This window comes from Enterobacter sp. TCD1-1, assembly GCF_020567405.1.
Classification (GTDB): Bacteria; Pseudomonadota; Gammaproteobacteria; order Enterobacterales; family Enterobacteriaceae; genus Enterobacter; species Enterobacter quasiroggenkampii.
Genome location: NZ_JAJCXF010000001.1, coordinates 2,521,571 through 2,579,241, shown reverse-complemented (window position 1 = coordinate 2,579,241; position 57,671 = coordinate 2,521,571). Strand labels below are relative to the sequence as shown.

At 57.4% G+C, this 57,671-nt stretch carries 50 protein-coding genes (2 of these 50 running past the window's edge); 27 read left to right on the top strand and 23 right to left on the bottom strand.

What is annotated here, in order from left to right; translation table 11 throughout:
* The 4 genes from ppx to purM all read right to left on the bottom strand — a co-directional run.
* Window positions 1-933, bottom strand: partial view of an exopolyphosphatase gene (gene ppx, locus LJA86_RS12290; RefSeq protein ID WP_008501646.1) — the 5' portion only. Its footprint begins 606 nt before the window's first position; 933 of the gene's 1,539 nt are visible here — the first part of the coding sequence; it begins with the start codon at window positions 931-933; the stop codon falls past the left edge of the window.
* A 3-nt stretch (window positions 934-936) separates the two neighbouring features.
* Window positions 937-2,997: a polyphosphate kinase 1 gene (ppk1, locus tag LJA86_RS12285; protein WP_048029611.1), complete on the bottom strand. Its 2,061-nt coding sequence runs from the start codon at window positions 2,995-2,997 to the stop codon at window positions 937-939.
* A gap of 220 nt (window positions 2,998-3,217) precedes the next feature.
* Entirely contained in the window at window positions 3,218-3,859 is a 642-nt protein-coding gene (gene purN / locus LJA86_RS12280) for a phosphoribosylglycinamide formyltransferase (RefSeq protein ID WP_229226224.1), read from the bottom strand.
* The gene (gene purM / locus LJA86_RS12275; RefSeq protein ID WP_063622239.1) at window positions 3,856-4,893 is read right to left on the bottom strand and encodes a phosphoribosylformylglycinamidine cyclo-ligase; all 1,038 of its coding nucleotides are present in this window, start codon (window positions 4,891-4,893) and stop codon (window positions 3,856-3,858) included. The genes purN and purM overlap by 4 nt, the downstream gene beginning before the upstream one ends.
* A 266-nt stretch (window positions 4,894-5,159) precedes the next feature.
* On the opposite strand from purM, the gene LJA86_RS12270 reads away from it, so the two are divergent.
* The 4 genes from LJA86_RS12270 to LJA86_RS12255 all read left to right on the top strand — a co-directional run bounded on the left by LJA86_RS12270 (window position 5,160) and on the right by LJA86_RS12255 (window position 9,605).
* Window positions 5,160-6,590: a 6-phospho-beta-glucosidase gene (locus tag LJA86_RS12270; protein WP_229226223.1), complete on the top strand. Its 1,431-nt coding sequence runs from the start codon at window positions 5,160-5,162 to the stop codon at window positions 6,588-6,590.
* 215 nt (window positions 6,591-6,805) lie between these two features.
* Window positions 6,806-7,432: a uracil phosphoribosyltransferase gene (gene upp, locus LJA86_RS12265; protein WP_008501641.1), complete on the top strand. Its 627-nt coding sequence runs from the start codon at window positions 6,806-6,808 to the stop codon at window positions 7,430-7,432.
* 86 nt (window positions 7,433-7,518) lie between these two features.
* Window positions 7,519-8,808, top strand: coding sequence for a uracil permease (gene uraA / locus LJA86_RS12260; RefSeq protein WP_032675304.1), 1,290 nt, complete (start codon window positions 7,519-7,521; stop codon window positions 8,806-8,808).
* A 95-nt stretch (window positions 8,809-8,903) separates the two neighbouring features.
* A complete protein-coding gene (locus LJA86_RS12255; protein ID WP_213014348.1) occupies window positions 8,904-9,605 on the top strand; it encodes a DnaA inactivator Hda in 702 nt (233 codons plus the stop codon).
* Between the two features lie 84 nt (window positions 9,606-9,689).
* Here the strand turns inward: LJA86_RS12255 and arsC are convergent, their stop codons facing one another.
* Both arsC and bepA read right to left on the bottom strand, forming a co-directional pair.
* Complete coding sequence (gene arsC, locus LJA86_RS12250) at window positions 9,690-10,046, bottom strand: arsenate reductase (glutaredoxin) (RefSeq protein ID WP_032675303.1); 357 nt, start codon at window positions 10,044-10,046, stop codon at window positions 9,690-9,692.
* Window positions 10,047-10,064: 18 nt separating this feature from the next.
* Window positions 10,065-11,528 carry a beta-barrel assembly-enhancing protease gene (gene bepA, locus LJA86_RS12245; protein WP_045908582.1) on the bottom strand — a complete coding sequence of 488 codons (1,464 nt, stop codon included), beginning with the start codon at window positions 11,526-11,528 and terminating at the stop codon, window positions 10,065-10,067.
* A gap of 221 nt (window positions 11,529-11,749) precedes the next feature.
* Between bepA and LJA86_RS12240 the strand changes: the two genes are divergently transcribed.
* The gene (locus LJA86_RS12240; RefSeq protein ID WP_033146172.1) at window positions 11,750-12,814 is read left to right on the top strand and encodes an AI-2E family transporter; all 1,065 of its coding nucleotides are present in this window, start codon (window positions 11,750-11,752) and stop codon (window positions 12,812-12,814) included.
* Window positions 12,815-12,897: 83 nt separating this feature from the next.
* Here LJA86_RS12240 and bcp read toward each other — a convergent pair whose 3' ends face one another.
* Together bcp and LJA86_RS12230 are read right to left on the bottom strand one after the other, a co-directional pair.
* On the bottom strand, window positions 12,898-13,368 hold the full coding sequence (gene bcp, locus LJA86_RS12235) for a thioredoxin-dependent thiol peroxidase (RefSeq protein ID WP_008501635.1): 471 nt from the start codon (window positions 13,366-13,368) through the stop codon (window positions 12,898-12,900).
* Window positions 13,368-13,937 (bottom strand): glycine cleavage system transcriptional repressor, encoded by a 570-nt coding sequence (locus LJA86_RS12230; RefSeq protein ID WP_023325845.1) that lies wholly within the window; start codon window positions 13,935-13,937, stop codon window positions 13,368-13,370. The genes bcp and LJA86_RS12230 overlap by 1 nt, the downstream gene beginning before the upstream one ends.
* Window positions 13,938-14,082: 145 nt before the next feature.
* Between LJA86_RS12230 and dapA the strand changes: the two genes are divergently transcribed.
* The 6 genes from dapA to ypfH all read left to right on the top strand — a co-directional run bounded on the left by dapA (window position 14,083) and on the right by ypfH (window position 20,540).
* Window positions 14,083-14,961 carry a 4-hydroxy-tetrahydrodipicolinate synthase gene (gene dapA, locus LJA86_RS12225; protein ID WP_008501633.1) on the top strand — a complete coding sequence of 293 codons (879 nt, stop codon included), beginning with the start codon at window positions 14,083-14,085 and terminating at the stop codon, window positions 14,959-14,961.
* Between the two features lie 16 nt (window positions 14,962-14,977).
* On the top strand, window positions 14,978-16,012 hold the full coding sequence (gene bamC, locus LJA86_RS12220) for an outer membrane protein assembly factor BamC (RefSeq protein ID WP_028016136.1): 1,035 nt from the start codon (window positions 14,978-14,980) through the stop codon (window positions 16,010-16,012).
* A gap of 109 nt (window positions 16,013-16,121) precedes the next feature.
* On the top strand, window positions 16,122-16,835 hold the full coding sequence (gene purC, locus LJA86_RS12215; RefSeq protein WP_229226222.1) for a phosphoribosylaminoimidazolesuccinocarboxamide synthase: 714 nt from the start codon (window positions 16,122-16,124) through the stop codon (window positions 16,833-16,835).
* Between the two features lie 120 nt (window positions 16,836-16,955).
* On the top strand, window positions 16,956-17,825 hold the full coding sequence (locus LJA86_RS12210) for a neutral zinc metallopeptidase (protein WP_028016137.1): 870 nt from the start codon (window positions 16,956-16,958) through the stop codon (window positions 17,823-17,825).
* Entirely contained in the window at window positions 17,825-19,771 is a 1,947-nt protein-coding gene (locus LJA86_RS12205; RefSeq protein ID WP_229226221.1) for a tRNA(Met) cytidine acetyltransferase TmcA, read from the top strand. Before LJA86_RS12210 ends, LJA86_RS12205 begins: the two co-directional genes overlap by 1 nt.
* A 73-nt stretch (window positions 19,772-19,844) precedes the next feature.
* Entirely contained in the window at window positions 19,845-20,540 is a 696-nt protein-coding gene (gene ypfH, locus LJA86_RS12200; RefSeq protein WP_048029615.1) for an esterase, read from the top strand.
* Between the two features lie 38 nt (window positions 20,541-20,578).
* Here the strand turns inward: ypfH and LJA86_RS12195 are convergent, their stop codons facing one another.
* The 3 genes from LJA86_RS12195 to LJA86_RS12185 are packed head-to-tail and all read right to left on the bottom strand — an operon-like array spanning window position 20,579 to window position 22,289.
* A complete protein-coding gene (locus LJA86_RS12195; RefSeq protein WP_008501627.1) occupies window positions 20,579-20,776 on the bottom strand; it encodes a YpfN family protein in 198 nt (65 codons plus the stop codon).
* A 24-nt stretch (window positions 20,777-20,800) separates the two neighbouring features.
* On the bottom strand, window positions 20,801-21,928 hold the full coding sequence (dapE, locus tag LJA86_RS12190; RefSeq protein WP_023294260.1) for a succinyl-diaminopimelate desuccinylase: 1,128 nt from the start codon (window positions 21,926-21,928) through the stop codon (window positions 20,801-20,803).
* A gap of 10 nt (window positions 21,929-21,938) precedes the next feature.
* Entirely contained in the window at window positions 21,939-22,289 is a 351-nt protein-coding gene (locus tag LJA86_RS12185) for an ArsC family reductase (protein ID WP_023294259.1), read from the bottom strand.
* Between the two features lie 387 nt (window positions 22,290-22,676).
* Here LJA86_RS12185 and ypfM point away from each other — a divergent pair, with 387 nt between their 5' ends.
* On the top strand, window positions 22,677-22,736 hold the full coding sequence (gene ypfM, locus LJA86_RS12180; protein ID WP_015572204.1) for a protein YpfM: 60 nt from the start codon (window positions 22,677-22,679) through the stop codon (window positions 22,734-22,736).
* Window positions 22,737-22,845: 109 nt separating this feature from the next.
* On the opposite strand, the gene acrD is transcribed toward ypfM, so the two are convergent.
* Together acrD and narQ are read right to left on the bottom strand one after the other, a co-directional pair.
* Window positions 22,846-25,959 (bottom strand): multidrug efflux RND transporter permease AcrD, encoded by a 3,114-nt coding sequence (acrD, locus tag LJA86_RS12175; protein WP_229226220.1) that lies wholly within the window; start codon window positions 25,957-25,959, stop codon window positions 22,846-22,848.
* Between the two features lie 142 nt (window positions 25,960-26,101).
* Entirely contained in the window at window positions 26,102-27,796 is a 1,695-nt protein-coding gene (gene narQ / locus LJA86_RS12170; RefSeq protein ID WP_063622290.1) for a nitrate/nitrite two-component system sensor histidine kinase NarQ, read from the bottom strand.
* 152 nt (window positions 27,797-27,948) lie between these two features.
* Between narQ and aegA the strand changes: the two genes are divergently transcribed.
* The 3 genes from aegA to LJA86_RS12155 all read left to right on the top strand — a co-directional run bounded on the left by aegA (window position 27,949) and on the right by LJA86_RS12155 (window position 31,733).
* Window positions 27,949-29,928 (top strand): formate-dependent uric acid utilization protein AegA, encoded by a 1,980-nt coding sequence (gene aegA / locus LJA86_RS12165; protein WP_267491600.1) that lies wholly within the window; start codon window positions 27,949-27,951, stop codon window positions 29,926-29,928.
* Window positions 29,929-29,994: 66 nt separating this feature from the next.
* Entirely contained in the window at window positions 29,995-30,588 is a 594-nt protein-coding gene (gene nudK, locus LJA86_RS12160) for a GDP-mannose pyrophosphatase NudK (protein WP_048029618.1), read from the top strand.
* A 101-nt stretch (window positions 30,589-30,689) separates the two neighbouring features.
* Window positions 30,690-31,733, top strand: a complete 1,044-nt coding sequence (locus LJA86_RS12155) for a DUF1176 domain-containing protein (RefSeq protein WP_196346748.1) — start codon at window positions 30,690-30,692, stop codon at window positions 31,731-31,733.
* Between the two features lie 152 nt (window positions 31,734-31,885).
* Here the strand turns inward: LJA86_RS12155 and ygjK are convergent, their stop codons facing one another.
* The 6 genes from ygjK to ebgR all read right to left on the bottom strand — a co-directional run bounded on the left by ygjK (window position 31,886) and on the right by ebgR (window position 41,495).
* Window positions 31,886-34,231 carry an alpha-glucosidase gene (gene ygjK / locus LJA86_RS12150; RefSeq protein WP_229226219.1) on the bottom strand — a complete coding sequence of 782 codons (2,346 nt, stop codon included), beginning with the start codon at window positions 34,229-34,231 and terminating at the stop codon, window positions 31,886-31,888.
* Between the two features lie 14 nt (window positions 34,232-34,245).
* A complete protein-coding gene (gene ygjJ, locus LJA86_RS12145; RefSeq protein ID WP_063622231.1) occupies window positions 34,246-35,304 on the bottom strand; it encodes a protein YgjJ in 1,059 nt (352 codons plus the stop codon).
* Window positions 35,305-35,342: 38 nt separating this feature from the next.
* Window positions 35,343-36,779, bottom strand: a complete 1,437-nt coding sequence (locus LJA86_RS12140) for an amino acid permease (protein ID WP_229226218.1) — start codon at window positions 36,777-36,779, stop codon at window positions 35,343-35,345.
* A gap of 56 nt (window positions 36,780-36,835) precedes the next feature.
* Window positions 36,836-37,285 carry a beta-galactosidase subunit beta gene (locus tag LJA86_RS12135; protein ID WP_229226217.1) on the bottom strand — a complete coding sequence of 150 codons (450 nt, stop codon included), beginning with the start codon at window positions 37,283-37,285 and terminating at the stop codon, window positions 36,836-36,838.
* On the bottom strand, window positions 37,282-40,365 hold the full coding sequence (ebgA, locus tag LJA86_RS12130; RefSeq protein WP_229226216.1) for a beta-galactosidase subunit alpha: 3,084 nt from the start codon (window positions 40,363-40,365) through the stop codon (window positions 37,282-37,284). Before ebgA ends, LJA86_RS12135 begins: the two co-directional genes overlap by 4 nt.
* A 146-nt stretch (window positions 40,366-40,511) precedes the next feature.
* Complete coding sequence (ebgR, locus tag LJA86_RS12125; RefSeq protein ID WP_069719738.1) at window positions 40,512-41,495, bottom strand: transcriptional regulator EbgR; 984 nt, start codon at window positions 41,493-41,495, stop codon at window positions 40,512-40,514.
* Window positions 41,496-41,633: 138 nt separating this feature from the next.
* On the opposite strand from ebgR, the gene LJA86_RS12120 reads away from it, so the two are divergent.
* Window positions 41,634-41,966 carry a tRNA-binding protein gene (locus LJA86_RS12120; protein WP_063622226.1) on the top strand — a complete coding sequence of 111 codons (333 nt, stop codon included), beginning with the start codon at window positions 41,634-41,636 and terminating at the stop codon, window positions 41,964-41,966.
* Window positions 41,967-42,039: 73 nt separating this feature from the next.
* On the opposite strand, the gene tkt is transcribed toward LJA86_RS12120, so the two are convergent.
* Together tkt and tal are read right to left on the bottom strand one after the other, a co-directional pair.
* Complete coding sequence (tkt, locus tag LJA86_RS12115) at window positions 42,040-44,028, bottom strand: transketolase (RefSeq protein ID WP_229226215.1); 1,989 nt, start codon at window positions 44,026-44,028, stop codon at window positions 42,040-42,042.
* A gap of 19 nt (window positions 44,029-44,047) precedes the next feature.
* Entirely contained in the window at window positions 44,048-44,998 is a 951-nt protein-coding gene (tal, locus tag LJA86_RS12110) for a transaldolase (RefSeq protein WP_045909457.1), read from the bottom strand.
* A 289-nt stretch (window positions 44,999-45,287) separates the two neighbouring features.
* Here tal and maeB point away from each other — a divergent pair, with 289 nt between their 5' ends.
* Window positions 45,288-47,567 (top strand): NADP-dependent oxaloacetate-decarboxylating malate dehydrogenase, encoded by a 2,280-nt coding sequence (gene maeB / locus LJA86_RS12105; protein WP_045406103.1) that lies wholly within the window; start codon window positions 45,288-45,290, stop codon window positions 47,565-47,567.
* A gap of 97 nt (window positions 47,568-47,664) precedes the next feature.
* Here the strand turns inward: maeB and hemF are convergent, their stop codons facing one another.
* Together hemF and amiA are read right to left on the bottom strand one after the other, a co-directional pair.
* A complete protein-coding gene (hemF, locus tag LJA86_RS12100) occupies window positions 47,665-48,564 on the bottom strand; it encodes an oxygen-dependent coproporphyrinogen oxidase (RefSeq protein WP_223539342.1) in 900 nt (299 codons plus the stop codon).
* Window positions 48,564-49,439, bottom strand: a complete 876-nt coding sequence (gene amiA, locus LJA86_RS12095; RefSeq protein ID WP_045325904.1) for an N-acetylmuramoyl-L-alanine amidase AmiA — start codon at window positions 49,437-49,439, stop codon at window positions 48,564-48,566. The genes hemF and amiA overlap by 1 nt, the downstream gene beginning before the upstream one ends.
* A gap of 212 nt (window positions 49,440-49,651) precedes the next feature.
* On the opposite strand from amiA, the gene LJA86_RS12090 reads away from it, so the two are divergent.
* The 10 genes from LJA86_RS12090 to pdxK all read left to right on the top strand — a co-directional run.
* Window positions 49,652-50,077, top strand: coding sequence for a GNAT family acetyltransferase (locus LJA86_RS12090; RefSeq protein ID WP_008501614.1), 426 nt, complete (start codon window positions 49,652-49,654; stop codon window positions 50,075-50,077).
* Window positions 50,064-50,513, top strand: coding sequence for a DUF2919 domain-containing protein (locus LJA86_RS12085; RefSeq protein ID WP_048226167.1), 450 nt, complete (start codon window positions 50,064-50,066; stop codon window positions 50,511-50,513). Before LJA86_RS12090 ends, LJA86_RS12085 begins: the two co-directional genes overlap by 14 nt.
* Window positions 50,514-50,576: 63 nt before the next feature.
* A complete protein-coding gene (locus tag LJA86_RS12080; RefSeq protein WP_126534718.1) occupies window positions 50,577-51,152 on the top strand; it encodes an RpoE-regulated lipoprotein in 576 nt (191 codons plus the stop codon).
* A gap of 92 nt (window positions 51,153-51,244) precedes the next feature.
* Window positions 51,245-52,144 carry a Dyp-type peroxidase gene (locus LJA86_RS12075; RefSeq protein WP_048226164.1) on the top strand — a complete coding sequence of 300 codons (900 nt, stop codon included), beginning with the start codon at window positions 51,245-51,247 and terminating at the stop codon, window positions 52,142-52,144.
* A gap of 175 nt (window positions 52,145-52,319) precedes the next feature.
* A complete protein-coding gene (cysP, locus tag LJA86_RS12070; protein WP_167211839.1) occupies window positions 52,320-53,333 on the top strand; it encodes a thiosulfate/sulfate ABC transporter substrate-binding protein CysP in 1,014 nt (337 codons plus the stop codon).
* Window positions 53,333-54,166: a sulfate/thiosulfate ABC transporter permease CysT gene (cysT, locus tag LJA86_RS12065; protein WP_004123378.1), complete on the top strand. Its 834-nt coding sequence runs from the start codon at window positions 53,333-53,335 to the stop codon at window positions 54,164-54,166. Before cysP ends, cysT begins: the two co-directional genes overlap by 1 nt.
* The gene (gene cysW, locus LJA86_RS12060) at window positions 54,166-55,041 is read left to right on the top strand and encodes a sulfate/thiosulfate ABC transporter permease CysW (RefSeq protein WP_069719735.1); all 876 of its coding nucleotides are present in this window, start codon (window positions 54,166-54,168) and stop codon (window positions 55,039-55,041) included. Before cysT ends, cysW begins: the two co-directional genes overlap by 1 nt.
* The gene (cysA, locus tag LJA86_RS12055) at window positions 55,031-56,125 is read left to right on the top strand and encodes a sulfate/thiosulfate ABC transporter ATP-binding protein CysA (protein ID WP_008501607.1); all 1,095 of its coding nucleotides are present in this window, start codon (window positions 55,031-55,033) and stop codon (window positions 56,123-56,125) included. The genes cysW and cysA overlap by 11 nt, the downstream gene beginning before the upstream one ends.
* A gap of 118 nt (window positions 56,126-56,243) precedes the next feature.
* Window positions 56,244-57,155 (top strand): cysteine synthase CysM, encoded by a 912-nt coding sequence (gene cysM / locus LJA86_RS12050; protein WP_044597836.1) that lies wholly within the window; start codon window positions 56,244-56,246, stop codon window positions 57,153-57,155.
* A 5-nt stretch (window positions 57,156-57,160) separates the two neighbouring features.
* Window positions 57,161-57,671, top strand: partial view of a pyridoxine/pyridoxal/pyridoxamine kinase gene (pdxK, locus tag LJA86_RS12045; protein WP_048226156.1) — the 5' portion only. 326 nt of this gene lie beyond the right edge of the window; 511 of the gene's 837 nt are visible here — the first part of the coding sequence; it begins with the start codon at window positions 57,161-57,163; the stop codon falls past the right edge of the window.

Genomic DNA, 57,671 nt, shown 5'->3' with positions numbered 1-57,671 from the left:
ATGGCGGAAACGGCCTTCCATTTCGTACAGCACGCCTTCGCGCAGCGCGCCGTCGGAAAGGCGCAACTCTTTAATGGCGAGAGCGTCAAACACGCCGCAAAGGATGGCCAGCCCCGGCACGAAGACCGCCTTACGCTCGTCGGAAAGACCTGGCAGGCTTAAGGCGTCAAAACTTTTATGCTTCAGCACTTCGTCGGTCAGCAGCGTCAGGCGTTCGGGCGTGATGAACCCGTCTTTTTCACCCATTGCCAGCAGCACCTCATGCGCCGCTTTGATGGTGCCTGACGCGCCCAGCGCCACGTTCCAGCCCTGAATACGGTACTGCCAGGCCAGGTTTTCCAGTTTCTGGACAGCTGCCATACGCGCACGCTGGAAGTTCTCGCGGGTGATGGTGCCGCCCGGGAAATACATCTGCGCGAAGCTGACGCAGCCCATACGGCGGCTTTCCACCAGGCGAGGCTCAAAGTCTTCGCCGATCACCAGCTCCGTAGAACCGCCGCCGATGTCGATCACCAGCTTGCGCCCTTTTTCCGGCTGGGTGTGTTCGACGCCCATGAAAATCAGACGCGCTTCCTCGTTACCGGAGATGATCTCAATCGGGTAGGGGATCACTTTTTCGGCCCGCTTGAGAAACTCTGGCGCGTTCAGCGCCTGGCGCAGGGTGTGGGTGCCCACGATGCAGACGCTGGAGGGCGAGAAGCCCTGCAGGCGTTCAGCAAACAGCGACAGGCAGTTTAACCCACGCTCCATTGCCTCTTCGCTGAGCATGCTGCGTTCATCAAGGCCATCCGCCAGGTGCACGCGCTGCTTCAGACGACCGATGATCTGCAGCGCGCCATCCACCTCACGGGCGATGACCATATGGAAACTGTTAGAGCCTAGATCGACCGCGGCGAATTCCTGCGGGCGTGGGGTCTTATCATTTATCGGCATAGGTTAATCGGGTTGCTCGAGTGATTTGATATAGTCGTAAATCGCCAGTTGCGACCGCACTTTGCGGCGGTTGCCGCGCGGTACATAGCGGTTACTGAGTTCTTTGTCGATATAGCGTGCTTTCACGGTATCGCTGAACAGAATCTCGATGATGTCGAGGATCTGCTGCTTCAGGCGCGGATCCAGCAGCGGTGCCGCGACTTCAATTCGGTAGTCAATATTGCGCGTCATCCAGTCTGCCGAAGAGAGATAGACCTGTTTATCACCCGCATTATCGAAAATATAGACCCGATCGTGTTCCAGGTAGCGGTCAACAATGCTGATCACGCGAATATTGTCGCTGATGCCTTCCAGTTCCGGGATCAGCGAGCACATGCCGCGGATCAGCAGGTTAACCGGTACGCCGGAGCTGGACGCGGCGTACAGCCTGTCTACCAGCCCTTTGTCCACCAGGTTGTTGAGCTTCAGCGTGATGCCGGACGACAGCCCTTTCTGGGCATTGGCGATCTCTTTATCGATCATATCGTACAACAGACGGCGCGAGTTCTGCGGCGAGACCAGCAGATAGTCGAAGCTTACCGGACGGTACGGGTTCTCAATAAAGTTAAAGACCCGGCGCACCTCGTTGGTGATGCGGGCATCGGCGGTCAGCAGCGAGTAGTCGGTATAGATTCGCGCCGTTTTCTCGTTAAAGTTCCCGGTACCGATGTGGGCGTAGCGCACCACCTCGTCGCCCTCTTTACGGGAGATCAGGAACAGCTTGGCGTGAATTTTCAGCCCCGGCGCGGAGAAGATGACGTGTACACCGGCTTCCGTCAGACGACGCGCCCAGTGAATGTTCGCCTCTTCGTCGAAGCGCGCCTGCAGCTCCACCACCACGGTCACTTTTTTGGCGTTGTGCGCCGCGTGGATCATCGCATCGATGATGCGGGAATCTTTTGCCACGCGGTAGATGTTAATTTTGATCGCCAGCACGCTCGGGTCGAACGAGGCCTGACGCAGCAGTTCCAGCACGTGTTCAAAGGTGTGATACGGATAGTAGAGCAGGACATCGCGTTCGCGGATGGCGTCAAAACCGTTGCGGAATTTATCGAACCAGAGATGGCGCAGGCGCGGCAGCGGCTTGTTCACCAGATTGGCTTTGCCGACGTTCGGGAAACCGATAAAGTCTTTAAAGTTGTGGTAACGGCCACCCGGCACGATGGAGTCATAGCGCGAAATGGTCAGCTTCTCGCGCAGCATCTCCACCATGGCGTCCGGCATATCGCGCTGATAAACAAAGCGCACCGGCTCGGCCGTCAGGCGCTGTTTCAGGCTGGAGGACATCAGCTCCATCAGGCTGGCTTCCATCTCGTGCACCAGGTCATATTCGGCGTCACGGGTCATCTTCATCGAGTAGGCGTTTAAGGCATCGTAATCGAAGAAGCCTTTGAAGATGTCGTCCAGACAGTAGCGCAGGATGTTATCGAGCAGGATCATCGGCTTGCGTCTGCGCGGGGTTTCCGGCGGCAGGTTCACAAAGCGCGGCACTTTGTCGGACGGGATCTCCAGCAGCGCGTAACGGATGGATTCACCGCGGATAATTTCCACGGCCAGATAGGTGTAGTCATCTTTCAGGAACTGCACCAGATCGGTTTCGCGGTTGATGAGAATCGGGGTAATGTGCTGGCGCAGGTACTGTTTAAAATAGTGGCGCAGCCAGTTTTGTTGGTTAACGGAAAGCTGACGTTCGTTAATCAGGAAGATTTGATTACGCGCCATCTCCAGCAGCAGTTCGTTATACAGGCCGTCAAATTCCTGATCGGCTTTCAACACGCGGGACTGGATTTTGCCCAGCAGGTGCCGCGAGTGCGAGTTTAGGCCCTGTTCTTCGCTGATGATGATGCGTCTCTTCAGCTCGGCAAAGCGAACCTTGTAGAACTCATCCAGGTTGTTGGAATAGATGCCCAAAAAACGCATGCGTTCGATCAGCGGGTTACTTTTGTCAGCCGCTTCCTGGAGTACACGTTCGTTAAATGCTAACCAGCTTAGCTCTTTCTCGATATATAACTTTTCCTGACCCATTACAGCTCACACTCCAGTTCAATCACAGGACGTGGTAAATCCGTCTCGTCCTTATTATGGCGAGCATTTCCACGATATGTCCAACAGTGCCAGAAAAGTATGACAGTTATTTTTTTTGTTGGGGAATTTAGAGGGTTGGGGGAGGGGGGCGCTGCGCTTATCACGACCTACGGGATCGTAGGCCCGTGCAAGCGAAGCGCCGCCGGGCAATTCAAAGAGACTACTCTTCGGCAGCATGACCCTGTGGGGGTAACTTCACGCCATCCAGCCAGGCTGCGCCGTCGCGCATTTCAAGACGCTCGTCGACAAACCAGCTTACCACCAGTGGGTAAATGGCATGCTCCTGGGTCTGCACGCGTTCGGTCACGTCTTCTTCGCTGTCGCCTTCAAAGACCGGGACTTTGGCCTGCAGGATCACCGGACCGCCATCCAGCTCGTCGGTAACGAAATGCACGGAGGTGCCGTGCTCCTCATCGCCGTTTTCCAGAACCTGACGATGGGTGTGCAGGCCGGGATATTTCGGCAGAAGAGAAGGGTGAATATTCAGCAAACGTCCGGCGTAGTGCGCGACAAAGGCCGGGCTCAGAATGCGCATATAGCCCGCCAGCACCACGACGTCCGGCGCGTAGGCATCAATCTCCTGAACCAGCTCGCGGTCAAAGGCTTCACGCCCGGCGAACTGGCTGGCTTCCAGCGCGTGCGCGGGTATGTTCGCTTCCCGCGCGCGCTCAAGGCCGAACGCGTCGGCCTTGTTGCTGAATACTGCCCGAATGGTGCCGTTGATTTTCTTCTGCTTGCAGGCGTCTATGATGGCCTGCAAATTACTTCCGTTGCCGGAAATGAGCACCACGATGTTTTTCATTCAATGACCACACGCTGTTCGGAATCGGAGGCTTTAATCGTACCGATTTTCCACGCGTTTTCACCTTTTTCGGTCAGCAGCTTGACCGCTTTATCCGCTTCGCTTGCCGGCAGGGCGATAACCATGCCCACGCCGCAGTTAAAGGTGCGGTACATTTCGTGAGAGCTCACGTTGCCTGCGGTCTGCAGCCAGTTAAAGACCGCTGGCCACTGCCATGAGGACTCGTCGATCACCGCCTGGGTGTTGTCCGGCAGCACGCGCGGGATGTTTTCCCAGAAGCCACCACCGGTCAGGTGGGCAATGGCGTGCACGTCGACGTTCTCGATCAGTTCCAGCACGTTCTTCACGTAGATGCGGGTTGGGGCCAGCAGATGGTCAGCCAGCGGTTTCCCTTCAAGCTCGGTCGTCTCTGGGTCGCAACCGCTCACCTCGAGGATTTTACGCACCAGGGAGTAGCCGTTGGAGTGCGGGCCACTGGAGGCCAGCGCGATCAGCACATCGCCATCCGCCACTTTGCTGCCGTCAATAATTTCTGATTTTTCTACTACGCCGACGCAGAAGCCCGCGACGTCATAATCTTCGCCGTGATACATGCCCGGCATTTCCGCGGTTTCACCGCCGACCAGCGCACAGCCAGACTGCAGGCACCCTTCCGCGATACCATTAATGACGCTTGCCGCGGTATCCACGTCCAGTTTGCCGGTCGCGTAGTAATCGAGGAAGAACAGCGGCTCTGCGCCCTGAACCACCAGGTCATTCACGCACATCGCGACCAGATCGATACCGATCGTGTCGTGACGTTTTAAATCCATCGCCAGGCGCAGTTTTGTGCCTACACCGTCAGTTCCCGAGACCAGAACAGGTTCACGATATTTTTGCGGCAGCGCGCACAGTGCGCCGAATCCACCCAGACCACCCATCACTTCCGGGCGGCGGGTTTTTTTCACCACACCTTTGATTCGGTCAACCAGCGCATTACCTGCGTCAATATCAACACCGGCATCTTTGTAGCTGAGAGAAGTTTTGTTGGTCACGGCTTAAATCCCCACGCGATTGCATAGCTAGTAAGAAAAATCGGCGCAATTCTAACAGTCCAGGCAAACGTTTGCGAGCCTATTCTCGGCGAGAGGATCTTTTTTTACGCGCAGCCTGCCAGTGCGCCCAAACTTGCGTCTGTTCACGAAAATGAAACCGGTTTCGGTATTCTCCTTGCAACCCGAAACGGCTTTGCACATCATTCAACTGAAACCGGTTTCTGTAATTGTTTTTGCAGAAAATAACGCAGAATGAGGGAAAGCGAATGTCAGGATTTAAAGCAGATTTTCTGTGGGGCGGTGCGGTTGCGGCGCACCAGCTGGAAGGCGGCTGGAAAGAAGGGGGTAAAGGCGTAAGCGTAGCCGACGTCATGACTGCGGGCGCGCACGGCGTGCCGCGTGAAATCACCAACGGCGTGCTACCGGGGAAAAATTACCCTAACCATGATGCCATCGATTTCTACCACCGCTATAAAGAAGACATCAAACTCTTTGCCGAGATGGGGTTCAAATGCTTCCGCACCTCTATCGCCTGGACGCGCATTTTCCCGAAAGGGGACGAGCTTGAGCCGAACGAGGCTGGCCTAAAATTCTATGACGACCTGTTCGACGAGTGCCTGAAGTACGGTATCGAACCGGTTATTACCCTCTCTCACTTCGAGATGCCTTTCCACCTGGTCACCGAATACGGCGGCTGGCGCAACCGTAAGCTGATCGACTTCTTCGTTCGTTTTGCAAAAGTGGTTTTCCAGCGCTATCAGCATAAAGTGAAGTACTGGATGACCTTTAACGAGATCAACAACCAGGCCAACTTCCATGAAGACTTTGCGCCGTTCACCAACTCCGGGCTGAAGTACGCGCCGGGCGAAGACCGTGAGCCGGTGATGTTCCAGGCCGCACACTATGAGCTGGTGGCCAGCGCGCTGGCGGTGAAGGCGGGGCGCGAGATTAACCCGTCCCTGCAGATCGGCTGCATGATTGCCATGTGCCCAATCTACCCGCTGACCTGCGCGCCGGACGACATGATGATGGCGATGAACGCCATGCACCGCCGCTACTGGTTCACCGACGTGCACGTGCGCGGCAAGTACCCGCAGCATCTGCTCAACTACTTCGAACGTCGCGGCTTCACGCTGGATATCACCGAAGAAGATAAAGCCGCGCTGACGCAGGGCTGCGTGGATTACATCGGGTTTAGCTATTATATGTCCTTCGCCACCAAGGCAACGGCGGACAACCCGCAGCTGGACTATGACGAAAGCAAGAGCCTGGTCTCCAACCCGTACGTGCAGAAATCCGACTGGGGCTGGCAGATTGACCCGGTGGGGCTGCGCTACTCCCTCAACTGGTTCTGGGATCACTACCAGCTGCCGCTGTTTATCGTTGAGAACGGCTTTGGCGCAATCGACGTGCAGGAGAGCGACGGCACGGTGAACGACCAGTACCGCATTGACTACCTGGCCGCCCACATTCGCGAGATGAAAAAAGCGGTGGTGGAAGATGGCGTAGACCTGATGGGCTATACCCCGTGGGGCTGTATCGACCTGGTGTCTGCCGGTACCGGTGAAATGAAAAAACGCTACGGCTTTATCTTTGTCGACAAAGACAATGAAGGAAACGGCACGTTGAACCGCAGCAAGAAGAAGTCGTTCGACTGGTATAAGCAGGTGATCGCGAGCAACGGGGAGCAGCTATAATTGCCCGGTGGCGCTGCACTTACCGGGCCTACGGGATGTGTAGGCCGGGTAAGCATTAGCGCCACCCGGCAGAACCCCGCACCCAAGCCGGAGCCCAGCCTCTGGCTTTTTTGTTTTTGATTGATGTACATCAAGCAACATGGGTATGGCCTAATCCGAAAAAAGCGGTATAATCCCGCGATTTTTTTGCGGATGCCATTCAGAGGAGAAAGAGAATGAAGATTGTGGAAGTGAAACACCCACTCGTTAAACACAAGTTGGGCCTGATGCGTGAGCATGACATCAGCACGAAGCGTTTTCGCGAACTGGCCTCTGAAGTCGGCAGCCTGCTGACCTACGAAGCGACCTCTGATCTGGAAACGGAAAAAGTCACCATCGAAGGCTGGAACGGTCCGGTACAGGTTGAGCAGATCAAAGGTAAGAAAATTACCGTCGTGCCTATCCTGCGTGCTGGTCTCGGCATGATGGAAGGCGTGCTGGAGCACGTGCCAAGCGCGCGCATCAGCGTGGTGGGGATCTACCGTAACGAAGAAACCCTCGAGCCAGTTCCTTATTTCCAGAAGCTGGTGTCCAACATCGACGAGCGTATGGCGCTGGTGGTTGACCCGATGCTGGCAACCGGCGGTTCAATGATTGCCACTATCGACCTGCTGAAAAAAGCGGGCTGCAGCAGCATTAAAGTGCTGGTGCTGGTTGCGGCACCGGAAGGGATCGCGGCGCTGGAAAAAGCGCACCCGGACGTTGAGCTGTATACCGCCTCTATCGACCAGGGCCTGAACGAGCACGGGTACATCATCCCGGGGCTCGGCGATGCCGGCGATAAGATCTTTGGTACGAAATAATCGAATAACGATAAATAAGCCGACTTTGATAGTCGGCTTTTTTTTGAATAAAACACCAACAACGATACTACTCAGAGGAAAACACTATGACGCGCCGTGCTATCGGGGTGAGTGAAAGACCGCCGCTTTTACAGACTATCCCGCTTAGTTTGCAGCACCTGTTCGCCATGTTTGGCGCAACCGTGCTGGTGCCAATCCTGTTCCACATTAACCCGGCTACCGTGCTGCTGTTCAACGGCATCGGTACGCTGCTGTACCTCTTCATCTGTAAAGGCAAAATCCCGGCGTATCTCGGGTCGAGCTTTGCCTTTATCTCTCCGGTGTTATTGTTGCTGCCGCTGGGTTATGAGGTCGCGCTGGGCGGCTTTATCATGTGTGGCGTGCTGTTCTGCCTGGTCTCCTTCATCGTGAAGAAAGCCGGGACCGGCTGGCTGGACGTGATGTTCCCACCTGCGGCGATGGGCGCCATCGTGGCCGTCATCGGTCTCGAACTGGCGGGCGTGGCGGCGAATATGGCCGGTCTGCTGCCTGCTGACGGCCAGTCACCGGATTCCAAAACCATTATCATCTCGCTGGTGACCCTGGGCGTAACGGTGTTTGGCTCCGTGCTGTTCCGCGGCTTTATGGCGATTATCCCGATCCTGATCGGCGTGCTGGCGGGCTATGCGCTCTCCTTCGTGATGGGCGTAGTGGATACTACCCCGATTGCCGAGGCGCACTGGTTCGCGCTGCCAACCTTCTACACGCCGCGCTTCGAATGGTTTGCGATCTTCACCATTCTGCCTGCGGCGCTGGTGGTGATTGCGGAGCACGTCGGCCACCTGGTGGTAACGGCGAACATCGTTAAGCGCGATTTAATCCGCGATCCGGGCCTGCACCGCTCCATGTTTGCGAACGGTTTCTCCACCATCATCTCCGGTTTCTTTGGGTCTACGCCAAACACCACCTACGGTGAAAACATCGGCGTGATGGCGATTACCCGCGTTTACAGCACCTGGGTTATCGGCGGCGCGGCGATCATCGCCATTCTGCTCTCCTGCGTCGGCAAGCTGGCGGCAGCGATTCAGATCATCCCGGTTCCGGTGATGGGCGGCGTGTCTCTGCTGCTGTACGGGGTAATTGGTGCCTCCGGTATTCGCGTGCTGATTGAATCTAAAGTGGATTACAGCAAGGCGCAGAACCTGATCCTGACATCGGTGATCCTGATTATCGGCGTGAGCGGCGCGAAGGTGCACATCGGCGCGGCCGAGCTGAAAGGCATGGCGCTGGCAACCATCGTCGGCGTGGGCCTGAGCCTGATTTTCAAGCTGATCTCCGTGATCCGTCCGGAAGAGGTGGTGCTGGACGCTGACGAAAACGAAAAAGCGTCACACTGATCCTATAACCGGGCGGACGATCCGCCCGGTTCTCTCCTTGCAGGTTCCGTGTTAAACTCCATGCCGATTTTATGTCAGATCTGGTTGAGGTACTTCTGAACGGACCGGCACAGCTCTCTCTGCCACTCTATCTCCCTGACGACGAAACGTTTGCGAGTTTCTGGCCGGGTGATAACCCCTCTTTACTGGCTGCACTGCAAAACGTGCTGCGTCAGGAACACAGCGGATACATCTATATCTGGTCACGCGAAGGCGCGGGGCGCAGCCACCTGCTGCATGCCGCCTGCGCGGAGCTCTCTGCGCGCGGTGATGCGGTAGGCTATGTGCCGCTGGATAAACGAACCTGGTTTGTCCCTGACGTGCTGGAGGGGATGGAACATCTCTCCCTGGTCTGCATCGATAACATCGAATGCGTGGCGGGGGATGAGCCGTGGGAAATGGCGATCTTTAACCTCTACAACCGCATTCTGGAATCGGGCAAAACCCGGCTGCTGATCACCGGCGATCGTCCGCCTCGCCAGCTGAATCTGGGACTGCCGGATCTGGCGTCTCGCCTGGACTGGGGCCAAATCTATAAGCTTCAGCCGCTGTCGGACGAAGATAAGCTTCAGGCGCTACAGCTGCGCGCAAAGCAGCGCGGCTTTGAGCTGCCGGAAGACGTGGGCCGTTTCCTGCTGAAGCGGCTGGATCGCGAAATGCGTACGCTGTTTGACACGCTGGATCAGCTCGATCGCGCCTCCATTACCGCCCAGCGCAAGCTGACCATTCCGTTTGTGAAAGATATTCTGAAGCTATAGTTGTGCCGGGTGGCGGCTGCGCCTTACCTGGCCTACATATGGCATCCGTAGGCCCGGTAAGCGCAGCGCCACCGGGCGAAACCATCAGAGGATCTCGAGCACGTCTTCCGGCGGGCGTCCAATGCGCGCCTGGCCGTTCGCCACGACAATCGGGCGCTCAATCAGCTTTGGATTTTCAACCATCGCCTGTATCAGCTGAGCCTCGGAGAGACGGCTGTCATCCAGGTTAAGCGACGTATACAGATCTTCTTTCTTGCGCATCAGATCTCGCGCACTGCCCATGCCCAGCATATGCAGCAGCTGGCGGAGGGTCTGCGCGTCCGGTGGGGTGTCGAGGTACAGCACCACCTCCGGCTCCACGCCGTTAGACTTCAGCAGGCTCAGGGTATCGCGGCTCTTGGAGCAGCGCGGGTTGTGGTAAATTTTTACGGCGTCTGTCATGACGTGAATTCTCCTTGATTACATCTTCTCGTACGGCTTGAAGCGCTGCTGCAGGCCGCGAAGCTGATCGATACGCGCGTCGTATCGGGCCTGCTGGAGGCTGCCGAGTTTGACCTGCGAGCTGGCGCTACTGAGTGCGGAAATGGCCTGATCGAGGCGCCCCACCAGGGCAAAGCCTTCTGCGCGCGCCGCCAGCTCCTGATCGCGGTTGCCGAGCTGGGCTTCCGCCTGAGCGAGCAGATCCCAGCCGTTTTGATCGTCTTTATTATTAAAGGTGTAGCGGTTCAGAATGGTCGCCGCTTCACCCGGCTGGCCGCCCTGCAAGTAAGCATTCGCCAGGTTAAGCTGCAGCACCGGGTTGGTACGGACGTCTTTCGCCCCTTTCAGGCGGTTAATCGCATCGGCAGGCTTCTTCTGCCCCAGATCGATATCCGTCGACAGATCGAGGTACCACGGGTTGTTTGGGTCGGCAGCCAGAAGCGGCTGCAGCGCCTTACGTGCCTCGTCGTATTTACTGGCTTCCATCGCCTGGAGCGCCTGACCATACTGCGCGGCGTTCTTCTCGCGCACGTTGCCTTTCGCCAGGGTATCCAGCAGGTCGCTGGTGAGCTGGTTACGCCCGGAATTGTACATCCCCAGCGTTCTCACTTTCGCCATGTAGAAATCCTGCGAAGACTGGACCACGACCGGGCGCATCTGGTTGGCACGGTTACGCGCGTCCGACAGACGGCTTTCAGGCAGCGGGTGCGTGAGCAAAATTTCCGGTGGACGGGAAGAATAACGCGCCTGATCGAGCAGTTTTTCGAGGAAGCTCGGCATGGCCTGCGGATCAAAGCCTGAGCGCTGTAACACCTGAATGCCGATGCGGTCCGCTTCCTGCTCGTTTTGTTGGGTAAAGCTGATCATCCCCTGGCGCGTTCCTGCCAGCGTACCGGTCAGCGCTGCCATCCCGGCCTGCGGGCTGGCCATCGCCAGCAGAATCGATCCCAGTGCGCCCACCCAGGTAAGGGGAGCGTTACGTTTCTGGTCTTCCATCGCACGCGCCAGGTGACGCTGCGTGACGTGCGAAATTTCGTGCGCCATCACCGAGGCCAGCTGGCTTTCGTTGTCTGAGTAACGGAATAACGCCGAATGCAGCACCACGTTACCGCCAAAGAAGGCGAAGGCGTTGATTTCGTCGTTATTAATTAAATAGAAATGGAAGGGGGTTCTGACCGAATCGGCATGCGCCACCAGACGCATTCCCAACCCGTTTATGTACTGTACCAGCAAAGGGTCGTTAATCAGCGGGGCGCTGCCGCGCAGCTGGCGAACATAGTAATCCCCCATTTGCATCTCTTGCCCAATAGAGAGCGTGCTTCCTGCTGTGGTGCCCATGTCCGGCAATGTATCGGACGAGTCAGCAAAAGCGGGCAACACCTGACCGACCGTCACCGCGGCAATCAGTGTTGCAACCAGTGTTTTTCTCAATTGCCTGAACATAACCACTGTCCTGTATGTTGGATGTGCTAATTTGACCGATGAACCGGCATATCGTTCATCTCTGCTGCCCTGCGAGTGTAGCCGTGTTGTAGCATGAAGAAAATCCCATTCATCAGGCTTTTGCGGATTGCGATCGGGATACAAAAAGCGAAAGTCTTTTTTGTGACAGTTAGATACAATTCACCGTCTCACTCCCGCCATTCGATTCAGGGAAGGGTTGTATGCTCGAAATGTTAATGCAGTGGTACCGGCGTCGCTTCAGCGACCCGGAAGCCATTGCTTTGTTGGTTATTCTGGTTGCCGGGTTCGGTATCCTGTTCTTCTTTAGCGGTCTGCTCGCCCCTCTGCTGGTGGCGATTGTGCTGGCGTACCTGCTGGAGTGGCCCACGGCGCGCCTGGAACATATCGGCTGTTCCCGCCGCTGGGCGACCAGCATCGTGCTGGTGCTGTTTGTTGGCATCCTGCTGCTGATGGCCTTTGTGGTGATGCCGGTTGCCTGGCAACAGGGAATCAACCTGATCCGCGATATGCCCGGCATGTTGAACAAACTGTCTGATTTCGCCGCCACGCTACCGCGCCGTTATCCTGCGCTGATGGATGCCGGGATTATCGACGCGATGGCCGAAAACATGCGCGCCCGCATCATGACGATGGGCGATTCGGTGGTGAAGTACTCGCTGGCGTCCCTGGTCGGACTGCTGACACTGGCGGTCTACCTTGTGCTGGTGCCGCTGATGGTCTTCTTCCTGGTGAAAGATAAAGACCAGATGCTTAACGCCGTGCGCCGTATTCTGCCGCGCAACCGCGGGCTGGCGGGGCAGGTCTGGGAAGAGATGAACCAGCAGATCACCAACTACATTCGCGGCAAGGTGCTGGAGATGATTGTCGTGGGGGTCGCCACCTGGATTGGCTTCCTGATTTTCGGCCTGAACTACTCGCTGCTGCTGGCGGTGCTGGTGGGGTTATCGGTCCTGATCCCGTATATCGGCGCGTTTGTGGTGACCATTCCGGTGGTTGGCGTGGCGTTGTTCCAGTTTGGGCTGGGGACCGAGTTCTGGAGCTGCTTCGCGGTGTACCTGATTATTCAGGGGCTGGACGGTAACCTGCTGGTACCGGTGCTGTTCTCCGAAGCGGTGAACCTGCATCCGCTGGTGATTATCTTATCGGTGGTGATTTTCGGCGGGCTGTGGGGATTCTGGGGCGTGTTCTTCGCCATTCCGCTGGCAACGCTGATTAAAGCGGTCGTCCACGCGTGGCCGGATGTGCCGGCGGTAGAAGAGAAGTAGGTTTTGCCGGGTGGCGCTGCGCTTACCCGGCCGACTTATCCTTGTAGGTCGGGTAAGGCGAAGCCGCCACCCGACACTCACTTTCAGGCACTTTCTTTCAGCCAGTTCAACACCACGTCGTGGTGGTTGCTGGTTTTGAAGTCGTCAAACACGTGTTCAACTTTACCGTCAGCGTCAATCAGGAAGCTGATGCGGTGAATGCCGTCGTAGGTTTTACCCATAAACGTCTTCTCGCCCCAGACGCCGAACTGCTCGCAAACCTGATGATCTTCATCAGAAAGCAGCGTGAAGTTCAGCAGCTCTTTTTCAGCAAATCGTGACAGCTTTTCTGGTTTATCGGTGCTGATACCCAGCACTTCCACGCCGACTTTCTTCAACTCATCCATGTTGTCGCGTAAGCCGCAGGCCTGTACGGTGCAGCCGGGGGTCATGGCTTTCGGGTAGAAATAGACCAGAACACGCTGTCCCTGGAAGTCGGTCAAATTTACTTGCTCGCCGTCTTGATCCGGTAAGCTAAATTTCGGTGCGATGTCACCGGCTTTCAGTGGATTCATTACTCAACTCCATCCTGTTCGTGCTGCGAATAATTGACGACGCTTATACTGCCCTGCGCGTTTAATTCTGTACAGAGGGCTTTGAACGCTTGCTCGATATTTGACGCATCCTGTGATGCAGGACTGTGCGCGGTAATTTGAATAAAGAGCGTGGGAACCGTGCTTGCGTCCCCCGGCTGTGTGCGGGAAACGAGCTCGGCGATGTTCATCTGATGGCTGTCAAACAGCGCGGTGAAGCGCTCAATCAGATGCGGAGAATCAGGCACTTCAACCTGCACCCAGACGGTAGAAGGCATAGCTGGACGCGGTCGCGCGGTGGTGCGCTTCATGACGATCAGCAAGTCCAGCTCGGCGCCTTTCAGCGGCAGGGTCGATTCAATCAACGTGATGGCGTTCCATGTCCCGGAAAGCAACATAATGAATGTGAACTCTTCGCCGAGCATGGCCAGACGGCTGTCTTCGATATTACAGCCGCAGCTGCTTACGTGGCGGGTGATGGTGTTCACGATACCCGGCCTGTCGGCACCCAGCGCAGTGATAACCAGGTAATGTTGTGATGAGGTTGTCAAACCTGTTCTTCCTTTGCATGGTTAAGTCTTCCTAAGGAAAGCATAAAAAAAACATGCATACAACCGCCTGAGGGCCTCAGGTCGCTTGCTTTTATTACAGTTCCAAACGTACCATTGAGACTCTTGTTCGCACAGAGGATGGCTCATGTTCACGGGAAGTATTGTCGCGCTTGTAACACCGATGGATGAAAAAGGTAACGTCTGCCGGTCTAGCATGAAGAAGCTGATTGATTACCATGTCGCCAATGGAACCTCGGCGATCGTTTCGGTAGGGACTACCGGTGAATCTGCAACGCTGAGCCACGACGAGCACGGCGATGTGGTTATGCTGACCCTGGAACTGGCTGACGGACGTATTCCGGTCATCGCGGGCACAGGCGCGAATGCCACCGCAGAAGCGATCAGCCTGACTAAACGTTTTAACGACAGCGGCATTGTCGGCTGTCTGACGGTGACCCCTTACTACAACCGTCCCACTCAGGAAGGTTTGTTCCAGCACTTCAAAGCCATCGCTGAACATACTGACTTGCCACAAATTCTGTATAATGTGCCGTCCCGTACCGGTTGCGATATGCTGCCGGAAACCGTTGGCCGTCTCTCGGAAGTAAAAAATATTATCGGTATTAAAGAGGCGACAGGGAACTTAAGCCGCGTTCATCAGATCAAAGAGCTGGTTTCAGACGACTTTATCCTGTTGAGCGGTGATGATGCGACCGCGCTGGACTTTATGCAGCTCGGTGGTCATGGCGTGATCTCCGTAACGGCAAACGTTGCGGCGCGCGACATGGCTGAAATGTGCAAACTGGCCGCGGCCGGTCACTTTGATGAAGCGCGTGTCATCAATCAGCGTCTGATGCCGCTGCACAATAAATTATTTGTCGAACCCAATCCGATCCCAGTGAAATGGGCATGTAAGGAGTTGGGGCTTGTAGCAACCGACACGCTGCGTCTGCCAATGACACCGATTACCGACCATGGTCGTGATATCGTCAGGGCAGCGCTGAAGCATGCCGGTTTGCTGTAGAGTTTAGGGAGATTTGATGGCTTATTCAGTACAGAAGTCGCGCCTGGCGAAGGTTGCGAGTGTTTCGCTTGTTATGCTGCTCGCTGCCTGTAGTTCAGACTCGCGCTACAAGCGCCAGGTGAGCGGTGATGAATCCTATCTGGATGCGACCCCGCTTGCTGAACTTCACGCACCGGCTGGTATGATCCTGCCGATTCAGAACGGCGATTATAATATTCCCGTGACCAACGGCAGCGGCCTGGTCGGTAAAGCGCTTGATATTCGTCCACCAGCACAGCCTCTGGCGCTGGTGAACGGGGCGCGTACCCAGTTCACCGGTGATACCGCGTCTCTGATGGTTGAGAGCGCGCGCGGTAGCACGCTGTGGCCACAGGTTGTCAGCGTCATTCAGTCGAAGAACTACACCATCGATAAACGCGATGACGCCAGCCAGACGTTAACCACCGACTGGATCGAATGGAACCGTCTGGATGAAGATCAGCAGTACCGCGGTCGCTATCAAGTCTCCGTAAAACCACAGGGTTACCAGCAGGCGGTCAACGTTAAGCTGTTGAACCTGGAGCAGGCGGGTAAACCGGTTGCGGATGCCTCGTCCCTGCAGCGTTACAGCACCGAAATGCTGAACGTGATTGCCGCAGGTCTGGATAAAACCGCGACCGATGCCGCCAACGCCGCGCAGAGCCGCAACGGTGTAACCTTCGATGTCCAGAGCGGCGCGGATGATACTGGCCTGCCAATGCTGGTGGTGCGCGCACCGTTTAACCAGACCTGGCAGCGTCTGCCTGCGACGCTGGAAAAAGTGGGCATGAAAGTCACTGACAGCACCCGCTCAACCGGCAGCATAACGGCAACCTATAAGCCGCTCTCCGACAGCGCATGGCAGGAACTGGGTGCAAAAGATCCTCAGCTTGCCTCCGGTGACTACAAAATTCAGGTCGGTGACCTTGATAACCGCAGTAGCCTGCAGTTTATCGATCCAAAAGGTCACACGCTGACCCAGTCGCAGAACGATGCGCTGGTCGCTGTCTTCCAGGCAGCATTCAGCAAATAAATACGAGGGCTGGTGAATCCAGCCCTTTTTATTTTCGTGCTACGCAAACGTGTGCGTGGCATAATATCCCCAGTTTTGAACACAAATCATCACACCAGGAGTAATGAAGATGCAGAAGCAAGCTGAGTTGTATCGTGGCAAAGCGAAGACCGTATACAGCACGGAAAACCCGGATCTGTTGGTGCTCGAGTTCCGCAATGATACGTCAGCAGGGGATGGCGCACGCATTGAGCAGTTCGATCGTAAAGGCATGGTGAACAACAAGTTCAACCACTTCATTATGACCAAACTGGCCGAAGCGGGTATCCCGACTCAGATGGAATCGTTGCTGTCCGATACGGAATGTCTGGTGAAAAAACTGGATATGGTTCCGGTTGAGTGCGTTATTCGTAACCGTGCGGCGGGCTCCCTGGTGAAGCGTCTGGGCATTGAAGAAGGTATCGAACTGAATCCACCGCTGTTCGATCTGTTCCTGAAAAACGACGCCATGCACGACCCGATGGTCAATGATTCCTACTGCGAAACCTTCGGCTGGGTGAACAAAGAGAACCTGGCGCGCATGAAAGAGCTGACCTACAAAGCCAACGACGTGCTGAAAAAATTGTTTGATGACGCGGGCCTGATCCTCGTCGACTTCAAGCTGGAGTTTGGTCTGTTCAAAGGCGAAGTGGTGCTGGGCGATGAGTTCTCTCCGGACGGCAGCCGCCTGTGGGACAAAGAAACCCTGGATAAAATGGACAAAGACCGTTTCCGTCAGAGCCTGGGTGGCCTGATTGAAGCCTACGAAGCGGTTGCTCACCGTTTAGGCGTTAAGCTCGACTAACTCCCTCACTTGCCAAAGGATGTTCGCATCCTTTGGCGTCTTACCTTTGTTTCCTATGGTAATCTTGTCGTTAACCGCCTACGATCATAGCTATTATAAATGGAATAGTTCGAGGTGGTTATGCGCTGGCAAGGGCGTCGTGAAAGTGACAATGTAGAAGACAGACGCAGTGATGGCGGCGGCGGTCCTTCCATGGGGGGACCCGGCTTCCGTTTACCCAGCGGCAAGGGCGGTATCATCCTGCTGATAGTGGTGCTGGTCGCGGGGTATTACGGCGTCGATCTCACCGGGTTAATGACCGGTCAGCCGCTGCAACAGCAGCAGCATTCTCAGCGCTCCATCAGCCCGAATGAAGATGAAGCGGCCAAATTTACCTCCGTGATCCTCGCCACAACGGAAGACACCTGGGGTCAGCTCTTCGAGAAAATGGGGCGTACCTACCAGCAGCCGAAGCTGGTGATGTACCGGGGCGCAACCCGCACCGGATGCGGTACCGGACAGTCCGTGATGGGGCCGTTCTACTGCCCGGCGGACGGCACCGTCTATATCGATCTCTCTTTTTACGATGACATGAAACGCAAGCTTGGCGCTGACGGCGATTTTGCCCAGGGCTACGTGATCGCGCATGAAGTTGGCCATCACGTGCAAAAGCTGCTGGGGATTGAGCCAAAAGTGCGCCAGCTGCAGCAAAATGCGTCTCAGGCGGAAGTGAACCGTTTGTCCGTCAAAATGGAGCTGCAGGCGGACTGCTTCGCGGGCGTCTGGGGCCACAGCATGCAGCAGCAGGGCGTGCTGGAATCCGGCGATCTTGAGGAGGCGCTGAATGCCGCTCAGGCGATCGGTGACGACCGTCTTCAGCAGCAGAGCCAGGGGCGCGTCGTGCCGGACAGCTTCACCCACGGTACCTCACAGCAGCGCTACAGCTGGTTTAAACGCGGTTTCGACAGCGGCGATCCGGCGCAGTGTAATACCTTCGGCAAAGCGATGTAATGCTGGCGTTTGATCAGCTGATACGCGAGCTTGAGCGCACCGGCCATCGTCGGCTGGTGGTGCTCAGCGGCGAGGCGCAGTGGACGTTGAGTCAGGCGACTGACCTGCGTAATACCCTGCCGGGAGACTGGCTGTGGCTGGATGATAATCCCTCTAAAGCCCTCAGCGGACTGCTGGGACGCGAATATCGGCATGCTGTCTTTGACGCGCGCGCCGGGTTTGACGTCTCAGCGTTCGCCGCGCTCAGCGGGACGCTGCGCGCCGGAAGCCTCCTGGTACTGCTGGTCCCTCCGCTTGCTGACTGGGCCGACAGGCCAGACAGCGATTCTTTGCGCTGGAGCGACAGCGCGGAGCCGATCGCCACTCCACACTTTGTGCACCACTTCTGCCGGACGCTTGCCGCCGATCCGGATGCGATTGTCTGGCAACAGCATCGTCCCTTGTCCGTTCCCGTTGCGCCGGATTTACCCGCCTGGCAGCCTGCCAGCGGCGCACCGCAGCGCGAGCAGGCGGAGATCCTCGACGCGCTTCTGACCATGCCTGCGGGCATCGCAGCCGTAACGGCACCGCGCGGGCGCGGAAAGTCAGCGCTGGCGGGGATGCTGCTCAGTAGCATTCAGGGGCGTGCGGTGGTCACGGCACCGGCTAAAGGGGCAACGGATGTCATCGCGCGCTTTGCGGGCGAGCATTTCCACTTTATGGCCCCGGATGCGCTGCTGGCCTCCATGCTGCAGGCCGACTGGCTGATTGTCGATGAAGCGGCTGCCATCCCGGGCCCGCTGCTGGAGAAGCTGGTCACGCGCTTTCCGCGCGTAGTGTTAACCACCACGGTTCAGGGCTATGAAGGGACGGGCAGGGGGTTCCTGCTGAAGTTTTGCGCCCGTTTCAGCGGACTGCGGCATTATGCCTTATCGACCCCCATTCGCTGGGCTGCCGGATGTCCGCTTGAGCGGTTCGTGGCGAATGCTCTGTTATTTGATGATGCGCTTATCGACCGCAAACCGGAAGGCGACGTGCGTATAACGCCGCTGGCGCCGCGGATGTGGGAGAGCGACCCGGCACGCGTGGCAAGCGTTTATGAACTGCTGTGTGCTGCACACTACCGTACTTCACCGCTCGATTTACGCCGGATGATGGACGCGCCCGGCCAGCACTTTGCTGTTGCCGGGACGGAGGCAGAGATTGCAGGCGCGCTCTGGCTGGTGGAAGAGGGCGGGTTGTCCCCTGAGCTTAGCCGCGCCGTGTGGGCAGGATACCGGCGTCCACGCGGGAATCTCGTGGCGCAGTCCCTGGCGGCGCACGGCGGCTCTCCGCTTGCGGCGACGCTGAAAGGGCGACGGGTTAGCCGCATTGCGGTTCACCCCCTGCGCCAGCGGGAAGGCATCGGGCAACGGCTTATCCGTAGCGCCCGCGGGGAAGATTATCTGTCGGTGAGTTTTGGCTACACCGACGAGCTGTGGCATTTCTGGCAGCGGTGCGGGTTTGTGCTGGTGCGGATGGGGAGCCATCGGGAAGCCAGCAGCGGCTGCTACACGGCGATGGCGCTGCTGCCGCTGAGCGAGGCAGGGCATCGGCTGTGCGCGCAGGAACATCAGCGTTTGTGCCGGGATATGCGCGTCCTGTCGGCCTGGAACGGTGAAAAGATCCCGGTGGACGACGGCTGGGAAGCTACCCTTAATAGTGATGACTGGCGGGAGCTGGCGGGGTTTGCTTTTGCCCATCGCGCGTTTTCAACCTCGGTTGCTGCGCTGACGCGGTTGTTGCTCACCGTTGATATGCCGCTTCCGGCCCTGCGGGGGAAAATGGCAGGGAAAACGGATGAGGTCGGGCGAAAAGCGTTGCTGGCCAAGCTGCGCAGTGAAACCGCGCAAGCGCTTGAAAGTCTTGATTATCCCCGCTGCCAGCAGTTGAAGGAAGCCATTTTGCAATGGCAATTTTTTCAATGACTTCTTCAGTAAAGTGGCATGGTCATTCCCGCCGGGAGGCGTAGAATCCAGGTCATCTATTAAGGAGACCACCATGAAACATGACCATTTTGTTGTTCAAAGCCCTGACAAACCGGCTAAACAGTTACTGCTTCTGTTTCATGGGGTTGGCGATAATGCCGTCAATATGGGTCAGATTGGCAGCTGGTTTGCGCCCGTTTTTCCGGAGGCATTGATTGTCAGCATTGGTGGCGTAGAGCCATGCGGCCCGAACGGGCGCCAGTGGTTCTCGGTTCAGGGCGTGACGGAAGAGAACCGTCAGGCGCGCATTGATGCCATCATGCCGACCTTTATCGAGGTCGTCCGCTACTGGCAGCAGCAGAGCGGCGTAGGAGCCGATGCGACCGCGCTGATTGGCTTCTCGCAGGGGTCAATCATGTCGCTGGAAAGCGTAAAGGCGCAGCCAGGTCTGGTGTCACGGGTGATCGCGTTTAACGGCCGTTTTGCGACGTTACCGACAAGCGCAACCACGCAGACCACGATCCACTTAATCCACGGCGGTGAAGACCGGGTGATTGAACTCTCGCATGCGGTTGCTGCCCAGGAAGCGCTGATTCGGGAAGGTGGGGATGTGACGCTGGATATCGTTGACGATCTGGGCCACGCCATTGACGACCGCAGCATGCAGTTTGCGCTCGATCGTTTACGCTATACCGTACCGAAGCACTACTTTGATGAAGCGCTCAGCGGCGGTAAGCCGGATAACGATGATATTGTTGAGTTTATGTGAGGTTATCCCCTCTCCACAGGAGAGGGGATACAGACCGGTTACTTCTTCTGGTCTTTCTTCGGCCAGTCGTCGTCATCGTCCCACTTGTCGTTGAAATCACGGTGCGGGGGAAGATCCGGTTTGTTGGCGAGAAATTTTTTATGGTCCACGCGCTTAAGGTCTTTAATCACGTTAAGCAGTACGCCGACCAGAAAAACCAACACCAGAACCCACCAGTACTTTGAAAGCCAATCCATTCGCTATTCCTCTCAGAGCGTTCGTCAGGCGACGATTTGCTCCATAATACGTTGATACATACGGGCCAGCAGTTGTAAATCTGCCGCATTGACACACTCATTTATTTTATGAATGGTTGCGTTCACTGGCCCCAGTTCGACAACCTGAGCACCCATACGGGCGATAAAGCGTCCGTCTGAGGTGCCACCCGTTGTCAGCAGCTGTGGCTTAATTTCATTATAGTGCTCGATGGCGTTCACCACCGCATCCACCAGTTTGCCACGCTGCGTCAGGAACGGCTGGCCGGAAAGCCACCACTCCACGGTGTAGCGCAGCTGATATTTCTCCAGCAGGGCGATAACGCGCGCCTTGATCATCTCATCGGTCAGTTCCGTGCTGAAGCGGAAGTTGAACTGGACGAAGTAATCCCCCGGGATCACGTTATTGCTGCCGGTCCCGGCCTTGACGTTTGCTATCTGCATGCTGGTCGGCGGGAAGAACTCGTTACCCTTATCCCACTCAATCGCCACCAGCTCGCTCAGCATTGGCGCGGCGCGGTGGACCGGGTTATCGGCGAGATGCGGATAAGCGACGTGGCCCTGTACACCGTGAATGGTCAGGTTACAGGTCAGCGAGCCACGGCGTCCATTTTTGACGACGTCACCCACCACTTCGGTGCTGGACGGCTCACCAACCAGGCAGTAGTCGAGACGCTCGTTGCGTGCCATCAGCGCTTCAACAACCTTCACGGTACCGTTGTGCGCGCTGGCTTCTTCGTCGGAGGTGATCAAAAACGCGAGGCGGTTTTTGTGGTTCGGATGCTGCGCCACAAAGCGCTCTGCCGCCACGACCATCGCCGCCAGAGAACCTTTCATGTCTGCCGCGCCGCGACCAAACAGCATGCCATCCCGAATGGTCGGCTCAAACGGCGGGTTAATCCAGCGATCCGCGTCACCGGCGGGAACGACGTCAGTATGCCCGGCGAAGGCCAGCGTTTCGCCCTGTCCGCGCCACGCCCAGAAGTTCTGGGTATCGCCAAAATCCATGCGTTCAACGGTAAAACCGATGGCGCGCAGGCGTTCAATCATAAGAGCCTGACAACCTGCGTCGTCCGGGCTAAGGGAAGGACGGCGAATAAGCTGCTGAGTCAGCTCAATGACCGGGCATGACATAAACTACACCTCAACGAAAAAAGTCGGAATAAAGGGTTTCACTGAAACCCAGCAGCATAGGCTGCCCTGGCGCGCAGAGCAATGGGCGTTTGATAATTGCCGGCATCTCGAGCATCAGTTTTGCCGCGCTGTCGGCATCTTTGATGCTGGCGCGCAGAGAGTCGTCCAGTTTACGCCAGGTGGTACCGCGGGTGTTCAGCAGGGCTTCCCAGCCCAGTTCGCGAATAGCGCTATGCAGAAATTCTGCATCGAGCCCATCGGCACGGTAATCGTGGAAGCGGTACTCCACGCTGTTAGCGTCCAGCCAGCGGCGGGCTTTTTTGATGGTGTCGCAATTTTTAATGCCGTACATCACAACCATGGTGAATCCTTTTGATGTTCTGATAATTAAATGTTCAGTAAATTCGAAGATATATCCTTAAGTGGAATATAACACATTCAGGAATTGTCTGGATTAATGCGCCTGCTTAATTCGACTTACAACTGTACGCTGAATATTCTTTCATCATTTAAGCATAGATGTCCATAAACTTTAAAAACCCAATAAACTCAGCCAATAAAATAAAACTCACCCGTTCGTAGGGTTATTTCAAAATATTGCTGGCCGTCACAAAAAATTGAGGGCTCTCCGTTCATATTTATCATAAATCCCCGCAGGACGTGGGGTACAATCACAGCAATTGGTTAAATAGTCTTCACAATGATGGTACGTTTTTGTAGAATGCGCATAATAATAAGAGAGGTTGTTATGATTGAACGTGAACTGGGGAACTGGAAAGATTTTATCGAAGGCATGCTTCGTAAATGACATTCAGTAAGAATTGCAAGAGCACTAAAATAAGTAAAATAACCATAGTGTGAATTAATCACACAGTAAAAAGGCGGCCGATAAAGCCGCCTTTTTTTATTTCAACCACTTACTCAGGACGTTCCTTTAGCGGGAAGCGGCGACGCACCAGCACAAAGAACAGCGGAACGAAGTAAATGGCCAGGATGGTGGCCGAAATCATGCCGCCCATCACCCCCGTGCCGACGGCATGCTGGCTGCTGGAACCTGCACCGGTGCTGGTCGCCATCGGCAGCACACCAAAAATAAACGCCAGCGACGTCATCAGGATCGGACGCAGGCGCTGACGGCAGGCGTGCAGCGTGGCGGCCATCAGTTCGTGGCCTTTGGCATTCATCTCGTTGGCAAACTCAACGATCAGAATGGCGTTTTTCGCCGATAGCCCAATGACGGTGAGCAGGCCCACCTGGAAGTAAACATCGTTCTCCAGGCCGCGCATCCAGGTCGCGAGTAGCGCACCGATAACCCCAAGGGGCACGACCAGCATGACCGAGAACGGGACCGACCAGCTCTCATACAGTGCGGCAAGGCAGAGGAAGACCACCAGCAGCGAGAGCGCGTAAAGGGCGGGGGCCTGCGCCCCTGAGAGACGCTCCTGGTAAGACATGGCCGTCCACTCGAGACCAAAACCGGCGGGCAGCTGTTGCACCAGTTTTTCCATGGTGTCCATGGCGGTACCGGTGCTGACGCCCGGCGCGGCTTCCCCGACGATTTCAACCGCAGAATAGCCGTTATAGCGTTCCAGGCGTGGCGATCCGCTCTCCCAGTGCGAACTGGCAAAGGCGGAGAACGGCACCATGCCGCCAGCATTATTTCTGACAAACCAGCGGTTAATATCATCCGGCAGCATGCGGAACGGCGCGGCGGACTGGACATACACTTTTTTCACGCGGCCGCGATCCATAAAGTCATTCACATAGCTCGACCCCCACGCCGTTTGCAGGGTGTCGTTGATATCGTTGATCGAGACGCCCAGCGCCTGCGCCTTACGCTGATCGATATCCACCTGAAGCTGCGGGCTGTCGTCGAGGCCGTTATGGCGAACGCGGGTCAGGCCAGGATCGTTGCCTGCCAGCGCTAACAGCTTATCGCGTGCCGCCATCAACGCCGTGTGGCCCGCACCAGCGTGATCCTGCAGCTCCATATCGAACCCGGCGGAACTGCCCAGCCCGCTTATCGCCGGCGGACTGCTGGCAAAGACGCGCGCCTCTTTGATGTGCGCAAAGGCTTTTGTCGCACGTTCAATGATGGCAAACGAGGTGCCCGTCCGGGTATCGCGCTCGTCCCAGTCCTTCAGGCGGACAAACATGCGGGCGACGTTCTGCCCGTTTCCACCCGGGCCGGAGCCGACGGTGGAGAAGACCGACACAACGTTATCTTTCTCTTTGGTGAAGAAGTACTGTTCCACTTTCTGCACCACTTTCAGCGTCTGCTGCTGCGTTGCGCCGCTCGGAAGCTGCACCGAGGTGGTGAACATCCCCCGGTCTTCCATCGGCAGGAACGAGGTGGGCAGGTGCAGGAACAGCCAGACCATGCCGCCCAGCAGCACAACGTAAATCATCATCCAGCGCAGGCTGCGGTGCAGTACGCGACCAACGGCAGATTCATACCGCGCGGCGTTGCGGTTGAACATGCGGTTAAACCAGCCGAAGAACCCTTTCTGCCCGTGATGCTCTCCTTTGTGCAGTGGTTTCAGAATGGTGGCACAGAGCGCGGGGGTGAGGATCAGCGCGACCAGCACGGAGAGCACCATCGCCGAGACGATGGTGATCGAGAACTGGCGGTAAATCGCCCCGGTGGTGCCGCCAAAGAAGGCCATCGGGATAAAGACGGCCGACAGCACCATCGCAATCCCGACCAGCGCCCCCTGAATTTGCCCCATGGACTTGCGCGTCGCCTGGCGCGGAGAGAGCCCTTCTTCGCTCATGATGCGCTCGACGTTTTCAACCACCACGATGGCATCATCCACCAGAAGGCCGATTGCCAGCACCATCGCAAACATCGTCAGGGTATTAATGCTGAACCCGAAGGCGTAGAGCACCGCAAAGGTCCCCAGCAACACCACGGGGACGGCAATGGTGGGGATCAGCGTCGCGCGGAAGTTTTGCAGGAACAGGTACATGACCAGGAACACCAGCGCGATGGCTTCCAGCAGAGTCTTCACCACGTCCTCAATAGAGGCTTTTACGAAGGAGGTGGTTTCATAGGCGACTTTGTACTCCAGCCCGTGCGGGAAATACTGCGACAGCTCGTCCAGACGGTCCAGCACCAGTTTTGCCGTCGCCATTTCGTTTGCGCCTGAGGCCAGTTTAATCCCCAGACCGGAGGCCTGATTGCCGTTAAAGCGGCTCAGGTAGTCGTATTTCTCCGCCCCCATTTCCACCGTGGCGACATCGCCGAGACGCACTTCCGACCCGTCCTGATTCACGCGCAGGGTGATATTACGGAACTGGTCCGGCGTCTGCAGCAGGGATTGTGAATTAATGGTGGCGTTCAGGGCTTGCTTATCAACGGAAGGCGTTCCCCCCAGTTGCCCCACGGCAATCTGGGCGTTCTGGGCTTTAATGGCATCCGTCACGTCGGTTGCCGTCATCTGGTAGCTGTTCAGCTTGTTGGGATCGAGCCAGATACGCATGGAGTATTGTGAGCCGTAGGCGTCGATATCCCCGACGCCGTTGATACGGCTGATGGGATCCTGAATATTACTGGCGACGTAGTCCGCGATGTCCTGTTTATCCATCGAGCCATCTGTCGAGACAAACGCGATGGTCAATATGTTGGTATCGCCGGTTTTACGCACGGTCACGCCCTGGTTTTGCACAGCCTGGGGCAGCTTGCGCATGGCCGACTGCAGCTGGTTTTGGACCTGCTGCACCGCTTCGTCCGGGTCGGTGCCCGCCTTAAAGCTCAGGGTAACCGTCGCCTGTCCCGTGGCGCTGCTTTGCGAGGACATGTACATCAGGTTATCCAGACCCGTCATGTTCTGCTCGATAACCTGCGTCACGGTATTTTCCAGCGTCTGTGCCGACGCGCCGGGATAGTTTGCGGTGACGCGCACGTTCGGCGGTGCCAGGTCGGGGTATTGCTCAACGGGAAGTGAAGTAATCGCCAGGACGCCTGTCAGACACAACAGGATGGCAAGCACCCAGGCAAAAATGGGGCGATCGATGAAAAAATTCGCCATGAAAGTGTGACCTCGTTTTGCTGCACGTCATTATTGTTTATTGCCCGCATAACTTTAGCGGTAAGGCCCAGGTCAAACGTGGAGAAATAAAGGAGATAGTGTAAATTATCATGCGCTTTTCCCTGCGCTTCCCTCTTTACCGTTATTTACCCGTTAACGGCGTGGGCGCCGGAAACGTCACGCTGACCAGCGTGCCGCCGTTTTGCGGCTGCGAGAAGTGCAGCACTCCTCCAAGCCGCTGCGCGCGTTCGCGCATGATGTTCAGCCCGTAATGTCCCGGCGGCTCGCTGGCTTCGCCAATCCCGATGCCGTTGTCGCGAATGCTGACGCTGTGTGTACCGTCCGCTGCAGTCACGCAGCTGACGGTGATTTCGCTCGCCTGCGCGTGCTTAATGGCGTTCAGCACGGCTTCACGAACGATCTGCAGCAAATGCACCTGCTTTTGCGCGTCCAGCGCCAGCGAGGAGAGGCGGCAGTCGAGATGCAGTTTCGCCTGCGTCTGGCTCTGCAGCCCGTCGAGGGACTCCTGCAGCGCCGCGGGTAAATTCGCATGGTTCAGCGTCAGGCGGAAGGTGGTCAGCAGCTCGCGAAGCTGCTGCCAGGCGTTGTTCAGCTCACGGGAGAAGTCGGTGATAATAGCCTGCGCTTGGGTATTTTCTTCCGGCACGGCGCGTTTGAGCAACGCAAGCTGAATGCGCAGATACGACAGCACCTGCGCCAGCGAATCGTGCAGCTCGCGGGCAATGGTGGCGCGCTCTTCCATCAGCAGCAGCTGCTGGTAATGCTTTTGCGCCTGGTTAAAGTACAGCCCGCGCCCGAGCATGGTCGCCACGCTTCTCATCAGCGGAAGGGGGACGCTGTCCGCCTCGCTTTGCCAGCGCAGCTCGCCGTAGAGCGTGTCCTGCATCAGTACCGGCAGGTTTTGCAGAGGGATACCCTCAGCCTCCGTCCCTTCACACAGCCGCCAGTCGTCGCTGGTGCGCAGTTCCAGATAATTCATCTGCGTATAGTCATGGACAATCTGCAGGATATGCCGGAAACAGTGGCTGTCTATCTGGCCGGTATTGAGCGCCTGCGAGCACTTGAACAGCATGTCGAGCTGCTGGTGGGCTTCGTGCAGGTGCCGCGTCTTTTCCGCAACCGAGGCTTCGAGCGAACGGTAGAGCGTATCGAGCTCGGCTGACATGTGGTTAAAGGCGCGTGAAAGCTGGCCCAGCTCGTTCGGCAGGGCGCTATCCGGCGCAGGAGTGGCAAATTCGCCGCGCTCAATGCGTTCGCTGGCCGCCACCAGGTTATTCAGCGGCAGCACCACCTGACGACGGATGCGTCGCAGGGTAAACAGCGTCAGCAGCAGGATCCCGAGTGCGCCAGCCAGCGAGAGCAGGGTGACCGTCTGAATTTTATGTTCGGTGTAGTGCTGGAGGGCGAGCACAAAGGCATCAATGCGGCCGACAAAATCCTCAATATTGCGTTGATACCACGCGCTGTCGCCGCGGGCGATGCGCGCATCCATCTCCTGCCAGGCCACATGCAGCTGCTGATAGCGTGCTTTCACATTGTCCGGGACGTACCAGCGGTTCAGCTTCTGCAGGGCAGGCGCGCCGAGCGTCTGTTGCCAGCTCTCGCGATGTGCCGCAAGGGAAGGGCTGTTGCGCTGCATCTCGTAGCCCAGACGATAGCTCTGCATGCGCAGCGAACCGGCGATATTAATGGCTTCGGCATCGCGCTGGCTGCTGGCCAGCGTCAGCAGCGCGACGGTGCTGCTGAGCACGGATAGGGCAATGATCGAAAAGAAAGCCCAGGCAAGGCTTCCGGAAACGGGTCGTTTAACGGTCACAGAACGGCTCTCTGAATAAAATTGATCTGCCACAGGTTCACTGGAAATAATTGGGCGTTCCGGGCATTTGAACATTGCCCGAACGCACCGTGATGCGTAAATACCATACTCTTATAAAGAGAAAGGTTATTGAACCAAAAACAGGTGTGGTTATGAATCGTTTTATTATGGCTAACAGCCAGCAGTGCATTGGGTGTCGCGCCTGCGAAGTGGCCTGCGTGATGGCGCACAACGATGAGCAGCATGTCCTGAGCGAGCGCTATTTTCATCCCCGTATCACGGTCCTGAGATCCGGCGAGAAGAGCCGCCCGGTGACCTGCCATCATTGCGACAATGCACCCTGCGCGCAAAGCTGCCCGAACGGTGCCATCAGCAAATGCGATGACAGCGTACAGGTGAATCAACAAAAATGCATCGGCTGTAAGGCCTGCGTGGTGGCCTGCCCGTTTGGCACGATGGAGATTATCGTCACCCCGCTCGACAACGGCAGCGTGAAGGCCTCGGCGAATAAATGCGATCTCTGCCTGACGCGTCCACACGGCCCGGCCTGTATCGAAAATTGCCCCGCAGATGTCCTCTCCCTGGCGACGCCTGCCGTGCTGGATAATCTGGCGAAATCGCGCCGACAGCGCACGGCCTGCCTGGAGGCGCAACCCTGGCATGATGCGGAGGCCGTCAGCGTGGACGCGCCGCGTACCAAACAGCAGCAGATGCAGGCGACGGCGCCCCGCGGCGAGCCCGATAAGCTGGCTGCCGTCGAACGCGTGAGCCATTTTAACGAAATTTACCTGCCGTTCCGGGCCGAACAGGCCGCCCGCGAGGCGTCGCGCTGCCTGAAGTGCGGCGAGCACAGCATTTGCGAATGGACCTGCCCGCTGCACAACCACATTCCGCAGTGGATTGAGCGCCTCAACGCAGGGGATATCACCGGCGCGGCTGAGCTTTCTCATCAGACCAACTGTTTACCTGAAATTACCGGCCGCGTCTGTCCGCAGGACCGGCTATGCGAGGGTGCCTGCACGCTGCGTGAAGCGGTGGGCGCCGTGACCATCGGCAACATTGAGCGCTATATCGCCGATCGGGCGCTGGCGATGGGCTGGCGGCCGGATGTGTCCGCCGTCACGCCGTCAGGTAAACGTGTCGCGATTGTCGGCGCGGGGCCCGCCGGGCTGGCGTGCGCCGACGTGCTGGCGCGCCACGGCGTGAGCGTGACGGTCTATGACCGGCATCCGGAGATCGGCGGTTTGCTGACCTTTGGCATCCCGGCATTTAAGCTCGGCAAATCGCTGCTCGCGCGGCGCAGAGAGATATTTACCGCGATGGGGATCCGCTTCGAGCTGAACTGCGAGGTGGGCCAGGACGTGTCGATGTCACAGCTAAAGCACGATTACGACGCCCTGTTTATTGGGGTGGGAACCTATCGTTCGATGAAGGCGGGTATCCCGAACGAGGACGCGCCAGGGGTCTACGACGCGCTGCCTTTCCTGGTGGGCAACACGCGGCATGTTATGGGGCTGGAGGCGACGGCCAGCGAACCGTTCATCGACACCCGTGGCCTGAACGTGGTGGTGCTGGGCGGAGGCGACACCGCGATGGACTGCGTCCGCACTGCGTTACGCCACGGGGCGGCAAACGTCACCTGCGCCTATCGTCGGGATGAGGCCAACATGCCAGGCTCGAAGAAAGAGGTGAAGAATGCCAGAGAAGAGGGGGCCGCGTTTGAGTTTAACGTTCAGCCGGTTGAGCTGACGCTGGATCCGAACGGTAAGGTCAACGGTATCCGGATGCTGCGAACCGTGCTCGGTGAACCGGATGCGCAGGGACGGCGTCGGCCCGTTCCGGTGGCGGGCAGCGAGTTTGTGATGGCCGCGGATGCGGTCATCATGGCGTTTGGTTTTAATCCTCACGCGATGCCCTGGCTGCAGGCGCAGGGGGTTGAAACAGACGACTGGGGACGGATCGTGGCCTCGGTTGAGAGCCGCTACCGTTACCAGACGACCAACCCGCAGATCTTCGCCGGGGGCGATGCGGTACGCGGCGCGGATCTGGTGGTGACCGCGATGGCGGAAGGACGTCATGCCGCGCAAGGGATACTCGACTGGCTGGGAGGTAATGCGCCACAGCATCATTAATCCGGCGGGCGACAAAGCGGGATTCACGGCGTAGTATAGGACGACTCATTGTGTCGTGGAGCCCGTATGACCCTGAAAATAGACGTTATCAAAGACAAAATTCTCTCTGAAAACTACTTTGTCCTGCGTAACATCACCTACGATCTGACGCGTAACAACGGTGAAGTGATCCGCCACAGGCGCGAGGTCTACGACCGCGGCAACGGGGCAACTATCCTGCTCTATAATCGTGAAAAGCAGAGCGTGGTGCTGATCCGCCAGTTCAGGGTGGCAACATGGGTCAATGGCAACCCGGACGGACGTCTGATTGAAACCTGCGCGGGCCTGCTCGATGACGATGAGCCGGAAGTCTGCATCCGCAAAGAGGCCGTCGAAGAGACCGGCTTCGAAGTAGGCGAGGTCAAAAAGGTCTTCGAGCTGTTTATGTCGCCGGGCGGCGTGACGGAAATCGTCCATTTCTTCATCGCGGAATACAGCGACGCGCAGCGCACTCACCGGGGCGGCGGCGTAGAAGATGAAGATATCGAAGTGCTGGAGCTTCCTTTTGCCCGGGCGCTGGAGATGGTGCGTTCAGGCGAAATCAGGGATGGTAAGGCGGTGATATTACTGCAGTATTTACAGACGACCGGGCTGATGAATACCCCTTTCGAACGGATATAGCCTGTTTTTCGGGTATATCTGATAAATCCGATTGAGCAACCCCGGCGGGAACACGAAGATACTGCCCAGTTACGCGTTTTCGTTCCGGGATTGTGCCATTCATGCGCTACAGCGTTTTTTTATTTTCCCTGTTTTGTGTGCTCCTCGCGCCGCAGGTGCGGGCTGCACCCGCGCAGCAAGCCTTTTCTGACTGGCAGGTGACCTGCAATAACCAGAACTTTTGCCTTGCCCGCAACACGGGCGAACACCGTGGTCTGGTCATGACTCTCACCCGAAGCGCCGGGGCGAAAACGGATGCCACGCTGCGTATCGATCTCGGCGGGCTTGATACCCCTTCCGTGAAAGAGCCTGAGATTGCCCCCCGGCTGCTGCTGGATAATATTCCCCTGAAGCTGGACAAACAGCGCTGGCAACTCACGCCCTGGCATCTGAAAACGGACGATGCGGCCACCATCACCGCCTTTCTGAAAAATATCCAGGAAGGGAAGGCCCTGACCCTTCGCGGTGGTAAGCAGGTGATATCTCTGAGCGGTCTGAAAGCCGCGCTGCTGTTCATTGATGCGCAGCAAAAGCGCGTGGGCAGTGAAACCGCGTGGATCAGAAAAGGTGACGATCCGCCGTTAAGCGTACCGCCCGCACCCGCCCTGAAAAAGGTGGCGACCGTTAATCCTACCCCAACACCGCTTTCCCATGCCGAACTGAACGACCTGCTGGATTATGGCACCGGCAGGATGAACAGCAGCCAGTGCTCGCTGGATCCTAACCGCCGGGAAGTGCGCGTCACCGCGTTGACCGATGACAAGGCGCTGCTGATCGTCAGCTGCGAGGCGGGGGCCTATAACACCGTCGATCTGGCGTGGCTGGTGTCACGTAAGAAACCGTTCTCTGCCCGCAGCGTCAGGCTGCGTCTGCCGTTTACGCCGTCAAGCGACAGCAGCGAAATAGAGTTGATGAACGCCAGCTTTGATGAGAAGACGCGCGAGCTGACCACGCTCTCGCTGGGGCGCGGTATGGGCGACTGTGGGTTCCAGACGCGCTGGCGGTTTGACGGCCAGCGTTTCCGCCTGGTGCGTTATGCAGAGGAACCCAGCTGCGATAACTGGAACGGGCCAGACGCCTGGCCCACGCTGTGGATCACGCGGTAGCTTTTAGCCGGGTGGCGCTATCGCTTATCCGGCCGACAAAAAAACGAGCCGTAGGCCGGGTAAGCGATAGCGCCACCCGGCAGGCAGACCGCACGACAGAAACGTAGGCCGGGTAAGCGACTGCGCCACCCGGCAAAGCAGACAGCTTCCCGTTACTGTTTACGGAAAAAGTCGTTATACAGCATATACAGATGCGCCGCGCTCCAGGAGAAGTTAGGCGCGCCCTGCTGCGCGCCGGTCAGCGGGTTGTAGTTTTCCTGAATCGGGCCGTCGGACGTTAACCCCTTCGCGTGCTTAAAGAAGTTTTCTGCCAGCGTTTGAGCCTGCTCACGGTAACCATAGCGTTCCATCCCTTTCAGGCCAAACCAGAACTGGTCGACCCACACCCGGCCTCGCCAGTAGATATCCGGACCAAATGCCGGATTGGTGAGCGCGGCAGTCCCGAGCGGCACATAGGTATTGAACTCTTTCGGATCAAGCATCACCTTCACCACGGCATCCGCATGCGCATGCGTTGCCGCACCGTTAAACAGCGGCGACCAGCCTTCCGGCCCTTTACCGCGCTCGACGATAGGCTTGCCTGCGCAGCCGTTCGCCAGCGGTTTATCCTCGATACGGATGTCATAGTAAAAACCGCTCTTCGCGTCGAACATGCAGGTATTGATGTAGGTCGCGAGCTTATCCGCCAGCTGGCGATAGCGGCTGGCCTCCTGCTCTTTACCCAGCAGGCTCGCCATTTGCGCCAGATAGTGATTGTCGCTGTACATGTAGCTCGCCTGATCGACGGACTCCTGCAGCAGCGAATAGCCCAGCAGCTTGCCCTCGTTATCGCGGTTTTCGGCAAATTTCACCGTCCAGTCGCTGCGCTTGCCGCCGTTTTCAACGTATTTATCCAACTGGGCCTTATCGATAAAACCGAAGACGGCGGCATCATCGCGGCCTGACTCCCACGAGGCTGCAACCTGCGCCGGGATCTCCAGACTGTCGTAATGGCCCTTGTCGATCACCCGGGCATAGTTGTTCAGGCCGGAAAGCGATTCCTCTTTATCGCCTTTTTTGACCGTAAAGAGCATCTCCCCGCTGGCGGTGTTATGGGCTTTGTCACGCGTCGCGCCGTACTCCGGCACACCGTTGCCGTTATGGTCGCGGTTGCGCAGCCACCAGTCGTGGTAAGCCACCAGTTTAGGGTACATTTCCGCCAGCCAGGCTTTATCCTGCGTGGTGTTATACACCTCCATCACCGACCACGCAGCCAGGCTTGGTTTAGTATTGCGCTCATTCCAGTTACCGCCGTCGCCGCCGCGTTCCGGGTTCAGGTTCCAGGCGATGAGATCCGGCACAAAGCCGGCATCCTGCGGGCGTACCGGATCGTCGGGTTTGATTTGCCAGGAGAAGACCGCGCGAATGTTCTCTTTGGCGATATCCGGGTTGAAATGCGACATGGCAAACGCCTGTTTCCAGGTATCCCACGGCCAGGTCTGGTTGCCGGAGAACCACCGTCCGGTGACGGATGGCGTCACCGTGTTATAGCGCACCGCGCCGCCGGCCGAACGCCAGTTGCCGTTCAGCGTCTCGATGGCCTTCACCGCCACGCGCGTTTGCTCTGGGGTCGCATCAGGGTTGGTCAACCCTTTCTGCAAATAGCCTTCCCAGCGCCGTTGCGAGGCCGCCATATAGGCTGCCGGGCGTGCCAGAATATCGCGGATCTGCACCTGCTCGCGCTTCACCTCTTCGGCATTCAGCAGATGGGAGTAGGTGGTATACAGCGTGGTGCTGCCGGTAACGTGCGCCCGGCTGGTAAAGCGATGCCCGTCGATGGTGGTGTCAACGGGGAGGGATTTATGAACCTGATATTCGGAACTGCCGGAGGTCAGCAGATCCCAGGTGGAGCGCACTTTGCCAAAAGTCACTTTCAGGCCGTCACGTGTGGGGACCAGCCTGCGCTGATAGTCTGGATACGCGGCGTCGATAGTCTTATCCGACAGCGGTTTGCCCTCTTTGGCCTCCAGTTTTTCCAGCAGTTCGCCGTCCCACACCAGCTCGAGTGGTGCCTTGCTGGTGATGCGGGTCTCCAGCAGCGAGGTGCGCGCGGTGGCAAAGCGCAGCGTCATCGCGATCTGCACATCTTTCGCGTTCAACTTCTGCACCAGCGCGCCGGGAAGGCTGTAAGCCTCAAGGGTAAAATCGACTTTTTTGCCGTTCTGATACACGCTCAGGCGATCGAAATTGGTCGCCATAAAGTTGATGTACTCTTCGGTGAGCAGCGCTACGCCGGGAAATCCTCCCTGGGTCTGCGGCCCGTTCGGCAGCAAATGACCATGCCAGGCACCCAAATCGAAAAAGGGATTAAACCGCTGGTGGTCGTCAGCGTCGAAATCGTGCATGTATTCCGGCGCACCGGAACGGTTGATGACGTTTTTAAAATCAGCAGGGGTGGCGGCGTGAGCCGAAAAGCTGATCGCCAGCGCGCAGGCCAGCGGTGTAAGGCTGAGTTTCATATTGGAAGATCCTTTTACCAGTAGAAATATTGCATCAGGAAGACCTGATCGCTCGGGTCGCCGGAGGCATTTTTCATATAGAAGCGGCTGTCGGCTGCGGTGGCAAAGCGTCCACCGCCGTACTCATACCAGATGCCGAACTGCATAAATGAGGTTGTTTCATCGGCGGCATTGTCCGGGCGGTGCTTTGCATAGCTGTAAGCGGTGGAGAGATAGACACCTTTTAACGCTTCAACCATGGCGCTGACCATATAGCCAGTTTCAGTCCCGGAGACGTCCTTGCCGCTGGCGCGTCCGGTGTGATGCCAGGCGCGCGCCGCCAGATTGGGCGACAGAATGCCGGTCAGGAAAAGTTGTCCCGTGCCGTCGGTGACCTCAAGTCCGTTCATCCAGGTGACATCTTTGACGATGTCATACTGGATATAGCCGTTGGCCATTGCCGGATAGGTATACTTATCGTCATAGCGATCGTATTTACCAAAATGCAGCCAGGCTTTGCTTTCGTCATGGTGCCCCGCAGGCGTGGCGGTGACGCTATAGCGCAGGTTCCCGGAGAGGTTCTGCACCTTCAGCGCGTACATAATGTCGCGGGTGTTGGGGATCACGTAGCCCAGATCGGGCGTGAAATCTCCCCACCACTGCAGGTCATCAAGCGATGAGTCCTGACGCAGGCTGAGCATGATTTCGGTGTTGCTGTCGGTCTTGTAGCCGCCGTACAAGCGGTTAAGCCCACCTTCAAATCCGCCCCAGCTGTGATCGGGCACCCAGGCATTACCCTGATGGTCAGCCTGTACGGTCCAGCCCTCGCCGTAAATCAGGCCGAACCAGTGTCCGTGCTTCATTTCCAGACCGCCTTCAATATAGGTGCCGTCACTGTATTTATGTTTATTCTGACCTTCTAAATCCATATATCCGCCAACACCCAGTTCGCCATAAAAACGAAACGACGGAGAGGTAATTTCCGGGGTTCGGGTATCGTCATGTTCAGCGGGTCTGGCTTCTTCTGCGGCGAATACGGGGCAGCAGAAAGAGAGGGCAGCGAGTGCCCCAATTGTTTTCTCTTTAATTTTCATGCACTCATCCCAATGAGAGAATATCCATGCCTTCAGCGTTAGTGAAGATGTGAGGCAGGTGACGCTTCTGTTTGTTGTTGTTCTTTTGATAATCCCTTGACGTATTTGCTGTATTTCCACCAGGCAAATCCGAGGAATAACACAATGCCACCGACGTTATAGAAAATAATCGTCAGAATATTGGCACCGGTGGGGAAAGTTGAGGCCACAAAGCCGATGGCAAAAATTACAATCAGCATCGACACCACCACAATACCGGTGGTGCGCGAGCCCATTTGGAAGTCGCGCGGGAGATGATCGAGCTTACGACGCAGGTTCAGGTAGGCCAGCATAATGAACAGCGGCGGCAGCATGGAGGCAGCGGCGGTCATATTGATGACGGTGTTCATCAGCTCCTGCGCGGTATTCGACCCCATGGTTGGGATAATCATGAGCGGAATGACGATCAAATACTGGATCCACGCCGCGCGCGCCGGTACGCCGTTCTCGTTCAGCGCCACGGTTTTTGGCCCAAAAATGCCGCTTGGGATTTCGGAGAAGAAGATTTTGACCGGCGTTGCCGTCCACATCAGCAGGGAGCCGAACATTGCGGTAAAGGAGACCAGGCCGACAAAGCGGTTCATCAGCACCTCCGGCAGGCCAAACCATACCGCCAGACCGTGGAACACCTGCACCGAGCCGCCGGTAAATTTCAGTTCTTTACTGCTGATGAAGACGTTAATCAGCACCGAAGAGATGGAGTAGAGCACGCCGATGAAAATGCCCGCCAGAATGATCACCTTCACGAAGGATTTTGAGCCGCCCTTAACGTCGTTAACGTATACCGCAACGGACTCTGCGCCCCCGGCAGCCATGAATATCCAGGTGGTGATGCCGAGGAAGGCCCAGTTGAAGTTGGGGATCATCGCGTCAACGGTAATCGGGTCGGCTGGCTGGACGCCGCCCACCAGCGCCGCGCCGGCCAGCAGAATGTAGGAGAGGGTGAGCAGCAGCATCAGCGTAGAGGTCACAGAGGTGATCGGCCCCAGCATTTTCGCCCCGTTGGTGGAGACCCAGGTCGAGAAGGCAAACAGCACCATGCTCAGTACCGTGGTGGCGAACGGCGTAAGAATGTATTCATACCCCAGAAAGGCGTAAGAGGCGTAGGCAATAACGCGCGGTAATAACGAGGTGAAGAAAAACAGGTTCACGAACCAGTAGGTGTAGGCGGTAATAAACGCCCATCGCCCGCCCAGCGAGCTTTTCACCCAGGCATACACGCCTGCTTCGGAGTTTTTATTCAGGGAGACAAATTCCGCGATAATCAGGCAGAAAGGAATGAAGTAGAACAGAGTGGCTAAAAAGAACATCGGCGCGGAGGCCAGCCCCAGCTCAATGTTGTTATTAATCACGTTGTTAAAACTGAATACGGCGGCAAACGTCAGCGACAGCAGGCCGAATTTGCCGATGGTATTACGCTTGGTAGTTTCAGACATAATCTTTCTCCGGGTACGAGGAGGAGAGCGGTGCTTCATTGGCACCGCTGGATTTTTTATTTGTTATGGAAATAGCCGTCTTCGATGGTCACATAGAGGACGACTTTTTTGGCCGGCGTTTCGCTGATAAAGCGATACGCCTCGTGGTTTTCACATATCACGATCTGTCCCTCGCGCACCTGTTCGGTTTGACCCACGCCTTTCAGGTATTCGCGGTCGGTTTCATCTCGGTAGCACTCCACAAGCTGAAGGGCATCTTTTGCGGCGTATTCAATTTTCTGCGTGCCCTGCAGGTAGTAATGCACCTCGAAATAGCGGCGATGGCCGACGAACAGCGCGTCAGTGCGGGTATCATTGGTCACGCGGTAGGCCAGAGAGTCGCCAATCGAGTGGGCAACGCCGGGCTGGATGTTGTCGATGTTATTAATGGCCTCTACGCAGCGCTGCCATTTACGGCCTGTGCGATAACGCTGCTGGAACTGTTCCAGGCTGTCGAGAACGATCATTTGTCTGCCTCGCTGTGCGAATTCATGGAGAAGAAACCGGTGCCGAACCGATGGCGCGCCAGTGCCTGCGCGGCGGTGTGTCCGCCTTCCAGCGGAAGTAGGGTGAAGCCGTAGCGGAACGGTCTGAACCAGACGCGCCAGGTATCCAGCACTTCGCTTCCCCAGGAGTTGGAGCCTAAGCCCAGTACCTGGTGGTCGAGATTGAGGGTAATGTCCTCGCCACGACGCAGTTCGTTGCAGTGCTGCGCAGCGTGGATGTTCTCTGCTGTGTAGCGCCAGGCGCTGAGGTGAATCGGCTGCTCAGGTACCACCAGCAGGCCGCTGCCGTGACGGCTGGCAAGCGTAGCCCAGCGCACCTGTTGGTGGTTGCCGTTGTTCTGCGGGAACGGGTAGTTCTCAAACATCTCATCCACCGTGGTGTGCCACAGATCGACGGTGCTGGCCTGCTGGCTGTCCGGATAGTTCTCTCCGGGTCCGCGTCCGTAGTAGCTTACCTGGTCGAATTCGCCGTTGATGCCGAGGGTAAAGCCGATGCACGGGATAATGTGCGGATAATCACCGTAGCGTTCTCCGCTCAGCTCAACGTTGATTTGCCCGTCGGCGGCGATGCGCCAGCGATAGGTACAGCGCATGCCAAAATCAAATACCGGCGGAGCAATCAGCGTGCGGGTCGTAATGATGACCGCATCATCCTGCTGCTCGATCTCAAATCCGCGCAGGTGCTCCTGCATAATCTGCAGGTGGTTGGGCTGCCACAGGCCTTCATACTCCTGCCTGTGGTTATCGATCGTCGGCTTGAAGAAATTAATCTTTGGCTCGCGGGTGAGGTTTTCCTCACCGTTAACCTGCCAGGAACAGAGTTTCCCCGTCACTTTTGAGAACCGTGCGCGGAAGTTGTGCCCGGTCACGGTACAGTTCAGGCGGTCTTCTTCCAGCAGCAGCGGCGTCGCATTGGGGTTAATAAACGGCGTGGCGTGAGCCGTACGCGCCTTAAGCGGGAACTGGTACACCGCGATCTCGTGCCCGGCTTCGCTGTAGCGCGTGCGGCTGTTTTTGCTGATACGCACGGTCAGGAACGTTTCGCGCTCGTCGGATTCCGGCAGCTCCAGACGCAGGCTGCGCGCGCTGTTGGGGGCGAGGCCGGAGATTTGCAGCGGCTGGCTGTAGCGCGTTTCACCTTCTGCCCGCACCTCGACCAGCAGGGTGTAATCATCCAGGCTAGTGAACCAGAAGCGGTTTTCAACGCGCAGCTCGCCGTCCTGCCAGCGCAGTTTGACCGGGGCAATCACCTGCTTATATTCACGCAGCCCCGGACCCGGCGTTTGGTCGGAGTAGATCAGCCCGTCGAGGCAGAAGTTGTAATTATTCGGGTAGTCGCCAAAGTCGCCGCCGTAGGCGTAATACGTATTGCCGCTGGCATCTTCCGCCTGAATGCCGTGGTCGCACCACTCCCAGACGTAGTGGCCCTGAATGCAGTCGTGGCGATCGAAGACGTTTTGATATTCCGTTAACCCGCCTGGGCCGTTGCCCATCGCATGGGCGTATTCGCAGATAATGCGCGGTTTGGCGTGGGGATATTCACCGAATAAATTCATCAGCGGCACGCGGGTGTACATGGTGGAGATGATATCCACCACCTCGGCATCGCGATCTTCTTCGTAATGCAGCAGGCGCGTGTCGTCCAGCGCCTTCGCGGCCCGGGCCATGGCGCGAATATTGCAGCCGTAGCCGGACTCGTTTCCAAGCGACCAGATGATGATTGAAGGGTGGTTTTTCTGGGCGTGAATATGGCGCTCGATGCGCTCAACGTACACCGGTTCCCATACCGGATCGTCCGTGATGCGGCTCAGGTCGCCGACGTTGGCAAAACCGTGGGATTCCACATCTGTCTCCGCCATCACGAACAGGCCGTAGAGGTCGCACAGCTCGTAGAAGCGCGGATCGTTGGGGTAGTGGGCAGTGCGTACCGAGTTGATGTTGTGCTGCTTCATCAGGATCAGGTCACGCTCGACGCGATCCATGCCCACGGCGCGGCCCTTCAGGTGATCGTTGTCGTGACGGTTTACGCCGTGCAGCTTCAAGTAGCGGTTGTTCACGTAGAACAGACCGTCGCGTACCTTGATGTCGCGGAACCCGATGCGCTGCGGGATAACCTCCAGCGTCTGCCCGTGCTCATCTTTTAGCGTCATCACCAGATGGTAGAGGTAGGGCGATTCTGCAGACCACTGCTCAGGCTGTTTGACCTCAATGCTAAAGGTCGTTTCCGCGCTGCGGGTCACGGTCAGGCCGTTGGTCATGCCCTGATGGAGCATCGTCTCGCCATCGTACAGGGCATACTCCAGCGACACGGCTGAAGCCTGCGGGGCCAGGTTTTCCAGCTCAAGCTGGCAGAAGAGGGTGGCGTCTTTCCAGGCCTCGTCAAAGGTGGTTTTAATCGTGATGTCGCGCACGTGGGTTGGATTTTTGCCGATCAGATAAACGTCGCGGAAAATACCGGCCGTCCACCACATGTCCTGATCCTCAATGTAGGTCGAATCCGCCCACTGCAGCACCCGCACGCACAGCAGGTTTTGTCCGCTGCGCACCGCGTGGCTGATATCAAACTCGGCGGTCAGTCGACTGCCCTTGCTAAAGCCAATGTAGTGACCATTCACGTAGACTTCGTACCAGGTTTCGACGCCGTCAAACTTAATGAGGGTCTGCTTCCCCTGCCAGCCGTCCGAGAGGGTGAAGTGGCGCTGGTACGCCCCGGTTGGGTTGTCTGCCGGTACCCACGGCACGTCTACCGGGAAGGGAAAGCCTTCGTCGGTATACTGCAGCTCGCCGTGGCCTTCCATCTGCCACATGGCGGGTACGGTAATGTCGCCCCAGTCGGTCATGTATTCAGATGTGAAGTTTTCCGGTACCAGAAGGGGATTGGTGAAAAAGCGAAAGTTCCACTTACCGCTCAGAGACAGAAAGTGGCTGCTGGCTTCGCGAGCAAAGGTACGAGCCTGTGCGACGGTGTCGTAAGAGAAGAAGTATGCACGCGGCGCAAGCCGGTTCTCATGCGTGAGTTGAATATTTTCCCAGCGATTCATGCGATCTCCCTGTTGGAGGTAAACATCATTGCTGGGAATTTTAGTAAATATTTTACTAAATAAAATCAGTAAAATTGATTTGCTTTAACTCGATCACGAAATAAAAAAATGCCGGGCATGCCCGGCATCGTGTAAAACGAGGGAGTTTAGCGGGTCGTGCCGCGCAGTTTCAGCACGCTCGGCACGAAAACCTGAAGCGGCAGCGTCCGGCCGTCGCGGGCTTTTTCCAGCAGCAGATTCACCCCCTGGCTGCCCATCATTTCCGAGTGGATACGTACGGTCGAGAGCGGCGGAAAGGTGAAGCGGGCGGTCGGGATATCGTTGACGCTGATGAGCGAAATATCCTCCGGGATCGCCAGCCCTTTTTCGTGGATAGCGCGCAATACGCCGATGGCAATGGAATCCGATGCCACAAACAGCGCAGTGGGCCAGCTGTCCCGGGCCAGCATGGTTTTTGCCAGTTCGTATCCGGATGAGCTGGAAAAACCGCCGCGCCAGATATCCTCTTCTGACACCACTCCTTTCAGGCGGCCATACTCCACGAAAGCGGCTTCGCGGATATCGGCTTTGCCGGGCTCATCTTCCCCACCGATAAAACCGATGCGCTTAACATCCTGACGAATAAAGAAATCAACGATCTGCTTGCTGATGCGGGAGAGATCAATGTCAACGGAATCGTACTCGCTGCCGGGCTCGTGGAAATCGATAAAGCAGACGTTGTCCGTCAGGGCCATCGCGGTACGACGAATGGCTGAGGCAGGCTTGCCCACAATCAGTACGCCGGTGAGTTTTTTAATCTCAGGCAGGGTAGCATTGGCGTAACAGTTGCTCAGTTCGACGCCCAGCTTTTCACACTGCGTCTCAATGCCGTGGCGGATGGCAAGGTAGTAAGGGTCGTTAATCTCCAGCTCTTGCTGGTAGCTGTAGAGCGCCAGAATGTGTTGCTGACCCACCGCGGCAGACTGCATTTTGCGGGACGTGGTACTCTTATATTCCAGCTTTTCAGCAATCTCCAGAATGCGGTGTTTGGTCTCTTCTTTTACGTTCAACGTTGGGTCATCGTTTAAAACCCGGGATACCGTCGCCAGCGAAACGCCAGCCTCCGTCGCGATGTCTTTGAGCGTAGCCATGTTTGTCCTTATTCCCCACGTGATAACCCATTGTAAAGGATGGGGCAGGACATGCATCAGTTTTTACTAAATATCCTGCCCATTGCTTCCGATAAATGCTGTGCTAGTATTTAGTAAAATTTTACCTGGAGGGAAAGAATGGATACCGTAGCTTACGATGATTTTGCAAAGCTGGAGATCCGCGTGGGGACGATTGTGAACGTTAAGCGCCACGCCAACGCAGATAAACTCTACATCGCCCAGATTGATGTGGGGGGAAGAACGCTGCAAACCGTCACCAGCCTGGTGCCGTATTACCGGGAAGAGGAGCTCATGGGAAAAACGGTGGTGGTGCTGTGTAACCTGGCGAAAGCGAAGATGCGCGGCGAAACGTCTGAATGCATGTTGCTCTGCGCGGAAACCGATGACGCCAGCGAAAGCGTGTTGTTAACGCCGGAGCGGGCGATGGCGGCAGGGGTTCGGGTGGTATAAAAAAGGGTGGCAATGCCACCCGATTTTTTATAGGCCGGGTAAGCGACAGCGCCACCCGGCAACGCAGGCCGCATTAGATCACGCTCAGCGCCTTCTCCACCACGTTCTCAACGGTAAAGCCGAAGTACGGGAACAGCTTATCGGCAGGGGCGGACTCACCGTAGCCCCGCATGCCCACAATCGCTCCTTTGAGCCCGACATACTTGTACCAGTAGTCGGCAATACCGGCCTCCACCGCCACGCGCGCCGTGACGCTGGACGGCAGGACCGATTCCCGGTACGCCTCGTCCTGGGCGTCAAAGATATCCGTGGAAGGCAGGGAGACGACCCGCACCGCGTGGCCCTCGGCGGTCAGTTTCTCCGCCGCTTTCACCGTGATTTCCACCTCTGAACCGGTCGCAATCAGGATCACGTCCGGCTTGCCGCCGCTGTCTTTCAGGATATAGCCGCCGCGAGCGATGTTTTTCACCTGCTCCGGAGTGCGCTCTATCTGCGCCAGGTTCTGGCGTGACAGAATCAGTGCCGTCGGGCCGTTATGGCGTTCTACCGCCAGCTTCCAGCCCACCGCCGCTTCGACCTGATCGCAGGGACGCCAGGTGCTGAAGTTTGGCGTCAGGCGCAGGCTCGCCAGCTGTTCAACCGCCTGGTGGGTGGGGCCGTCTTCTCCCAGACCGATGGAGTCGTGGGTATAGACCATAATCTGCCGCGCCTTCATCAGCGCTGCCATGCGCGCCGCGTTACGGGCGTACTCGACGAACATCAGGAAGGTGGCGGTGTAGGGCACGAAGCCGCCGTGGTGAGCGATGCCGTTGGCGATCGCGGTCATCCCGAACTCGCGCACGCCGTAATGGATGTAATTCCCGGCAATGTCCTCTTTCAGCGATTTTGAGCCCGACCAGATGGTCAGGTTACTCGGTGCCAGATCCGCCGAGCCGCCCAGCAGTTCAGGGAGAAGAGGGCCAATCGCATTCAGGGTGTTTTGCGACGCCTTACGGGTGGCGATTTTTGCCGGGTTGGACTGCAGGTTTTCAATCAGCGCCTGAGTTTTATCGTCCCAGTCCTCCGGCAGACCGCCGCTCATGCGGCGGGAAAACTCGGCGGCCAGATCCGGGTGCGCTTTTTTGTACGCGGCAAACTTCTCGTTCCAGGCGTGCTGGGCTTTTTCACCCGCTTCACGGGCATCCCAGGCTCTGTAGATCTCTTTCGGGATTTCAAATGGCGGGTATTTCCAGCCCAGCTTCTGGCGGGTCAGCGCCACTTCTTCGTCACCCAGCGCCGCGCCGTGCGCCTCTTCTTTGCCCGCCTTGTTCGGTGAGCCGAAGCCTATAACCGTGCGGCAGATAATCAGGGACGGTTTGTCCTTCACGCTCTGCGCTTCCTGAATCGCTTTTTTCACCGCCTCAGGATCGTGGCCGTCGATCTCGTGCACCACGTGCCAGTGGTAGGCCTCGAAGCGTTTTGCCGTGTCGTCAGTGAACCAGCCTTCGGTTTCCCCGTCGATGGAGATGCCGTTGTGATCGTAGAACCCGATCAGCTTGCCCAGCCCCAGGGTGCCCGCCAGGGAGCAGACCTCGTGGGAGATCCCCTCCATCAGACAGCCGTCACCCATAAACACATAGGTGTAGTGATCGACAATCTCGTGGTCCGGCTGGTTGAACTGTGCCGCCAGCGTACGTTCGGCAATCGCCAGCCCGACCGCATTTGCCAGCCCCTGACCGAGCGGCCCGGTGGTGGTCTCCACGCCCGGCGTATAGCCGATCTCCGGGTGTCCCGGGGTTTTGGAGTGCAGCTGGCGGAAGTTTTTCAGCTCCTCAAGCGGCAGATCGTAACCGGACAAGTGTAGCAGGCTGTAGAGCAGCATCGAGGCGTGGCCGTTGGAGAGAATAAAGCGGTCACGGTCATACCAGGTGGGATCGTTGGGGTTGTGCTTCAGGAAGTCGTTCCACAGCACTTCGGCAATATCGGCCATGCCCATCGGTGCGCCGGGGTGGCCGGAATTGGCTTTCTGCACGGCATCCATGCTGAGGGCGCGGATGGCATTGGCGAGCTCTTTACGGGACATAGTTCACTCCGTGGCAAGGTTAAAGTTTGGCAGCGAGAAGATCTTCAAGTTTGCGCTGGTCGACGGCGAACAGACGGATACCTTCCGCCAGTTTTTCCACGGCCATTGCGTCCTGATTGTGCTCCCAGCGGAACTCCGCTTCGGTCATGGCTTTCGGTTTTGGCAGAACGGTAGAGGTTGGCACCAGCTTGCGGATCACCGTCTCTTCTTTGTCCTGTAGTTCTTTGAGCAGGTTAGGGGAGATGGTCAGGCGGTCGCAGCCTGCCAGGGCAAGGATCTGCTCGGTACGGCGGAAGCTGGCCCCCATCACGATGGTTTCGTAGCGATGCTGCTTGTAGTAGTCGTAAATATTGCGCACCGATTTCACCCCCGGGTCCTCATCCACCACGTACGGATCCATCGGCTGTTTCGCCTGGTACCAGTCGTAGATGCGGCCTACAAACGGTGACACCAGGAACACGCCCGCTTCGGCACAAGCGCGCGCCTGGGCAAAGGAGAACAGCAGCGTCAGGTTGCAGTGAATCCCCTCTTTTTCCAGCACCTCTGCGGCGCGGATGCCTTCCCAGGTCGACGCCAGCTTGATCAGAATGCGTGATTTATCGATCCCCTGCTCCTGGTAGAGTTCCACCAGACGACGCGCTTTATTAATGCTCTTTTCTTTATCGAACGAGAGGCGGGCGTCGACTTCAGTCGAGACGCGGCCCGGAATGCTTTTAAGAATTTCCGCACCAAAATTAACCGCCAGCTTGTCGCTGGCTTCGGCGACCTGCTGCTCCTGCGTTTTCCCGCGCTGCTTACCGTAGGCAATGGCGTCATCAATCAGATGACTAAAATGGGCAAGCCCGGCTGCCTTGAGCAGTAGCGAAGGGTTAGTGGTCGCATCCTCCGGCTGGTAGTGACGAATCGACTCGATATCGCCGCTGTCGGCTACCACGGTGGTGAATTGTTTGATGCCGTCTAGCTGGTTCATAAATGATTACTCCTTGGAAATAAAAGAGTTAGATGAGTGCGTTAGTTCACACTTCTGGAAAAATCATGATGGACTTAACAAAAAAGCATAGCAGACGGGGGAGGCATTGCTTTTGAGACGGGTAACATGGCTGTTATAAATTGATAACAATTTTTAATGTGTGATGGTGAGAGTTTGGCAGCCTTCAAAGTTTAGGAGGCAGTCTGAGGCGATACTAGGCGGCACACCAGGGTGTGCAACCGGATCGCTTTCGTCACCCTTTTGACCGATACGTGAAAGGATAAATAAGATGGATGAGCAGTTGAAACAGAGTGCCCTCGATTTTCACGAGTTCCCTGTCCCGGGCAAAATTCAGGTCTCCCCAACCAAACCGCTGGCAACCCAGCGCGATCTGGCGCTGGCCTATTCGCCGGGCGTAGCGGCCCCGTGTCTGGAAATCGAAAAAGATCCGCTGGCGGCCTACAAATATACCGCGCGTGGCAACCTTGTTGCCGTGATCTCTAACGGCACGGCGGTACTGGGTCTCGGTAACATCGGCGCGCTGGCCGGTAAGCCGGTGATGGAAGGCAAGGGGGTGCTGTTCAAAAAATTCGCCGGTATCGACGTGTTTGATATCGAGGTGGACGAGCTCGATCCTGACAAATTCATCAACGTGGTGGCCGCGCTGGAGCCGACCTTCGGGGGGATCAACCTGGAAGACATTAAAGCGCCGGAATGTTTCTATATCGAGCAGAAGCTGCGCGAGCGTATGAACATTCCCGTGTTCCATGACGACCAGCACGGTACGGCCATTATCAGCACCGCCGCCATTCTCAACGGCCTGCGCGTGGTGGAGAAAAATCTCTCCGACGTGCGCATGGTGGTGTCGGGCGCAGGCGCCGCGGCGATTGCCTGTATGAACCTGCTGGTAGCGCTGGGTATGCAGAAACACAACATTGTGGTCTGTGACTCTAAGGGCGTGATTTACAAAGATCGCGAGCCGAACATGGCGGAAACCAAAGCGGCGTATGCGGTAGAAGACGACGGTAAACGCACGCTTGAGGACGTGATCGACGGCGCGGATATCTTCCTCGGCTGCTCGGGTCCGAAGGTGCTGACCCAGGAGATGGTGAAGAAGATGGCGCGCGCGCCGATGATCCTGGCCCTGGCCAACCCGGAACCGGAAATTCTGCCGCCGCTGGCGAAAGCGGTGCGTGAAGACGCCATTATCTGTACCGGGCGTTCCGACTACCCGAACCAGGTCAACAACGTGCTCTGCTTCCCGTTCATCTTCCGCGGCGCGCTGGACGTCGGCGCGACGGCAATCAACGAAGAGATGAAGCTGGCCGCCGTGCACGCCATCGCGGAGCTGGCCCACGCCGAGCAGAGCGAAGTGGTTGCCTCAGCTTATGGCGATCAGGATCTGAGCTTTGGCCCTGACTACATCATTCCAAAACCGTTCGACCCGCGTCTGATTGTCAAAATTGCCCCTGCGGTGGCCAAAGCGGCGATGGATTCCGGCGTGGCGACGCGTCCGATTGAGGATTTCGACGCTTACGTCGATAAACTCACCGAGTTTGTCTATAAAACGAACCTGTTCATGAAGCCGATCTTCTCCCAGGCGCGCGCCGACGCGAAGCGCGTGGTGCTGGCGGAAGGGGAAGAGGCGCGCGTGCTGCACGCCACTCAGGAGCTGATCACCTTAGGCCTGGCGAAGCCGATTCTGATTGGTCGTCCGAGCGTGATCGAAATGCGTATCCAGAAGCTGGGCCTGCAGATTAAGCCGGGCGTCGACTTCGAGATCGTCAACAACGAATCCGATCCGCGCTTCAAAGAGTACTGGAGCGAATACTACGCGATCATGAAACGTCGGGGGATCACCCAGGAGCAGGCGCAGAAAGCCGTCATCAGCAACACGACGGTGATCGGCGCGATCATGGTCCATCGCGGCGAGGCGGATGCGCTGATCTGCGGCACCATCGGCGATTACCACGAGCACTTTAGCGTGGTGCAGGAGATCTTCGGCTATCGCGACGGCGTGCACACCGCCGGGGCGATGAACGCCCTGCTGCTGCCAAGCGGCAACACCTTTATTGCCGATACCTACGTTAACGACGATCCCACCCCGGACGAGCTGGCGGAGATCACCGTGATGGCCGCTGAGACCGTGCGTCGCTTTGGTATCGAACCGAAGGTGGCGCTGCTGTCGCACTCTAACTTTGGTTCGTCTAAATCGGCGGCGGCCTGCAAAATGCGTGAGACGCTGGCGCTGGTGCGCGAGCGCGCGCCAGAGCTGATGATTGACGGGGAAATGCACGGCGATGCGGCGCTGGTGGAGAGCATCCGTAACGAACGTATGCCGGACAGCCCGCTGAAGGGATCGGCAAATATCCTGATTATGCCGAACGTGGAAGCGGCGCGTATCAGCTATAACCTGCTGCGCGTCTCCAGCTCTGAAGGGGTGACCGTAGGACCGGTGCTGATGGGCGTGGCAAAACCGGTGCACGTGTTAACGCCGATTGCCTCCGTGCGCCGTATCGTGAATATGGTGGCGCTGGCGGTGGTTGAGGCGCAGACGCAGCCGCTGTAAACCCCTCACCCTAACCCTCTCCCCATAGGGGAGAGGGAACTGCACCGAGCCGTCTTTCACCCTCTCCCCTATGGGGAGAGGGCCGGGGTGAGGGGAGTTACACCCAATCCCGCACCTGAATAAACTCTTTTAAGGCAGCCTCCGGGCTGCCTTCTTTTGGCTCGTAGCAGTACTCCCAGCGCACCAGCGGCGGCATCGACATCAGAATCGACTCCGTGCGCCCGCCGGTCTGCAGGCCGAACAGCGTCCCGCGATCCCACACCAGGTTGAACTCCACGTAGCGCCCGCGGCGGTAGAGCTGGAACTCACGCTCGCGCACGCCGTAGTCGGTGTTTTTACGGCGTTCGACGATGGGCAGATAGGCGTCGGTATAGCCTTCACCTACCGCGCGCATAAAGCTGAACGCGGTATCAAAATCAGGCGTGTTGAGGTCGTCAAAGAACAGTCCGCCGATGCCGCGCTGCTCGTCGCGGTGCTTCAGGTAAAAGTAGTCGTCGCACCACTTTTTATATTTCGGGTAAACGTCTTCGCCAAACGGCACACAAAGGTCCCGCGCGGTGGTGTGCCAGTGCACGGCATCCTCTTCGAAGCCGTAGTAGGGCGTCATGTCGAAACCGCCGCCAAACCACCAGACCGGATCGGCCCCCGGCTTTTCGGCAATGAAAAAGCGCACGTTGGCGTGGCTGGTCGGCACAAACGGGTTGTGCGGATGCACCACCAGCGAGACGCCCATCGCTTCGAAGCTGCGGCCTGCAAGCTCAGGACGATGTGCCGTCGCAGACGCGGGCATCGCGTCGCCATGAACGTGGGAAAAATTCACCCCGGCCTGTTCAAAGATGCCGCCGTTACGCAGCACGCGGCTGCGTCCGCCACCACCGGCCTCGCGCTGCCAGGTATCTTCCTGAAATTCTCCGCCGTCTGCGGCGGCCAGTTTCTGGCAAATCTCATCCTGCAGCTGCAGCAGGAACGTTTTGACCAGTTGAGCATTGGGTTTCATCAACGTTTCCTGGAGTGCGCTTTTTGGTTATCGAACCAGTTGAAGTAACTGATAATGCCGGAAGCGATGGCGTTGGCAATCTTCTGACGAAACGCCGCGGTGCCGAGGAGTCGCTCCTCTTCCGGGTTGGTAATGAACGAGGTTTCCACCAGTACGGACGGGATGGACGGTGATTTCAGCACCACGAACGCCGCCTGCTCGGTGCCTTTACTGTGCAGTCGATGCACCGGCTTAATCTTTTTCAGAATATGCGAGCCGAGCGTCAGGCTATTTTTGATCGTATCCGTCTGCACGAGGTCGAACAGCACCTGCTGTAGCAGGTGGTCCTTGTCAGTGGCTTTCTTCCCGGCGACTTCATCCGCCCGGTTTTCGCGATCGGAGAGGTATTTCGCCATGGCGCTACTGGCGCCGCGGTTGGAAAGCGCAAACACCGAGGCGCCGGCGGCAGACGGGTTGGTAAAGCCGTCGGCGTGAATCGACATAAACAGATCCGCCCCGTGCTGGTGGGCGATCTCTACGCGGTCATACAGCGGAATAAAGGTATCGCCAGAGCGCGTCAGGCGGGCGTCAATGCCGTTGCTGCGTAAAATCGCCCGCACATTTTTTGCAATCGCCAGCACGACGTGTTTTTCTTTCGACCCGTTTTTGCCGATGGCGCCGGTATCAATACCGCCGTGGCCTGGGTCGAGCATCACCAGACGCTTCGCGCCCGGCTTTTTCGTTTTCGGTTTGCTGTGTCCGTTACTGGTTTTGAGCGTGCTCTCGTCTTTCGCCTGAGCCTGCTTTGCGATGCCCGTTAACGTTAAGGCCGCCAGCCCCGCTTTGAGAACCTGACGACGCGATGTGAGTGCTTTTAATGGTTTGAATGTGCTCATGCGGCCTGAATACTAAAAAATGGGGTCCTGGTGTTATATCGTATCGCGTTTAGCGTTACGACAGTCCATAGTGAGAATTGTTTTACTTTTCATTTCAATACGTGACAAAGTGACATTATGCCAAATTTTGGCGAGATTTTCCCCGGTTATTGGCTAAAGGCGTGGTTCGCGCCATAATCACTGTTTTTAAACCCGAAAAGGCGGTTAATACCATGGAGATACGCGTTTTTCGCCAGGAAGATTTCGAAGAGGTGATCACCCTTTGGGAGCGCTGCGATCTGCTGCGTCCGTGGAACGATCCGGAAATGGATATCGAACGTAAGGTGAATCACGACGTCAGTCTGTTTCTGGTCGCGGAAGTCAATGGCGAGGTCGTGGGGACAGTCATGGGCGGTTACGACGGCCATCGCGGCTCGGCCTATTATCTGGGCGTGCATCCGGAATACCGTGGTCGCGGCATCGCCAATGCGCTGCTCAACCGGCTCGAGAAGAAGCTGATCGCCCGCGGCTGTCCGAAAATCCAGATCATGGTGCGGGAAGATAACGACGTGGTGCTGGGTATGTATGAACGCCTGGGCTACGTACACGCTGACGTGCTGAATTTAGGAAAGCGTCTCATCGAAGATGAAGAGTACTGAGATCCATCCGGCAGACTATGACGCGCAGGGGCGCGTCAGGCTGCCCTTTTTATTCTGGTGCGTTCTGCTGCTCCAGGCCCGGACCTGGGTGCTGTTCGTGATGGCCGCCGCGTCGCGCGGGCAGGGCGACACGCTGCTGACGCTCTTTTATCCCGATCACGATGCCTTCTGGCTCGGCTTGCTGCCGGGCGTACCGGCGGTGGTGGCTTTCTTATGCAGCGGCCGACGGCATGCAATCCCGCGTTTGTGGCGCGCGCTTCGCGGGCTGCTGATCCTTGCCCAGATTGCGCTGCTCTTCTGGCAGCCGGTACTCTGGTGGTACGGTGAACCGCTGACGGGCATCGGCGTTGCGCTGGTGGTTGCCGATATTGTGGCGCTGCTGTGGCTACTGACCAACCCGCGCCTTCGGGCCTGTTTTGCGCCGCAGGATGATTAATCCGGCACTTTTTGCCGATGTCGCACTCCAACAAGCGTTGATTTAACACGTAAGGACGTTTCAATGAAATCGCTGCGTTTACTCTTATGCGCTCTCCCGCTGGCATTGACCGGCTGTTCGACGCTCTCCTCCATTAACTGGTCCGCCGCGTATCCGTGGAACTGGTTTGGCTCATCAACGGAAGTGACCGAGCAGGGCGTGGGGAAAATTACCGCCGCGACGGCGCTGGATCAGAATGCTATTCAGGATGCGCTCAGCAGCGATTACCGCCTGCGCAGCGGCATGAAAACAGAGAATGGCAATATAGTTCGCTATTACGAAGCGCTGAAGGGCGATAAGCTGGCACTGGTGATCAACGGTGACAAAGGCACGGTAAACCGGATCGCGGTGATGGACGAAGATATTCCGACCGCCAGCGGCGTGAAGGTCGGGACCCCGTTTAGCGATCTTTATAAGCAGGCCTTTGGCAACTGCTCCAGCGCGCCATCCGACGATGAAGTGGCGGTGGAGTGTAAGGCGGAAGGCAGCCAGCACATCAGCTATGTTTTTACCGGCACCTGGAGCGGTCCGGAAGGGTTGATGCCGTCTGACGACACGCTGAAGAGCTGGAAGGTGAGCAAAATACTCTGGAAGCAGTAATTTGCGTCTGAACAAACCGCCCCGCTGAAATCCGGGTATAATAGCCGCCATCAATGCCACGCTGACGTGGCATCTTTATTTCAGGAGGAGCGATGTCTCAGGTTCAGAGTGGCATTTTGCCAGAACATTGCCGCGCGGCGATTTGGATTGAAGCCAATGTCAAAGGGGACGTGGATGCCCTGCGTGCGGCCAGCAAAGCGTTTATTGATAAACTGGCGACCTTCCAGGCCAAATTCCCGGAAGCCCACCTCGGCGCCGTCGTTGCGTTTGGCAATAACGTCTGGCGTCAGCTGAGCGGCGGCGAAGGGGCGGAAGAGCTGAAGGACTTCATCCCTTACGGCAAAGGCCTGGCTCCGGCGACCCAGTACGACGTGCTGATCCACATTCTTTCTCTGCGTCACGACGTGAACTTCTCCGTTGCCCAGGCGGCGGTGGCGGCCTTTGGCGACAGCATTGAGGTGCAGGAAGAGGTTCACGGTTTCCGCTGGGTCGAAGAGCGCGATCTGAGCGGCTTCGTCGACGGAACGGAAAACCCGGCGGGTGAAGAGACGCGTCGTGAAGTCGCGGTAATCAAAGACGGCGTGGACGCGGGCGGCAGCTACGTGTTCGTGCAGCGCTGGGAGCATAACCTCAAGCAGCTTAACCGCATGAGCGTGCACGACCAGGAGATGATGATTGGCCGTACGAAAGAGGCCAACGAAGAGATCGACGGTGATGACCGTCCGGTCACCTCGCACCTGACCCGCGTTGACCTCAAGGAAGACGGTAAAGGACTGAAGATTGTCCGCCAGAGCCTGCCGTACGGCACGGCAAGCGGCACGCACGGCCTCTACTTCTGCGCCTACTGCGCGCGCCTGTATAATATTGAACAGCAGCTGCTGAGCATGTTCGGCGATACCGACGGCAAGCGCGACGCCATGCTGCGCTTCACCAAACCGGTGACCGGCGGCTACTACTTCGCGCCGTCCGTTGAGCGTCTGCTGGCGCTGTAAAACCGCTCTCCATACGTAGGCCGGGTAAGCGTTAGCGCCACCCGGCAATTTTCCCTGCCCCTTATTCCCTTTTCTGCTTCTAAATCACCAAACGGTATATAAAACCGTTACTCCTTTCATCCCCGTTATAAATATTATGACTATAAGATAGTCATCACATTTATAAGGGTGCGCAATGGCCGTTACTGTACTGAAAAAAGGAACTCTGGCGCTGGCAGGTTTACTGCTGGTGGCACAGGCGCAGGCGACTGAACTGTTGAACAGTTCGTATGACGTCTCCCGCGAGCTGTTTGCCGCCCTTAACCCCCCGTTCGAACAGCAGTGGGCGAAAGACAATAACGGCGATAAGCTGACCATCAAGCAGTCCCACGCCGGTTCGTCCAAGCAGGCGCTGGCCATTCTCCAGGGGCTGAAAGCGGATGTGGTGACCTACAACCAGGTCACTGACGTGCAGATCCTGCATGACAAAGGCAAGCTCATCCCGGCGGACTGGCAGAGCCGTCTGCCGAACAACAGCTCGCCGTTCTACTCCACCATGGGTTTCCTGGTGCGCAAGGGCAATCCGAAGAATATCCACGACTGGAGCGACCTGGTGCGTTCCGACGTGAAACTGATTTTCCCGAACCCAAAAACCTCCGGTAACGCGCGTTACACCTATTTAGCGGCGTGGGGCGCGGCGGACAAGGCTGACGGTAACGATAAAGCCAAAACCGAGCAGTTCATGACCCAGTTCCTGAAAAACGTCGAAGTGTTTGATACCGGCGGCCGCGGGGCGACCACGACTTTCGCAGAGCGCGGTCTGGGCGATGTGCTGATCAGCTTCGAGTCGGAAGTGAACAACATTCGCAAACAGTATGAAGCGCAGGGCTTTGAGGTGGTTATCCCGAAAACCAACATTCTGGCCGAATTCCCGGTCGCATGGGTGGATAAAAACGTGCAGGCAAACGGTACCGAGAAAGCGGCAAAAGCCTATCTCAACTACCTGTACAGCCCTCAGGCGCAGACCATCATTACCGATTACTACTACCGCGTGAACAACCCGGACGTGATGGATAAGCTGAAAGATAAATTCCCGCAGACCGCGCTGTTCCGCGTGGAAGATCATTTTGGCTCCTGGCCAGACGTGATGAAAACGCATTTTGCCAGTGGCGGTGAGTTAGACAAACTGTTGGCGGCGGGGCATAAGTAATGTTTGCAGTATCGACTAAACGCGTGCTGCCGGGCTTTACCTTAAGCCTCGGGACCAGCCTGCTGTTCGTTTGCCTAATCCTGCTGTTGCCGCTCAGCGCGCTGGTGATGCAGCTTGCGCAGATGAGCTGGGCGCAGTACTGGGACGTGGTCACTAACCCCCAGGTAGTGGCGGCCTATAAGGTGACGCTGCTGTCGGCGTTTGTCGCCTCCATTTTTAACGGCGTGTTCGGCCTGCTGATGGCATGGATTTTAACCCGCTATCGCTTCCCGGGCCGCACGCTGCTTGACGCCCTGATGGATCTGCCGTTTGCGCTGCCGACGGCGGTCGCTGGCTTAACCCTCGCGTCGCTCTTCTCCGTGAACGGGCTGTACGGCGAGTGGCTGGCGAAATTTGACATCAAGGTGACCTATACCTGGCTCGGTATCGCGGTGGCGATGGCCTTTACCAGCATCCCGTTTGTGGTGCGTACCGTGCAGCCGGTGCTGGAAGAGTTAGGTCCGGAATACGAAGAAGCGGCGGAAACGCTGGGCGCCACGCGCTGGCAGAGCTTCCGCAAGGTGGTGCTGCCGGAGTTGTCTCCGGCGCTGATGGCGGGCGTCGCGCTGTCGTTTACCCGCAGCCTTGGCGAGTTCGGCGCGGTGATTTTTATCGCCGGGAACATCGCCTGGAAAACGGAAGTGACCTCGCTGATGATTTTCATTCGCCTGCAGGAGTTTGATTATCCGGCGGCGAGCGCGATTGCTTCGGTGATCCTCGCGGCCTCGCTGCTGCTGCTGTACTCGATTAACACTCTGCAAAGTCGCTTTGGTCGACGTGTGGTAGGTCACTGATGGCGGAAGTTACGCAATTGAAGCGATACGATGCGCCCCGCATCAACTGGGGTAAATGGTTTCTGATTGGGGCGGGCGTGCTGGTGTCCGCCCTCATTCTCGTCGTGCCGACGATTTATATCTTCGTTCAGGCGTTCAGCAAGGGCCTGATGCCCGCGCTGGAAAACCTGGCGAACCCGGATATGCTGCACGCCATCTGGCTGACCGTGCTGATTGCCCTGATTACCGTTCCGGTGAACCTGGTGTTCGGTACCCTGCTGGCGTGGCTGGTGACGCGCTTTAACTTCCCGGGACGTCAGCTGCTGCTGACCCTGCTGGATATTCCGTTTGCCGTGTCGCCTGTGGTGGCCGGTCTGGTGTACCTGCTCTTCTACGGCTCCAACGGCCCGCTGGGCGGCTGGCTGGATGCGAATAACCTGCAGATCATGTTCGCCTGGCCAGGCATGGTGCTGGTTACCATCTTCGTGACCTGTCCGTTTGTGGTGCGTGAGCTGGTGCCGGTGATGTTAAGCCAGGGGAGCAACGAAGACGAAGCGGCGGTGCTGCTGGGGGCTTCGGGCTGGCAAATGTTCCGCCGCGTGACGCTGCCGAACATTCGCTGGGCGCTGCTTTACGGCGTGGTACTGACCAACGCCCGCGCGATTGGCGAGTTCGGTGCTGTTTCCGTTGTTTCCGGATCCATTCGCGGTGAAACCCTGTCGCTGCCGCTCCAGATTGAACTGCTGCAGCAGGACTACAACACCATCGGCGCCTTTACTGCCGCAGCGTTGCTGACGCTGATGGCCATTTTGACCCTGTTTTTGAAGAGTGTGGTGCAGTGGCGTTTAGAAAATCAGGAAAAACGTCTGCATCAGGAGGGAAATCATGAGCATTGAGATTGCCAATATTAAGAAGTCTTTTGGTCGCACCCAGGTGCTGAATGATATCTCGCTGGATATCCCTTCCGGACAAATGGTGGCGCTGCTGGGACCGTCTGGCTCCGGCAAAACCACGCTGCTGCGTATTATCGCCGGGCTTGAGCATCAGACCAGCGGGCACATCCGCTTCCACGGTACCGACGTGAGCCGCCTGCACGCCCGCGATCGTAAAGTGGGCTTTGTGTTCCAGCACTACGCGCTGTTCCGCCACATGACCGTGTTTGACAATATTGCGTTTGGCCTCACCGTGCTGCCGCGTCGCGAGCGCCCGGATGCGGCAACCATTAAAGCGAAAGTGACCAAACTGCTGGAGATGGTGCAACTGGCTCACCTGGCGGATCGTTTCCCGGCCCAGCTGTCCGGCGGGCAGAAGCAGCGCGTGGCGCTGGCGCGCGCGCTGGCCGTTGAGCCGCAAATTCTGCTGCTGGATGAACCCTTTGGCGCGCTGGATGCGCAGGTGCGTAAAGAGCTGCGCCGCTGGCTGCGTCAGCTCCATGAAGAGCTGAAATTCACCAGCGTCTTTGTGACCCACGACCAGGAAGAGGCGATGGAAGTCGCGGATCGCGTGGTGGTCATGAGTCAGGGCAACATTGAGCAGGTTGACGAGCCGGAACAACTCTGGCGTGAACCGGCGACCCGCTTCGTGCTGGAGTTTATGGGAGAGGTGAACCGTCTGCAGGGCACCATTCGCGGCGGGCAGTTCCACGTGGGCGCGCACCGCTGGCCGCTGGGCTATACCTCCGCCCACCAGGGACCGGTCGATCTGTTCCTGCGTCCGTGGGAAGTGGATGTGAGCCGTCGAACCAGCCTGGATTCACCGCTGCCGGTGCAGGTGCTGGAAGCGAGCCCTAAAGGGCACTATACCCAACTGGTGGTACAGCCGCTGGGCTGGTATACCGAGCCGCTGACGGTGGTCATGCGCGACGACGTCCCGCCGCATCGGGGAGAACGCCTGTTTGTCGGTCTGCAGCATGCCCGTATTTATCACGGCAAGGAACGCATCGAGACGCGCGAGGATATTGCTCTGGCGGAGTCAGCCTGATAGGTTATTAGGATGTTTATCGCCCGGTGGCGCTGCGCTGACCGGGCATACAGCTAAAACTGTGTCTTGTAGGCCGGGATCGCTGCGCGCAACCCGGCTTTTTTATTGAGTAAAAATCGTGAATACACTCGAACATACCATCGGCAACACGCCTCTGGTCAAGCTTCAGCGCATGGGGCCGGATAACGGCAGCGAAATCTGGGTCAAACTCGAAGGCAATAACCCGGCGGGGTCGGTGAAAGACCGTGCCGCGCTGTCGATGATCGTCCAGGCCGAAAAGCGTGGTGAAATCAAGCCGGGCGACGTGCTGATTGAAGCTACCAGCGGCAACACGGGTATCGCCCTGGCCATGATTGCGGCGCTGAAAGGCTACCGCATGAAGCTGCTGATGCCGGATAACATGAGCCAGGAGCGCCGCGCCGCGATGCGTGCCTACGGAGCCGAGCTGATTCTGGTGACCAAAGAGCAGGGGATGGAAGGCGCGCGCGACCTGGCGTTAGAAATGGCCGAGCGCGGTGAAGGTAAACTGCTCGATCAGTTTAATAACCCGGACAACCCGTACGCGCACTACACCACCACCGGCCCGGAAATCTGGCAGCAAACCGACGGGCGAATCACCCATTTTGTCTCCAGCATGGGCACCACCGGCACCATTACCGGGGTATCGCGTTTTCTCCGCGAGCAGGATAAAGCCGTCACCATTGTCGGCCTGCAGCCGGAAGAGGGGAGCAGCATTCCGGGCATTCGCCGCTGGCCGGCGGAGTATATGCCCGGCATCTTTAATGCGCAGCTTGTGGACCAGGTGCTGGATCTTCATCAGCGCGAGGCGGAAAATACCATGCGTGAGCTGGCCGTGCGCGAAGGCATCTTCTGCGGCGTCAGCTCGGGCGGCGCGGTAGCGGGCGCGATTCGGGTGGCGCAGGCAAACCCGGGCGCGGTGGTGGTGGCGATTATTTGCGATCGCGGCGATCGCTATCTGTCTACCGGCGTCTTTGGTGAAGAGAGTTATTCGCAGGGGGCGGGAATTTAAGCGTCATGGAGATGATTCTATTCCGGGATAATACCCGGGCGCAGCAAACCGATATTGTCGCGGTGCAGTCGCAGGTGGTGTATGGCAGCGTGGGAAACAGCATCGCGGTGCCGAATATACGAACCCACAGGCTGAACGTCACCGCCGTGCCAACGGTACTGTTCAGCAATACGCCACACTATGACACGTTCTACGGCGGCGTGATCCCCGATGAGTGGTTCAGCGGCTATCTGAAGGCGCTGGAAGAGCGCGAGATCCTTCGCGAGCTTAAGGCGGTCACTACCGGCTATATGGGAAATGCCAGCCAGATCGCCCTGCTGGCGCAGTGGCTGAAGGCGGTCAAAGCGCAGCATCCTGACCTGCTGGTGCTGGTCGACCCGGTTATAGGCGATATCGACAGCGGGATGTACGTGAAGCCCGAGATCCCCGAGGCGTATCGGGAGCACCTGCTGCCGCTGGCGCAGGGGATTACGCCAAACGTCTATGAGCTGGAAGTGCTAAGCGGCAAACCGTGCC

Excerpts from the sequence above, each read along its gene's own strand:
- ppk1 (WP_048029611.1), bottom strand. The coding sequence starts at position 2,997 with ATGGGTCAGGAAAAGTTATATATCGAGAAAGAGCTAAGCTGGTTAGCA.
- purN (WP_229226224.1), bottom strand. The coding sequence starts at position 3,859 with ATGAAAAACATCGTGGTGCTCATTTCCGGCAACGGAAGTAATTTGCAG.
- LJA86_RS12270 (WP_229226223.1), top strand. The coding sequence starts at position 5,160 with ATGTCAGGATTTAAAGCAGATTTTCTGTGGGGCGGTGCGGTTGCGGCG.
- upp (WP_008501641.1), top strand. The coding sequence starts at position 6,806 with ATGAAGATTGTGGAAGTGAAACACCCACTCGTTAAACACAAGTTGGGC.
- uraA (WP_032675304.1), top strand. The coding sequence starts at position 7,519 with ATGACGCGCCGTGCTATCGGGGTGAGTGAAAGACCGCCGCTTTTACAG.
- arsC (WP_032675303.1), bottom strand. The coding sequence starts at position 10,046 with ATGACAGACGCCGTAAAAATTTACCACAACCCGCGCTGCTCCAAGAGC.
- bepA (WP_045908582.1), bottom strand. The coding sequence starts at position 11,528 with ATGTTCAGGCAATTGAGAAAAACACTGGTTGCAACACTGATTGCCGCG.
- LJA86_RS12240 (WP_033146172.1), top strand. The coding sequence starts at position 11,750 with ATGCTCGAAATGTTAATGCAGTGGTACCGGCGTCGCTTCAGCGACCCG.
- bcp (WP_008501635.1), bottom strand. The coding sequence starts at position 13,368 with ATGAATCCACTGAAAGCCGGTGACATCGCACCGAAATTTAGCTTACCG.
- dapA (WP_008501633.1), top strand. The coding sequence starts at position 14,083 with ATGTTCACGGGAAGTATTGTCGCGCTTGTAACACCGATGGATGAAAAA.
- bamC (WP_028016136.1), top strand. The coding sequence starts at position 14,978 with ATGGCTTATTCAGTACAGAAGTCGCGCCTGGCGAAGGTTGCGAGTGTT.
- purC (WP_229226222.1), top strand. The coding sequence starts at position 16,122 with ATGCAGAAGCAAGCTGAGTTGTATCGTGGCAAAGCGAAGACCGTATAC.
- LJA86_RS12210 (WP_028016137.1), top strand. The coding sequence starts at position 16,956 with ATGCGCTGGCAAGGGCGTCGTGAAAGTGACAATGTAGAAGACAGACGC.
- LJA86_RS12205 (WP_229226221.1), top strand. The coding sequence starts at position 17,825 with ATGCTGGCGTTTGATCAGCTGATACGCGAGCTTGAGCGCACCGGCCAT.
- ypfH (WP_048029615.1), top strand. The coding sequence starts at position 19,845 with ATGAAACATGACCATTTTGTTGTTCAAAGCCCTGACAAACCGGCTAAA.
- LJA86_RS12195 (WP_008501627.1), bottom strand. The coding sequence starts at position 20,776 with ATGGATTGGCTTTCAAAGTACTGGTGGGTTCTGGTGTTGGTTTTTCTG.
- dapE (WP_023294260.1), bottom strand. The coding sequence starts at position 21,928 with ATGTCATGCCCGGTCATTGAGCTGACTCAGCAGCTTATTCGCCGTCCT.
- LJA86_RS12185 (WP_023294259.1), bottom strand. The coding sequence starts at position 22,289 with ATGGTTGTGATGTACGGCATTAAAAATTGCGACACCATCAAAAAAGCC.
- acrD (WP_229226220.1), bottom strand. The coding sequence starts at position 25,959 with ATGGCGAATTTTTTCATCGATCGCCCCATTTTTGCCTGGGTGCTTGCC.
- aegA (WP_267491600.1), top strand. The coding sequence starts at position 27,949 with ATGAATCGTTTTATTATGGCTAACAGCCAGCAGTGCATTGGGTGTCGC.
- nudK (WP_048029618.1), top strand. The coding sequence starts at position 29,995 with ATGACCCTGAAAATAGACGTTATCAAAGACAAAATTCTCTCTGAAAAC.
- LJA86_RS12155 (WP_196346748.1), top strand. The coding sequence starts at position 30,690 with ATGCGCTACAGCGTTTTTTTATTTTCCCTGTTTTGTGTGCTCCTCGCG.
- ygjK (WP_229226219.1), bottom strand. The coding sequence starts at position 34,231 with ATGAAACTCAGCCTTACACCGCTGGCCTGCGCGCTGGCGATCAGCTTT.
- ygjJ (WP_063622231.1), bottom strand. The coding sequence starts at position 35,304 with ATGAAAATTAAAGAGAAAACAATTGGGGCACTCGCTGCCCTCTCTTTC.
- LJA86_RS12140 (WP_229226218.1), bottom strand. The coding sequence starts at position 36,779 with ATGTCTGAAACTACCAAGCGTAATACCATCGGCAAATTCGGCCTGCTG.
- LJA86_RS12135 (WP_229226217.1), bottom strand. The coding sequence starts at position 37,285 with ATGATCGTTCTCGACAGCCTGGAACAGTTCCAGCAGCGTTATCGCACA.
- ebgA (WP_229226216.1), bottom strand. The coding sequence starts at position 40,365 with ATGAATCGCTGGGAAAATATTCAACTCACGCATGAGAACCGGCTTGCG.
- ebgR (WP_069719738.1), bottom strand. The coding sequence starts at position 41,495 with ATGGCTACGCTCAAAGACATCGCGACGGAGGCTGGCGTTTCGCTGGCG.
- LJA86_RS12120 (WP_063622226.1), top strand. The coding sequence starts at position 41,634 with ATGGATACCGTAGCTTACGATGATTTTGCAAAGCTGGAGATCCGCGTG.
- tkt (WP_229226215.1), bottom strand. The coding sequence starts at position 44,028 with ATGTCCCGTAAAGAGCTCGCCAATGCCATCCGCGCCCTCAGCATGGAT.
- tal (WP_045909457.1), bottom strand. The coding sequence starts at position 44,998 with ATGAACCAGCTAGACGGCATCAAACAATTCACCACCGTGGTAGCCGAC.
- maeB (WP_045406103.1), top strand. The coding sequence starts at position 45,288 with ATGGATGAGCAGTTGAAACAGAGTGCCCTCGATTTTCACGAGTTCCCT.
- hemF (WP_223539342.1), bottom strand. The coding sequence starts at position 48,564 with ATGAAACCCAATGCTCAACTGGTCAAAACGTTCCTGCTGCAGCTGCAG.
- amiA (WP_045325904.1), bottom strand. The coding sequence starts at position 49,439 with ATGAGCACATTCAAACCATTAAAAGCACTCACATCGCGTCGTCAGGTT.
- LJA86_RS12090 (WP_008501614.1), top strand. The coding sequence starts at position 49,652 with ATGGAGATACGCGTTTTTCGCCAGGAAGATTTCGAAGAGGTGATCACC.
- LJA86_RS12085 (WP_048226167.1), top strand. The coding sequence starts at position 50,064 with ATGAAGAGTACTGAGATCCATCCGGCAGACTATGACGCGCAGGGGCGC.
- LJA86_RS12080 (WP_126534718.1), top strand. The coding sequence starts at position 50,577 with ATGAAATCGCTGCGTTTACTCTTATGCGCTCTCCCGCTGGCATTGACC.
- LJA86_RS12075 (WP_048226164.1), top strand. The coding sequence starts at position 51,245 with ATGTCTCAGGTTCAGAGTGGCATTTTGCCAGAACATTGCCGCGCGGCG.
- cysP (WP_167211839.1), top strand. The coding sequence starts at position 52,320 with ATGGCCGTTACTGTACTGAAAAAAGGAACTCTGGCGCTGGCAGGTTTA.
- cysT (WP_004123378.1), top strand. The coding sequence starts at position 53,333 with ATGTTTGCAGTATCGACTAAACGCGTGCTGCCGGGCTTTACCTTAAGC.
- cysW (WP_069719735.1), top strand. The coding sequence starts at position 54,166 with ATGGCGGAAGTTACGCAATTGAAGCGATACGATGCGCCCCGCATCAAC.
- cysA (WP_008501607.1), top strand. The coding sequence starts at position 55,031 with ATGAGCATTGAGATTGCCAATATTAAGAAGTCTTTTGGTCGCACCCAG.